The organism is Achromobacter dolens (genome assembly GCF_902859745.1).
In the GTDB taxonomy this organism is placed as follows: domain Bacteria; phylum Pseudomonadota; class Gammaproteobacteria; order Burkholderiales; family Burkholderiaceae_B; genus Achromobacter; species Achromobacter dolens.
Genome location: NZ_CADIJW010000004.1, coordinates 111663 through 166379, shown reverse-complemented (window position 1 = coordinate 166379; position 54717 = coordinate 111663). Strand labels below are relative to the sequence as shown.

Below are 54717 nucleotides of genomic sequence, written 5' to 3'. Positions count from 1 at the left end.
GTCAGCACCATGGCGGTCAATCCGCTGTTGTACGGTACGGCGCGCGTCGATCCGGCAAAGCAACTGACGGCGGTGGGTTCGGTGGCCAACGTGCCGGTGGTGTGGATGGTGAACCCGGCCTTTCCTGCGACGGATTTCGCACAGTTCCTGGCCGAATTGCGGGGACATCCCGGCAAGTATTCCTTCGGTTCGCCCGGCGTGGGATCGCTCGGTCACCTGAACCTGGCGGCCATGAATGCGGACCTCCAGGTAGAGGTGTTGCACGTGCCCTACCGGGGCATGGGCCCCGCATTGACGGCCGCCGTGGGCGGCGAGGTGCAGGTGCAGCAGGACCAGTACGCCTCGGCCCAGTCCTTGATCAAGGCCGGCAAGCTGCGTCCGATCGCGGTGGCCGCCCCCGCGCGATTGCCGGGCCTGCCGCAACTGCCGACGCTGGCCGAATTGGGCTACCCGCAATTGAATGCGCTGGGCCAGACCTGGTTCGGCCTGGTGGCGCCGGCGGGCACGCCCGACGCAGTGGTGCGGCGTCTCAATGACGCGGTGCGCCGGGCGCTGGCCGAGCCGGCGCTGGTGCAGCGGCTGGCCACCCTCGGCGCCGAGCCTGATACCGGCACGCCGCAGGAATTCACCCAGCGCATCGCGCAGACGCTGGCCGCCAATCGCAAAATCATTGAAACTGCCGCCATCAAGCTCGACGAATGACGTTTTGCCGCCGCCGGCGACGTACCGTGGCCGGCGCCCCCAGATCCTGTAGACCGCCACTGGAGACACGATGGGAGCCATCGATATTCTTGCCCCGTTCATCGACGCGCGCAGCGACCGCTACGCCGAGTTGAGCGACCGCATCTGGAGCCTGGCCGAATTGCGCTATGACGAGCACAAATCGGCCGAACTGCACATCGCCATGCTGGAAGAGGCCGGCTTTCGCGTTACCCGCGACGCGGCCGGCATTCCGACGGCGTTCGTCGCCGAGGCGGGCGCCGGCGGCCCGGTGATCGGCATCCTGGGCGAGTACGACGCCCTGTCGGGCCTGAGCCAGGAGAGCGGCGCCTATGCCTGCCAGCCGTCGCCGGAAACGCCCAATGGCAACGGCCACGGTTGCGGCCACCACCTGCTGGGCACGGCGGCGCATTTCGCCGCGGTGGCGGTCAAGGAGTTCCTGGAAAGCAACGGCCTGCCGGGCCGCATCCGCTTCTACGGCTGTCCGGCCGAGGAGGGCGGGTCGGGCAAGACCTTCATGGCGCGCGCCGGGCTGTTCGACGACCTGGACGCGGCGCTGACCTGGCATCCGGCCTCGCACACCGGCATCTTCCACCAGTCGTCGCTGGCCAATATCCAGGCCTATTTCCGCTTTCGGGGCGTGGCGGCTCACGCGGCCAATTCGCCGCACCTGGGCCGCAGCGCGCTGGACGCGGTGGAGCTGATGAACGTGGGCGTGAACTACCTGCGCGAGCACATGGTGCCGGACGCGCGGGTGCACTACGCGGTGACCAACAGCGGCGGCATCTCGCCCAACGTGGTTCAGGCCCGCGCCGAGGTGCTGTACCTGGTGCGCGCGCCGATCAATTCGCAGGCCGCCGAGCTGTACGAACGGGTCAAGAACGTGGCCCGCGGCGCGGCGCTGATGACCGGTTGCGAACTGGAGATCGTGTTCGACAAGGCCTGCTCCAACTACATTCCCAACGGCGTGCTGAACCAGGTCATGTACGCCAACATGCAGGCGCTGCAAGGCCCGGCCTACACAGAAGGCGAACAGCAGGCTGCGCGCCGCATGTGGGACGCGATTTCGGCCGACGACATCGACAACGCCGGCAAGAACCTGGGCGCGGTGCTGCGCAATCCGACGCCGCTGTTCAGCGGCGTCGCGCCTTACGAGCCCGGCAAGCATGAAATCAGCTATGGCTCGACCGACGTCGGCGACGTCAGTTGGGTGACGCCCACGGCACAGTGCTGGGGCGCCTGCTATGCCTACGGCACGCCATTCCATTCCTGGCAGATGGTGGCGCAGGGCAAGTTGTCGCTGGCGCACAAGGGCATGGTGCATGCGGCCAAGATCATCGCGGCCACGGCGGCGGATCTCTATCGGCAGCCCGGGACGCTGGCGCGCGCCAAGGAAGAGCTGTTGGAAATGCGCCGCGGCCAGCCGTATGTCTGCCCGATTCCGGCGGACGTGCTGCCGTCGTTCATGCGCAAGTAGGGGCGCGCGGGCGGCCGCGATTCGCGGCCGCCCGGCATTGCCGGGGGCGTCTTTCCCGGCCAGCGGCCGTCAGGCCGGCAGCGAGGGCGCGTATTGCGCTTCCGTGCTGACCTTCTGGTGGAACTCGACCACCTTGCGCACGACCTTGCGCGGATCGTCCTCGATGATGAAAAGATCCAGGTCATGCGCGCCGATCATGCCGTTGCCGAGCACCTGGCCCCCCAGCCATTCGACCAGGCCTGACCAGTATTCGCTGCCCACCAGCACGATGGGCGCGGGCGGGACTTTGCCGGTCTGGATCAGTGTCAACGCTTCGAAGAGCTCGTCCAGGGTGCCGAAGCCGCCCGGCATCGCCACGTAGGCGAAGCTGTGCATGAAAAAGGTGGCTTTGCGTGAAAAAAAGTACTCAAACGATAGACTGATGGTTTGATATTCGTTGTTGTGCGCTTCGTGCGGCAGGCTGATGTTCAGCCCGATGCTGGTGCCGCCGGTTTCGAACGCGCCCTTGTTGGCGGCTTCCATGATGCCGGGGCCGCCGCCCGCGATGACCGCAAATCCCGCCTCGGCCAGGGCGGCCGAGATTGCCACGGTGGTTTCGTAGTGGGGGGAGTTGCGGCTGACGCGCGCACTGCCAAAGACACTGACCGCCGGCCCGATGTTCGCGAGCTTTTCGGCCGCCGTCCGTATCTCTGACATAATCAGCGGAATTTGTTTTTCGGCGGGCGTCGCCGCAATTGTTGCCGCAGTTGTTGCCATATCTGCCTTTGTAACCATGAAAAAAACCTTATTGCTGGTCGACGGTTCAAGCTACTTGTACCGCGCTTTTCACGCTATGCCTGATTTGCGCAATGCGCAAGGCGAACCTACGGGTGCGCTGTACGGCGTGGTCAATATGTTGCGCAAGCTTGTATCCGACTATAAGGCAGAGTATGCCGCATGTATTTTCGATGCGCGTGGCAAGACCTTCCGGGACGATCTGTATCCGGAATACAAGTCGCACCGCCCGCCCATGCCGGAAGATCTGGCCGCCCAGATCGAGCCCATCCATCGCGCCGTGCGCGCGCTGGGCTGGCCGGTGCTGGCGATCGAGGGCGTCGAGGCCGATGACGTGATCGGCACGCTGGCCTGCCGCGCCGCCGAGCGCGGCGTGCACACGGTGGTGTCCACCGGCGACAAGGACCTGGCGCAGTTGGTCAACAGCCATGTCACGCTGGTCAATACCATGAGCGGCGAGGTGCTGGACGAGGCTGGCGTGGTCAACAAGTTCGGCGTGCCGCCGGACCGCATCGTCGATTACCTGATGCTGGTGGGCGACACCGTCGACAACGTGCCGGGCGTGACCAAGGTCGGCCCCAAGACGGCCGCCAAGTGGATCACCGAATTCGGCTCGATCGACAAGCTGGTCGAGGGCGCCGAGGGCATCAAGGGCGTGGCCGGCAGCAACCTGCGCGAAGCCATTCCCAACTTCCCGCTGACGCGCCAGCTTTTGACGGTGAAGTGCGACTGTGACCTGACCGGCCACGTCGACAGCGTCGACGACCTGACCCCGCGCGGCCGCGACGAAGCGACGCTGACGGAACTGTACGAGCGCTACGGTTTCCGCACCTGGCTGCGCGACCTGACTGGCGACGCCGAGCGCGTGCCGACGGGCGATGCAAGGGTGGCGGCCGAGGTGCCGGCCGCGCCGACGGAACTGGATTACCGCATCATCGCCGACTGGGCGGCGTTCGACGCCTGGATGGCGTTGGCGCAGGGCGCCGAGCTGGTGGCGCTGGACACCGAGACCACGTCGCTCGATGAGATGCAGGCCAAGTTGGTCGGCCTGTCGATGGCGGTGGCGCCGGGCGTGGCCTGCTATATCCCCGTTGCGCACCGCGGCCCGGACGGCGCGACGCAACTGCCCAAGGACGAGGTGCTGGCGCGCCTGCGTCCTTGGCTGGAAGACGCCTCGCGCCCCAAGCTATTGCACCACGCCAAGTACGATACGCACGTGTTCGCCAACGAAGGCATCCGCCTGGCGGGCATCGCCGAAGACACCATGCTGCAGGCGTATGTGCTGGAGTCGCATCGCGGCGTCGGCCTGAACGACCTGGCGCAGCGCTACCTGGGCCGCAGCGGCGTGTCGTACGAGGACCTGTGCGGCAAGGGCGCCAAGCAGATCGGTTTCGATGAAGTGGCGGTGGACAAGGCCGGCCACTATGCCGCCGAGGATGCCGACTTCACGCTGCAACTGCACCGGGTGCTGCGCCCGCAGGTGGCGGCCGATGCCGGGCTGGAGCGTATCTACCTGCTGGAGATGCAGGTGTCGGCGGTGCTGACCACGATCGAGCGCAATGGCGTCAAGGTCGACGCCGCTGAACTGGGCCGCCAGAGCCACAAGCTGGGCCAGGAAATGCTGCAGCTCGAGCAGAAGGCCTACGAACTGGCCGGGCAGCCCTTCAACCTGAATTCGCCCAAGCAACTGGGCGAGATCCTGTTCGGCCGCATGCAGTTGCCGGTGGTGCGCAAGACCGCGGGCGGCGCGCCGTCGACCGACGAGGAAGTGCTGAGCAAGCTGGCGCAGGACTATCCGCTGCCGCAGGTGCTGCTCGAGTACCGCGGGCTGTCCAAGCTCAAGTCCACCTACACGGACAAGCTGCCGCGCATGATCAACCCTGCCACCGGCCGCGTGCACACTCACTACTCGCAGGCTGCGGTCATCACGGGCCGCCTGGCTTCGTCCGATCCCAATCTGCAGAACATCCCCGTGCGCACCGAAGCCGGGCGCCGGGTGCGCGAGGCGTTCGTCGCCGAGCAGGGCCTGCTGCTGTCGGCCGACTATTCGCAGATCGAACTGCGCATCATGGCGCACGTGTCGGACGACGCCAATCTGCAGCGCGCCTTCGCCGCCGGCGAGGACATCCATCGTGCCACGGCCTCGGAAGTGTTCGGCGTGTCGCTGGCGGACGTGTCTTCCGAGCAGCGGCGCGCGGCCAAGGCCATCAACTTCGGCCTGATCTACGGCATGGGCGTGTTCGGCCTGGCGTCGAACCTGGGCATTACGCGCGACGCGGCGCAGGCCTATATCGACCGCTATTTCGCCCGCTATCCCGGCGTGGCGATGTACATGGAGAACACGCGCCGCGTGGCGCGCGAGCAGGGCTACGTCGAGACCGTGTTCGGGCGCCGCCTGCAACTGCCGGAGATCCGCGGCGCCTCGGGCCCGCGTCGGCAGGGCGCCGAGCGCGCGGCGATCAACGCGCCGATGCAGGGCACCGCGGCCGACCTGATCAAGATGGCCATGGTGGCGGTGCAGGACTGGCTCGAGGCCGAAAAGCTGCGGACGCGCATGATCATGCAGGTGCACGATGAACTGGTGCTGGAAGCGCCCGACTCGGAACTGGAGCTGGTCAAGGAAGCCCTGCCGCGGCTGATGTGCAACGTGGCCGAGCTGCGCGTGCCGCTGGTGGCCGAGGTGGGCGTAGGGAAGAACTGGGAACAGGCGCACTGACCCCCGGGACGAGCGGCGCGCTCGGGAAGCGCCGCTCGTCCCGGAGTCCCTCGTATCGGGCCGTTCGGGGCGCGCAGCGATCCGGCGGCCCATTTCCGCTTTTGTGGCTGCAACAATACAATGTTGCGCTTCCCCTGACCATATACGTCCCCCAAATGCTGCTGCTCTGGGTCCTGCTTGCCACCGTCACCGGTGGCCTCATCGCCGTCCTTGTCGCCAGTTGGCTGGCCTACAAGGTGTTCGCCCATTACCTGCATCACATGGTCAGTCTGTCGGTGGGGGTGCTGCTGTCGGTGGCGTTGCTGCACCTGTTGCCGGAAGCCTTCGAAAGCGGGGTGGCCGATGCCCATGTGCTGTTCGGGCTGATGCTGGCGTCGCTGATCGGTTTTTTCGTGCTGGAGAAAATCGCGCTGCTGCGCCACAGCCATCACCACGAGGGCGACGGGCATCACCATCATCATGGTCATGACCAGCACGAGGCGGGACGCGGAGGCGTGCTGATCCTGATCGGCAGCTCGCTGCATAACCTGTGCGACGGTGTGCTGGTGGCGGCGGCCTTCCTGACCGATCCGTTGCTGGGCGTGCTGACGGCGGCCTCGATCATCGTGCACGAAGTGCCGCACAAGCTGGGCGACTTCGTCGTGCTGCTCAATGCCGGCCTGGCGCGGCGCCGCGCCTTCGCGCTGATCCTGTTCACCAGCTTGTGTTCAGCCTTGGGCGGCATAATAGGTTACTTCGTGCTGCAGCAGGCCCAGGATTGGGTGCCGTACGTATTGGTGGTTGCCGCCAGCAGCTTCCTCTACATCTCGGTGGCCGACCTGATGCCGCAGATGCACGAACGGGTATCCCTGGCCGATGCGGTGCCGCAACTGCTGCTGGTGGGCGTGGGTGTCGTGCTGATCTACAGCGTGACGACCCTGATGCATCACGGGCATGAGCACGAGACGGGCGCCGGCGCGGCACGCACGGAGCACGTCCACACACATTGAGGCGTGGCGGTCGCGATACCCGGCTTTGCTTCCGATCCTGGCCGGTCCTGTCGCGCTCGCCCCGATGGCGAACCGCGGCGCGCCGGCTCCGCGTTGATCCCTACACAGGAGTTCGCCATGAGTTTTTCCGCCGCCGCCGGCAACGTCGCCCCCACCGTGATCCACACGGACGCCCAGGGGCTGGTCCACGGGGATTTCCAGTTGCCCGTGGCCGATGGATCCATCAGCGCCTATTACGCCGCCCCCGAGGGCAAGCGCGACCTGCCCGTGGTGCTGGTGGTGCAGGAGATCTTCGGGGTGCACGAGCACATCAAGGATATCTGCCGCCGCGTGGCCAAGGCCGGTTACCTGGCCGTGGCCGCAAACCTGTACGAGCGCCAGGGCGATGCATCGACCTATACCGACATTCCCAAGCTGATCACCGAGATCGTCAGCAAGGTGCCCGACGAACAGGTGTTCGCCGACCTGGACGCCAGCGTGGCGTGGGCCGCGCAGCATGGTGGTGACCCGAAGCGGGTGGCGGTGACGGGGTTCTGCTGGGGCGGGCGCCTGACGTGGATGTACGCGGCGCACAATCCGAACGTGAAGGTGGGCGTGGCCTGGTACGGCAAGCTGAGCACGGGGCATGGTCCGTTGATCAAGCGCTATGCGTTCGATGTGGTGAACGACCTGCATGCGCCGGTGCTGGGGTTGTATGGGGCCAAGGATGCCAGCATTCCGGTGTCGGATATCGAGATCATGAAGACGAAGCTGGCGGCGGGCAATGAGAATGCCCGGCGGTCGGAGTTCGTGGTGTATCCGCAGGCGGATCATGCATTCATGGCGGATTACCGGGCGAATTATCAGGCGGAGGCGGCCAGGGATGGGTGGGGGAGGATGCTTGAGTGGTTCAAGCGGTACCTTTGAGGGGGGTGTGCTCTTGGCGTCATGAGAAGCCGCTGCGCGTTTGCGTGGCGGTTTTTTTTGGGGCGTTGTTGCTTTCGTAGGCCGCCCGGCGCGGGTGGCGCATGGGTGGGCGCGCCTGCGATTGCGGTCCGGAGCCTTCGCTCCGGACTTCCCCGTGCTCAACCTCGTCCGCCTTCGGCTCCCTACGGTTTCCGCCGGGCGCATCTGACGGCGCGCCCACCCATGCGCCACCCGCGCCGGGCTACCGGTTTCGAGGCATGGGGCGCTGCTGGACCGCGGCGGCATGCGAGAGGTTTGCGGGGCCCGCCAGGATCGGCTGCGCGGGCAGCCGATCCTGGCATACGCGGTGTGGGGCGTCGGGGCTTGGCTCGCTACGCGCGGGCGGAGGTGCGTGTGCTCGGTGGCTGCTTGTCGTGAAGAGAGACTTGTTGCCCTACCACATAGCGTTGGTGAACGATGCGAGCGCGATCACATGTGGGCATGCTGCCGCCTTGTGACACAAGTGCCTCAAGCCGGGGTAGCCCCTTCGCTGGCAGCCATTGTGGGGCATCGAAGGCGGGGCAGCCCCCTCGGGGGGGCAGCAAGCGCGCGAGGCGTGCGCGGCGTGGGGGCCGGCCCGCCGCCCGGCCGCCCGAAGGCGGGGCAGCCCCCTCGGGGGGCAGCAAGCGCGAAGCGCGCCGCGTGGGGGCCCTAATTCCCCGCTTCGCGCAGCCGGCTGGGGAGGAGTTCGCCGTGGCGGGCCAGGAGGGGGTAGGCGGCGGCGCCGACCAGGTGGGAGTTGATGCCCTTCATGTCGCGCAGGATGTCGAGGTAGAGGGCGCCGACTTCGGCGGCGTCGACCTGACCGCCCTTGATTTTCTGCAGGTGGGCGTCGGCCGCCTGCGTTTCTATGGTGCGGAAACGCGACTTTTCACCGGCCAGGGCGCGGGCCTGGCGCAGGTCGTCGTTGACGAAGAGGGCGGCGGCCTGGCGTTGGTTGGCGATCAGTTCGCCCAGCGTGTCGTCGAGGCTGGCGCGTTGTTCGGGAGAGAAGGTCCAGCCCTGCTTGCGCAGCTTGGCGATGTGGCTGAGCAGGCCATGGTGGGCGATGTCGCCTGCGTGGCCGATGTTGCTGATGAAGGCGAGGATGTCGTCCATGCGCTGCACGTCGTCGCGCGTCATGTTTTCCTGGTCCAGCGTGGCCAGGTAAGTGGTGATGGCGCTTTCGAGCTTGTCCAGGGCGGCGTCCAGTTGGCGCGCCTGCACCATGCGGTGGCGGTTGTCGCGCTTGAAGCCGGCGCGGGCGTACAGCAGCAGCGTCTGCAGCATATCGGCCATGCGCAGCGCTTCGCGGGCGGCGTTGCCAAGGGCGACTGCCGGCACGTCGTGGGCCCATTCGTCCAGGTATTGGGGGCGGGACGGGTCGTTGGGGTCGGTGCGTTTGGGCAGCCAGCGGGTAAGCAGGGCGGCGTAGGGGGCCAGCAGCGGCAGGAACGCCAGCGCGATGACGGCGTTGAAGAGCGTGTGGAAGTTGGCGACCGCGCGGGCCGGGTCGCTGGACATATCGCTCATCAGCGGTTGCAGCCAAGGCAGCAGCACCAGTCCGGCCAGCACGCCCAGGATGCGGGTCAGCAGGTTGCCCAGCGGCAGGCGGCGGGCCGCGGGGTCGTCGCCGGTGACGCCCTCGATCATGGGGTTGATGGCGGTGCCCAGATTGGCGCCCAGCACCAGCGCGAAGGCGACGTGCGGCGCCACCATGTGGTGGCTGGCCAGCGACATGACCAGCACCACAACGGCGACGCTGGAGTGGGCGGCCCAGGTGAAGGCGGCCGACAGTAGCACTGCGGCGACCGGCTGGGTCGCCAGGGCGTCCAGGATCATGCCCAGCATGGGGGCGGTTTGGAACGGCTCGAACAGTTCGACGAGCTGGTGCAGCGACAGCAACAGCAGGCCCAGGCCGATGAAGACCCGCCCCAGGTCGCGGGTGCGGCCCGGCGGATAGCGGCGGAACATCCAGACGCCTGCCAGGATCAGGATGGGCGCCAGCGAGGTCAGGTCGAACGACAGCAACTGCACGATGAGGGTGGTGCCGACGTTGGCGCCCAGCATGGCGGCCAGGGCCGGCACCAGCCCGACCACGCCGCCAGCGGCGAAGCCGGTGATCATGAGGCCGGTGGCGGTGCTGCTTTGCAGGGCGGCGGTGATGCCGAGGCCAGCGGCGAAGGCTCGCAGGCGGGTGCCAAGGGCGCGGCCCAGCGCGGCGCCCAGGGCGGCGCCGAAGGCGCGCTGCACGCCCGTCTGGACCATGTGCACGCCCCAGAGCAGCAGGGCGACGTAGCCGGCGAAGTCAAGCAGGGTGATGAGTCCGGACATCCTGGGGCAGTTCCATTCTTTTTATGACAAGAAATAATTCTGTAATGATCGCATGCCGGGGCGGGCGGGGAAACCCGTGCCGTGAATACAGCATACGCCCCGCGGGGCTTTGCTGCGCAGGGCCGGACCTTGCGCGTATCATTGCCGGATCATTCTTGGATGCAGGGGATTTCCGGTGGCCGTTTCCGTCTTCGATCTGTTCAAAATAGGCATAGGCCCGTCGAGTTCCCATACCGTCGGCCCCATGCGGGCCGCTTTGTTGTTCGCCCAAGGGCTGGAGCGCGACGGCCTGCTGCCGCGGGTGGCGAACGTGCGCGCCGAACTCTATGGCTCGCTGGGCGCCACCGGCAAGGGCCACGGCACCGACAAGGGCGTGCTGCTGGGCTTGATGGGCGAGGCGCCCGATACGGTCGACCCGGCCGCCATCGCCGGCATGATCGCGTCGGTGCGGGCCAGCCGCCAGTTGCCGCTGCTGGGCCACTATCCGGTGCCGTTCGTGGAAAAGGAACACATGATGTTCTACCGCCGCGAGGCCATGGCCGAGCACCCCAACGGCATGAAATTCCACGCCTTCGATGCCGAAGGGCAGTCGCTGCGCGAGGCCCGCTACCTGTCGGTGGGCGGTGGTTTCGTGGTCACGGCGGGCGCCTCCAACAGCCAGGTCATCGCCGCGCACGACCAGTTGCCGTACCCGTTCCGCACCGGCCGCGAACTGCTGACCATGTGCCGCGAAAGCGGCCTGAGCGTGGCGCAGCTCATGATGAAGAACGAGCTGACCTGGCGCGAGGCCGGCGAGGTCGCGGGCGGGCTGGACCGCATCTGGCAGGTGATGCAGGACTGCGTGTCGCGCGGCTGTGGCATCAATTACCCCGAAGCCGATGGCGAACTGCCGGGTCCGCTGCGGGTGCGCCGCCGCGCCCCGGAGCTGTACCGCAACCTGACCCAGCGCGCCGAGCGCACGCTGTCCGATCCGCTGTCGGTGATGGACTGGGTCAACCTGTACGCCATGGCGGTGAACGAGGAAAACGCCGCGGGCGGGCGGGTGGTGACGGCGCCGACCAACGGGGCCGCGGGCATCATCCCGGCGGTGCTGCACTACTACGACCGTTTTGTCCCCGGTTCCAACCGCGAGGGCGTGCGCGACTTCCTGCTGACCGCGGCGGCGGTGGGCCTGCTGTACAAGTACAACGCCTCGCTGTCCGGCGCCGAAGTCGGCTGCCAGGGCGAGGTCGGCGTGGCCTGTTCGATGGCGGCCGGCGGCCTGGCCGCGGCGCTGGGCGGCTCGGTCGAGCAGGTCGAGAACGCGGCCGAGATCGGCATGGAGCACAACCTGGGCCTGACCTGCGACCCGGTCGGCGGACTGGTGCAGATTCCCTGTATCGAACGCAACGCGATGGCCTCGATCAAGGCGGTCAACGCGGCCCGCATGGCGCTGCGCGGCGACGGCCAGCACTACGTGTCGCTGGATTCGGTCATCAAGACCATGCGCGAGACCGGCGCCGACATGAAGACCAAGTACAAGGAAACGGCGCGCGGCGGCCTGGCGGTGAACATCGTCGAGTGCTGAGGCGGGGCCGCCCCCAACAAAAAGCCCCTTGATTGCTCAAGGGGCTTTTTCATTGCCGAGCCGCCTCACGATGAAAGCGCCCCGGGGGACGCAAGCCGCAGGCGCGGCGTGGGGGCTTTTCCCAGGCCTGTGCCGGGATCAGATCACGCGGGCGTTCTGCAGCGCGGCGATACGGGCCGGGATCGGCGGGTGCGAGGCGAACATGGCCGCCAGGCCGCCCTTGCCGGTGATGCCGGAAGCTTCGAACGACTTGGGCAGCTCGCCCGGCTCCAGGCCGCCCAGGCGGGCCAGGGCGCGGATCATGGGTTCGCGGGCGCCCATCAGGTGGGCCGAGCCGGCGTCGGCGCGGTATTCGCGCTGGCGCGAGAACCAGGCCACGATGATCGAGGCCAGGATGCCGAAAATGATCTCACAGACGATCACGGTGACCATGTAGCCCGGGCCGAGGCCGCGTTCGTTCTTGAACACCACGCGGTCGATGAAGTAGCCGACCACGCGCGCCAGGAACACCACGAAGGTGTTGACCACGCCCTGGATCAGGGTCAGCGTGACCATGTCGCCGTTGGCGATGTGGGCCACTTCGTGGGCCAGCACCGCGGCCACTTCCTCTTCGCTCATGCTTTCGAGCAGGCCGGTGGACACCGCCACCAGCGAATCGTTCTTGAAGGCGCCGGTGGCGAACGCATTGGGCGCGCCGTCGTAGATGGCGACTTCCGGGCGGCCGATGCCGGCGCGATCGGCGAGCTGGTGGACGGTGTCCAGCAGCCAGGCCTCGCGCTGGTTGCGCGGCGCGTTCGGATCCAGCACCTGGGCGCCGGTGCTCCATTTGGCCATGGGCTTGCTGATCAGCAGCGAGATGATGGCGCCGGTGAAGCCGACCACGACCGAGAAGATCAGCAGCGCCTGCAGGTTCAGGCCGTTGGCGGTCAGGTAGCGGTCTACGCCCAGGATGCGTAGCGTGGCCGACAGCACGAGCATGACGGCCAGGTTGGTAATGACGAAAAGGATGATGCGTTTCATGCTTTTTTTGTTCCTCAGCGAGCGGGACTTGTGCGGGATTGGACTGTGCCGCGGCGCAGCAGTTCCCCGACTGCCGGCGCCGCCCCGGTGACGGAGAGTATAGTATCGCTTTCCCCTATTTCCCCCTCACTTTCACCTGAGCGCTGACCCCCAAATGCAGGCACTTTGGATGTTGCTGGCGTCCGCCATGTTCGCCATCATGGGGTCGTTCGTGAAGCTGGGCACCGAGCACGGCGCGACGCTGCCGCAAGTGGTGCTGTTCCGCGGCCTGCCGTCGGTGGTGCTGCTGCTGATCTGGGCGCGCGCCGGGCGCCAGTCGATCGTGCCCACCAGTTGGAAGCTGCACCTGTGGCGCAACCTGTCCGGCGTCACTTCGATGTGGCTCGGTTTCTTCGCCATTTCCCATCTGCCGCTGGCGACCGCCACCAGCCTGAACTACACGGCGCCGCTGTTCATCGCCTGCTGGATGCTGGGATGGGGCGGGGCGCAGCGCGACCCGGTGCGGATCGCGGCCGTGGCCCTGGGTTTCCTGGGCGTGATCGCCGTGCTGCGCCCCAGCATCAACGAAGACCAGTGGCTGGCGGCCCTGCTGGGCCTGGGGGCGGGCGCCATGTCGGCCATCGCCATGATGCAGATCCGCCAGCTAGGCCGTATCGGCGAGCCGGAATGGCGCACGGTGCTGTTCTTTTCGGTGGCGGTGTGCGCGTCCAGTTTCGCCGGCCTGGGCTTCGAGGGCTGGGGCCATGCGGACTGGACCGGCTACAGCTCGCTGCTGGGCGTGGGCGTGACCGGCCTGTTCGGCCAGTTGGCCATGACGCGGGCGTTCGGCCTGGGCTCGGCGCTGCTGACCGCGGCCCTGCAATACAGCACGATCATCTTCGCGGCCCTGCTCGGCATGGGTTTCTGGGGCGATACCCTGGACGGCCTGGCCTGGGCCGGGATGGGCCTGATCATTTCGGCGGGCCTGCTGTCGGTCTGGCGCACCATGCGTGACCCCAAGCCGACCTGATCCCGCCAACCCGACCCTATCAGAGGAGAATTTCCGGTGACGATGACCCTGATTTCCGCGGCCGACCTGGCCACGCACCTGGGCGCGGCGGACGTGCGCGTGTTCGACGTGCGCCACGACCTGACCAATCACGCGGCCGGTCGTGAGGCCTATGCCGCCGGCCATATTCCCGGCGCCCGGTACCTAGACCACGAAACCGAGCTGGCGGCCCCCCGGACCGGCAGGAATGGCCGCCATCCGCTGCCCGACCGCGGCCAGTTCGGCGCCTTGATGGCGGCGCACGGCGTCACGCCCGAGACCCTGGTGGTGGCCTATGACGCCAGCGGCGGCATGTACGCCGCGCACCTGTGGTGGATGCTGCGCTGGCTGGGTCACGACCGGGTCGCCGTGCTCGACGGCGGCTGGCAGGCCTGGCAGGCGGCCGGGCTGCCCACCTCCACCGAGGCGGCCGCGCCGGTGCAGGCGGGCGCGCCGGTCACGCCGGCGGCGCCGCTCGTGGGCAGCGTGGATGCGCAGGCGGTGCTGGACAACATCGCCCGGCCCGCGTTCACCGTGATCGACGCGCGCGCCGCCAACCGCTATCGCGGCGAGGTCGAGCCGATGGATCCCGTGGCCGGCCACATTCCCGGCGCGCTGAATCGTCCGAACGGCCAGAACCTGCAGGCCGACGGCCGGTTCAAGGACGCGGCGCAATTGCGCGAGGAATTCACCGCCCTGCTGGACGGCCGCGACCCCGCGGCCATCGTGCACCAGTGCGGCTCGGGCATCACCGCGTGCCACAACCTGCTGTCGATGGAAATCGCTGGCCTGGCCGGCTCGCGGCTTTATCCGGGCTCGTGGAGCGAGTGGTGCAGCGATCCGTCCCGGCCGGTGGCCAAGGGCGAGTGAGCGCGCCGGCCGGCCCGGCCGCAAGCCGGGCCTGAAACCGCGCCGTGGTATTCCGACGGCGCGGGTGGCGGTCTTACCAGACCGCCGCCAGCTTGACCCGTCCGGAGACGCTTTCGGCGATCTCCAGGAAGTGGTCCAGCGGCGGCGTGGCCAGCCCCGGCACCTTGGCCATGTCGTCCCAGCGCCTCAGGCGGATCGCATCCGGCGCGCCCGGCATGCTGGCGAAATCCACCGCCTGGCCCGCATCGAAGCTGCCCCCTTGAAGCGCCAGGCTGCGTTTCGAATCCTCCGAAAGCGACGCTTCATACTGCGGCTCCACATAGCAGAGGTAGCGCTTGGCCTCCACGTGCAGCCGGATCGGATCCAGCACCGCCGAACTGAACAGCCCGCGCAGGAACGGCAGCACGAAATACTGGTGCTTGTCGTCGATGCCGCGCAGCGTGGGCGTGTCGGGATGGTCGGCGATCAGATGCCCGAGGTCGTGCAGCAGGCAGGCGGTGATCAACTGGGCATTGGCGCCATGGCGTTCGGCCAGCGTCGCGGTCTGCAGCGCATGGCGCAGATGGCTGACGGATTCGCCATGGTAGGAACGGTGCCCGCGTTCCAGGAAAAGCTGTTCGATGTCCTGCAGGGTCAAGGCCATGGTTGTCTCCTGAGTGGCCGCAAGGGGAAGAGGCGGGGCAGTGATCCCACGGATCAGCCGGCTGCCGGCGCCATCTCCAGAAAGCGCGCGATGAGCTGCACCGGTTGGCGCTCGCGCAGGCAGTACAGGTATTCATGCATCACGACATCGGCGCCCTCGATGTCCAGGGCCGCCAGTTCGGGATGGGACGGGATCTCGCGCGACGGGATCAGGCTGATGCCCAGTTCGCACAGGATCGCCTGGCGGATCGATTCGCGGCTGCCGATTTCCAGCGTGCGCTTGACCGTCACGCCGGCCGCCTGCAGGGCTTCTTCGGTCAACTGGCGCGTCATCGATCCGGGTTCGCGCAGCAGCAGCGCGTGGTCGGCCAGGTCCGCCAGCGCCACCTTGCCGCGCCGCGCCAGCGGGTGGCCGCGATGCGTCACCACGCGGATCGGATCCGCCGCGATCATGCGGCGGTACAAATGCTTGTCATCCATCAGAAACGAGGACGTGGCAATCTCGATACGATAATCATGCAGCGCCTGCAGCATGCTCTGCGAGTTGCCGATGGCCACGGTCAGGTCGATGCCGGGGTAGAGCTGGTTGTAGCGGCGCACCGTGTCCATGATGTAGTACGGACCGGTGGCGCCGATGCGCAGGTTGCCCTCGCGCAGGTCGCTGGCATCGCGCAGGCGGAAATCGATCTCGGTCTCCTGCTGCACCAGTTTTTCCACCATGGGCATCAGGCTGTGCCCGGCGTCCGACAGCCGCATGCCGCGGCCCTGGCGATGGAACAGTTCGACGCCGTAACGCGACTCCAACTGGCGCAGTTGCCCCGTCACCGTGGGTTGGCTCACGCCCAACTGGGCGGCGGCCTTGGTGACGGTGCCGCAGCGAGCCACGGCATAGAAGGATTTGAGTTCGGCGACGAGCACGGTGGACGGGGCCTGTGTGGGGACGAATGGGTGGACGCAATGCGCAAGACCGCCAGTACACCAAAATAATTTGATGTTTTTATTACTGCATTTGCGCGAAGTGTCATAAACACTCAATACGCGCCTTCCATACTGCCTTCGTTCCCAGACCGGAGGCCCCATGGCCCAACAGCTCCAGCGCGATACCAATACTGTTCCGACGGGCGCTTCGCCCCAGCCCGGAGCGCAGCGCGGGGGCTTTCTTTCGGTCAGCAATCTCGTCAAGCGCTTCGGCAGCCATACGGCGCTGTCGGATGTGTCGCTGGATATCCGCGCCGGTGAACTGGTGTGCCTGCTGGGCCCCTCGGGCTGCGGCAAGACCACGCTGCTGCGCGCCATCGCCGGCCTGGAGCGCCAGGACAGCGGCACCATCCTGCTGTCGGGCCGTGACATCTCCCATGCCGAGCCGCAAGAGCGCGACTACGGCATCCTGTTCCAGTCCTATGCGCTGTTTCCCAACCTGACCGTGGCCCAGAACGTGGCGTATGGCCTGAGCGGCAAGCGCGCCCATCGCAAGCACGTGGCCGACCGGGTCGAGGAAATGCTGACGCTGGTGGGCCTGGCCGGCGCCTCTCATAAATATCCAGGACAGATCTCCGGGGGCCAGCAGCAGCGCGTCGCCCTGGCCCGCGCCCTGGCGCCGTCGCCGTCCCTGTTGCTGCTGGACGAGCCGATGTCGGCACTGGATGCGCGGGTGCGCGAACACCTGCGCATCGAATTGCGCGCGCTGCAGAAACGCCTGTCGATCACCACGCTGATGGTGACGCACGACCAGGAAGAGGCCATGGTCATGGCCGACCGCATCGCCGTTATGAACGGCGGCGTCATCGAACAATTCGGCACCCCGCGCGAGCTATATCGCCAGCCGGGTTCTGCCTTCATCGCCGATTTTGTCGGCGAGGCCAACTGGCTGCCGTTCGAGCGCATCGATGCGCACCACGCCCGCGTCGGCCGCCAGGAACTGGCGGTGGACGAGGCGCTGGAGCGCAACGTCGGCAAGCTGTTCGTGCGGCCCGAGGCAGTGCGCGTGAGCGTGGCGCGTCCGGAGCAACCCAACACCATGCTGGCCGACGTGCTGGACGGTGTGTTCCTGGGCCGCGGCTACCGCCTGGCGCTGCGCCTGGAAGGCGTGCCCGGCGCCACCGTCCACTCGATCGTGTCCCCTGAAACCGGAGATGCCCTGCTTGGGCCTCACGCCGCCAGCCGTTGCTGGGTGGAGCTGCCGCGCCATGCGATTCGCGCCTACGCTTGATCCGGCTTCGGGCCGTTCCCCCGTCGTCATGTCCGCGCCTGTCGACGCCCCCGCTGTCTCGCTTGGCCGCCGCCCCTTGCCCGCCTGGGTCGGCGCCTTCGGGCTGACGCTCGGGCAGGGCGCCCTGGCGCTGGGCCTGGCGCTGTTCCTGGCCCTGCCGCTGGTGGCGATCCTGGCCAAGTCGGTCACCGATGCCAATGGCGATTGGGCCGGCCTGTCGGTGGTGCTGGGTATCATCGGCGCCGACGGTTTCCTCGGCATGGTCGGGCGCAGCCTGACGGTGGGCGTGGTCACCATGATGCTGGTGGTGCCGTGCGCTTATGCCTTCGCCTATGCCCTGACGCGCAGCCGCATTCCTGGCAAGGGCCTGCTGCGCACCATCGCGCTGCTGCCGCTGCTGGCGCCGTCGCTGCTGCCGGGCATCGCACTGGTCTACCTGCTGGGCAACCAGGGCCTGCTGAAAGGCCTGTTCGGCGGCGCGACCATCTATGGCTTCTGGGGCATTGTGGTGGGCGAGGCGTTCTATACCTTCCCGCACGCGCTGATGATCCTGCTGACCGGTCTGACGCTGGCCGACGGCCGCCTCTATGACGCGGCGCGCGCCATGGGCGCGGGGCCGCTGCGCACCTTCATGACGGTGACCCTGCCCGGCACGCGTTATGCCGTGTTCTCGGCCTGCTGCGTGGTGTTCACGCTTACCGTGACCGACTTCGGCGTGCCCAAGGTGGTGGGCGGCGACTACAACGTGCTGGCGATGGAAGCCTACAAGGCGGTGGTCGGTCAGCAGAACTTCCCCAAGGGCGCCGCCATCGGCATCCTGCTGCTGTTGCCGGCGCTGCTGACCTTCGTGCTGGACCGCCGCCTGCGGGCCCGCCAGGGCGCCCAACTGAGCGGTCGCGCCCAGCCCTATGCGGCCGGCGCCAACCGCCGGCGCGACGCAACCTTCCTGTTGCTGGCGGGCGGCATGGCCGGGTTCCTGCTGCTGATCATCGGCGTGGCGGTGTGGGCCTCGTTCGTGAAGATGTGGCCCTACAACCTGTCGCTGTCGCTGCGTTCTTACGACTTCGACAACATGGATGGCGGCGGCTGGCTGGCCTGGCGCAACAGCCTGGAACTGGCCTTCTGCACCGCGCTGATCGGCACGGTGGTGGTGTTCCTGGGCGCCTGGATGATGGAAAAGGTGCCGGCCCGCAGCGCCTCGTCGCGCGGCCTGCGCGGTGTGCTGGGGATGCTGGCGCTGATGCCGATGGCCGTGCCCGGCCTGGTGCTGGGCCTGGGCTACATCTTCTTCTTCAACGGCGCCGCCAATCCGCTCAATGTGCTGTACGGCACCATGCCGCTGCTGGTGCTGTGCACGGTGGTGCACTTCTACACCAGCGCGCACCTGACGGCCGCCACCGCGCTGAACGCGCTGGACCCGGAGTTCGAAGCCGCCTCGGCCTCGCTCAAGGTGCCGCGCCTGACCACCTTCCTGCGCGTGACGCTGCCGATGTGCCTGCCGGCCGCGCTGGACGTCGCCCGCTACCTGTTCGTTTCCGCCATGACCACCGTGTCGGCCGTGGTGTTCCTGTACAGCCCGTCCACGGTGCTGGCCGCCGTCGCGGTGCTGAACATGGATGACGCCGGCTTCATCGGCCCGGCCGCCGCCATGTGCACCGTGATCATGGCCAGCTCGGCGGTCGCGGCGCTGCTGCTGCACCTGGCCAGCCGCGCCCTGGTGGCGCGCAGCCAGGCCTGGCGCCGGCCCGCGACCCTTTGATTTGAATACTCAGCAAGGAAGACCCTCATGACTGTTTCGCCTCTGCCCGTCCGCCTGGAAGCGGTGATTTTCGATTGGGCCGGCACGCTGGTCGACTTCGGTTCCTTCGCGCCGACCAAGGTGTTCGTCGACGCCTTCGCCGAGTTCGGCATGGAAGTCACGCTGGAGCAGGCCCGCGGCCCGATGGGGGTGGGCAAGTGGGACCATATCCGCGCGCTGTGCGACGAGCCCGCCATCGCCAACCAGTACCAGGCCCGGTTCGGCCGCCTGCCGACCGACGACGACGTCACCGCCATCTATGAGCGCTTCCTGCCGATGCAGTTGGACAAGGTGGCGCAGTACTCGGCCGCCATTCCCGGCGCGGCCGAGCTGCTGCGCGCGCTGCGCCAGCGCGGCCTGAAGATCGGCTCCTGCTCCGGCTACCCCGGCAGCGTGATGCGCCGCGTGGTCGAGCGCGCCGCCGGCGAAGGCCTGCAGCCCGATTGCATCGTCGCCAGCGACGACGTGCCGCGCGCGCGCCCGGCGCCGGCCATGGCGCTCAAGAACGTGGTGGAGCTGGGCCTGACGGATGTGGCCGGCTGCGTCAAGATCGACGACACCGCCCCCGGCATCGAGGAAGGCCGCCGCGCCGGCATGTGGACCGTCGGCCTGCTGTTGTCGGGCAATGCCGCCGGCCTGACGCTGGACGAATACCTGAGCCTGGACGAGAACGGCCGCCAGGCGGCCCGCGAACGCGCCGGCCGCGAACTGTCGGGCGCGGCGCCGCATTACCTGATCGACACCGTGGCCGACCTGCCCGGCGTGATTGCCGATATCGAATCCCGCCTGGCGGCGGGCCAACGCCCCTGAGGCCGCCCACGCCGGGATCCTGACCCAGCTTTTTTTCGCAACGCACCGCGGCGGGCATGGGCCGGCCGCGGCGACCCGACTCACCCTTTTTCCGCCCACCCACGGAGTACCCTCATGAAACGCTTCACGCTGCTTGCCCTGGCCGCCGCCTTCGCCGGCATCACCGGCGCCGCTTCCGCCGAGACCACGCTGACCGTCTACACGGCGCTGGAAGCCGACCAGATCAAGGCCTACCAGGCCGCCTTCGAAAAGGCCAACCCCGACATCAAGATCCAGTGGGTGCGCGACTCCACGGGCATCATCACCGCCAAGTTGCTGGCCGAAAAGAGCAACCCCAAGGCCGACGTGATCTGGGGCCTGGCCGGCACCTCGCTGGGCCTGATGGACAAGGAAGGCATGCTGCAGCCCTACGCCCCCAAGGGCCTGGACCAGATCGCCGCCAACATGCGCGATGCCAAGGCCGAGCCCACCTGGGTCGGCATGGACGGCTTCGCCGCCGCCATCTGCTTTAACACCGTCGAAGCCGAAAAGCAGAAGCTGCCCAAGCCCGAATCGTGGCAGGACCTGACCAAGCCGGTCTACGCCGGCAAGATCGTCATGCCGAACCCGGCCTCGTCGGGCACCGGCTTCCTGGACGTCAGCGCCTGGCTGCAGATCTTCGGCGAAGAAAAGGGCTGGGCCTACATGGACGCCCTGCACAAGAACATCGGTTCGTATACGCACTCGGGCTCCAAGCCGTGCAACATGGCCGCCGCTGGCGAATTCCCGATCGGCGTGTCGTTCGACTACCGCGCCGCCAAGCTCAAGGCCGACGGCGCGCCGGTCGAAGCCGTGTTCCCGTCGGAAGGGCTGGGCTGGGAAGTCGAAGCCACCGCCATCGTCAAGGGCACCAAGAACCTGGAAGCCGCGCGCAAGCTGGCCGACTTCTCGGCCAGCCGCGAGGCCAACGAACTATACAAGGCCAACTTCGCGGTGCTGGCAATTCCCTCGATCGCCACGTCCAATCCCAACCTGCCGGCCGACCTGACCAAGCGCATGATCAAGAACGACTTCGTCTGGGCCGCCACCAACCGCGATCGCATCATCGCCGAGTGGACCCGCCGCTACGACGGCAAGTCCGAGCCCAAGAAGAAGTAATCGGGCCACCGCGGCGGCCACGCCGCCGTGGCAGGGGAGGCGCCCGGGCGGGCGCTTCCCGCGCAACCTCTCTGCCTCGTTTTCCAAATGAAAAAATTCGACGTAGTCGTGGTCGGCGCCGGCATGCTCGGCATCGCCCACGCCTGGGCCGCCGCCAAGCGCGGCCTGTCGGTGGCCGTGATCGAACGCAGCCGCCAGGCGCATGGCGCGACCATCCGCAATTTCGGTCAGGTGATCGTCACCGGCCAGGCTCCCGGCATGATGCTGTCGCACGCCCAGCAGGCGCGCGAGCTGTGGCTGGACCTGGCGTCCAGGGCCGGCTTTCATGTTCGCGCCAACGGCGCGCTGGTGCTGGCGCGCGACGCCGGCGAAGCCGACGTGCTGGACGAATTCGCCCGGACCCGCCTGCAACAGGAAGGCTATCGCGCCGAGCTGCTGTCGGGCCGTGAGGTGGCAAAGCTGTATGACGGCCAACTGGCGCACCACTGCGCCGCGCTGCGCGGGCTGGACGACCTGCAGATCTATTCGCGCGAGGCCTTGCCGGCCATCACGCGCTACCTGGCCGAATCGCTGGGCGTCGAGTTCGTCACCGGCACCCTGGCGCGCGCCGTCGAGCAGGGGCAGGTCGCGACCACCGCGGGCGACTTCGCCGGTGCGCACGTCTTCGTCTGCCCCGGCCACGACTACCTGACGCTGCTGCCCGAACAGTTCGCGCCGCTGAACCTGGAGGTGACGCGCCTGCAGATGCTGCGCGCGGCCTTCGAGACGCGTCCGATGGCGCTGGACCGCCCGCTCTTGACCGGCCTGTCCTGCGTGCACTACGGCGCCTTCTCCGACCTGCCATCGGCGCTGGCGCTGCGCGAGCAGATCCAGGCGCGCACGCCGATGCTGCTGGAAAACGGCATCCATCTGCTGATCAGCCCCACGCCCTATGGCGAGTTGATCATCGGCGACTCGCACCGCTACGGCCAGGATGCCTTCCCGTTCAACGACGAGGCGGTCGACAATGCCATGCTGGACCTGGCGTCGCAGGCGCTGGGGGCGCGGCTGCGGGTGCTGGAGCGCTGGCAGGGCGTCTATGGCACGCACGGCCCCGCGCCGTTCTCCGTGATGCCGGTGGATGCCGCCACCACGGTGGCGGTGATGCATTCGGGCGTGGGCATGACGGTCGGGCTGGCGATCGGGGAGCGCACGGTCGCCGCCGCCCTCGGCCGCTGAGCAGCCGCCCCGGCAAAAAGAAAGGGCTCGCGATCGCGAGCCCTTTTGCGTTGGCGGAGCGTGTCCTCAGAGCCGCTCCTGCATGATGCGGCGGTACCACTCATGGAAGTGCTGCATGCCGTCTTCCATCGGCGACTGGTACGGACCGGTTTCGTTCACGCCGCGCAGCATCAGCGCCTTGCGGCCGGCGTCCATGCGCTCGGCGATCTCGTCGTCCTCGATCGCCGTTTCCATGTAGGCCGCGCGCTGCGCCTCGACGAACTCGCGCTCGAAAGCGGCGATTTCCTCGGGGTAGTAGAACTCGACCACGTTGACCGTTTCCTGCGGGCTCTTCGGGTACAGCGTCGACAGCACCAGCACGTGCGGATACAGCTCGATCATGTGGGTCGGGAAATACGTGACCCAGACGGCGCCGAAATCCGGCGCGTCGCCGTCGCGGAACGACAGCAGGCGATCGTGCCATTGCTTGTAGACGTCAGAACCCGGCTGGGCCAGCGCGTTATGCACGCCGACCTTCTGCAGGCTGTACCAGTCGTTGAACTCCCAGGTCAGGTCGTCGCAGGTGACGAAGCGGCCCAGTCCGGGGTGGAACGGGCCGACGTGGTAGTCCTCCAGGTACACCTCGATGAAGGTCTTCCAGTTGTAGTTGCACTGGTGCACTTCGACGTGGTCCAGCACGTAGTCGCCGAAGTCGAACTCCGGGCGCGCGAACAGCGGCGCCATGTCGGCGGCCGGATCGCGCGGGCCTTCGAACAGCAGGCCATGGCAATCGCGCAGGCGGAACTTCTGCAGGTTCATGCACGGCGTGGTGTCGAACTGCGGCGCGCCCAGCAGCTCGCCCTGGTTGTTGTAGGTCCAGCGGTGCAGCGGGCAGACGATGTTGCCGCCGGTGGCCTTGAGGCTGCCGTGCGAATTGCAATGGCCGGTGACGTCGCCGGCCTGGCCGCCCAGCATCAATGCCTGGCGGTGGCGGCAGACATTTGAGATGAGGTCAACGCCCTGCTGGTTGCGAACCAGCACGCGCCCTCCATTTTCCTGGGCCAAGGTGCGCCAATCCCCGATTTCGGGCACCAGCTTCTGGTGGCCGACGTACAGCGAGGATTGCTTGAAAATGAGTTCTTGCTCGCGGGCAAAGAGGGCTTCGTCAAAGTAAGCACTGACGGGTAGCTGGGTGCGAGCTGGCACAACATGTGCCATCCGACCGATGTCGGTCATGATTCCCTCCGCTCGGATGAATATTTCCCCCAACGCCGTGCCCACTCAGTACTGCGTACGCGGTGGGCGGGCTGCCCTCAAAGGGGGCCTCTTTCTTGGGGCGGCCCGGCGTTAAAAAGCCAGGACGGCTTGAGCTTCACCACGCCCTAGCTGTTCGGAAGGGGATGGTTAAATCCGTTCTGGCGCGAAGAAAAATCGGTGTCTGGCCGATCAAGTAAGCCGTCAATTGTACCCCAACCCCATACGCCCCGCCCGTGAAGATCGGTGAAGCTTGGTGAAGATCCGGCCCTGGCGGTTTGACCCCGCGCGAATCGTGATTAACCCTTCGCGCCGTAGGCTTTTCAGACCAGCCTGCGGGTGGCGGGATGGCGTCGCAACAGCCAACTGCTGCCCGCGGACAAAGCGAACACGGCCAGCGTCAGCAACGGCACGACCCAGGCATCGCGACGTCCGCCGCCGATGGCGCCGGCCCGGTGCGCCACATCCAGGAACACCGGATGGATCAGGTAGACCCCGAAGGTCAGCGGGGCCAGCGATGCCAGCCGCGGCAGGCGCGGCGACGAGACGATGCACTGGAACGCCGCCAGCGACATGAACGGCACGGTCAGGCTGAAGTAATCGTAGAAATAGGTGTCCAGCGTCCGGTTGCTGGACATGGTGTGCACGCCCAGTGCCGTGGCCGCCACGCTCACGGCCAGCACCAGGGTCGGACGCGGCACGCGCAGTTCGCCATCGAAGATCTGGCGGCCGGCGACGAAATAGCCCAGGTAGGGCAGGAACCAGGTCAGGAAGAAGCCGGGCTGGGCGCCGAGCGCGCGTCGGTAGAGCGCATCCAGGATGGCCAGGCCCAGAATGCCCACCACCCAAAGCGAACGCGCGCGCGGCGTGCTGCGCACGTACAGCAGGCGCACCAGCGGCGCGAACAGGTACAGTCCCACGATCATGTACAGATACCAGAGGTGGTAGTACGGCTCACCCTGGGCGACCTTGCGCGGCCAGAACGAAAAGTCGACGTGGCCGTCGTCCCACCAGTCCAGCCCGGTGCGCCAGGCCAGGTAGAAGAGGGTCCAGAACAGCAGCGGCGCGCAGATCCGCGTGACCCGCTTGCTGTAGAACCGCCTCGCATCCTGCGGCTTGTCAGGATCGAGCAGCAGGGCGCCGCTGACCATCACGAACACGGGCACACACCAGCGGACCGCGGAGTCATACAGATTGGCGGCCAGCCAGGCGCCGTTGCCGTAGGCAGACGGGTCGCTGACGATCAGGGCGGCGCTGTGCAGCAACACCACCGCCGCGGCGGCGAGCCAGCGGGCGGAATCCAGCCGGGCGTAGCGGTCATCGGTCAGTGGCATCGGGCTCCCTGGCGAAGGTGAGTCGGGCGGGGCCGGCGCGGCGGCCATCCTCGCTTTTCACCTTAGCAGCCAGGCCGATACGGGTTCTGTATCCAGGGGTTAGGGGGCGCATGAAAAACCGACAGGGCCTGCGAGGCGCTGTCGGTCGGCGGCCCCGGCGGCGCGGGCGCCCGGGCCCGCGCGGCGGCATGAACGTTTTGTCACGAAACGGATGCGACCGTCATTGCAGGACGATGTTGGCCTGCTTGATCAATTGCGACACGATGGGCTGTTCACTCTTGACCTGCCTGTCCAGTTCGGCGGCGCTGCCCGAGCGCGGCTCGATTCCCATGTCGAGCATGCGCTTTTGCACCGCCTCGTCCTTGAGCGTCTCGGCTAGCGCGGCCTGCAGTTTGTCCAGCACCGGCGCCGGCGTGCCCTTGGGGGCCACGAAGCTGAACCAGGCCGTCATGTCGAAGGACGGATAGCCTTGTTCGGCCAGCGTCGCCAGCTTCGGTTCGGTGGCCAGGCGGCTGGGGCTGGTGATCGCGAACACCTTGACCTTGCCGGCCTCGGCCTGCGGCATGCCGGTGGCGACCATGTCGAAGAACAGGTCCACGTCGCCGCTGATCAACGCCGGCAGGGCCTGGGTCGCGCCCTTGAAGGGCACGTGCAGGATGTCGATGCCGGCGCGTTCCTTGAACAGTTCGCCCGCCAGGTGCGACGAAGTGCCCGCGCCGAAGGTGGCGAAGGTCAGCTTGCCCGGATTCTGCTTGGCGTAGGCGACCACGTCCGCGGTGCTGTTGAACGGGCGCTTGGGGCTGGACAGCAGTACCAGGGGGCCAATCCCGACCATGCCGATGGGCGCGAAGCCGTCGGGATCGTAGGGCAGCTCCTTATACAGATAGCGGTTGGTGACCAGCGTGGAGTTGGTGGCCATCAGGATGGTGTAGCCGTCCGGCGCCTCGCGCGAGACGAAGGCGGCGCCGATCGACGTGCCGGCGCCGGCCTTGTTCTCGACGATCATGGGCTGGCCCAGCGTCTTGGCCATGCGTTCGGCCAGCACCCGCGTCAGCACATCGGTGGCGCCGCCCGCCGGGAACGGCGAGACCACCTTGATCGGGCGGGACGGATAGGTATCTGCCTGGGCGCCCAGCGCGGCAATGCTGAGCAGTAGACCCGCCAGGAACGGGTAGCGCTTGCGAATCATGTTTTCCCCTTGAAATCGCGTGCTTGAGTGATAGGTCGGGCCCGGCTCGGCCCGGTCCGCGTGCCGGTGAAGGCGGGCGGGCAAGGCTTGCCAGGTCTCCTAGGATGTTTTAAATTCCGATAAATGGAATTTAGTTTTGTTATTCGGAATAAACTATAAAAACGAAGCGAATAGAAATGCAATCTTTTTCTGACCCCAAGCGCATCCCCCATCCCGCGGCCAAACCCGACCAGAAGCTGGCGCTGAGCGCGCCCGCGCGCCGCAAGCGCGCCGGCGCCGTGGGCGAGGGGCCCGTGTCGCCCGACTTCATCACCGCGCTGGCGCGCGGCCTGGAAGTGCTGCGCTGCTTCCGGCCGGGCGTGGCGGCGCTGGGCAACCTGGACCTGGCGCGCCTGACCGGCCTGCCCAAGCCCACCATCAGCCGCATCACCTACACGCTGACCGAGTTGGGCTACCTGCGCTATCACCCGGACACCGGCAAGTACTCGCCCGGGTACGGCGTGCTGGCGTTGGGCTTCGGCCTGTTGGCCGGGCTGGAGGTGCGCGAGCTGGCCAAGGCCTCCATGACCGACCTGGCGCGCGAAACCGGCGGCGCGGTGGCGCTGGGCGCCTTCGACGGCGACGCCATGACCTATGTCGAGGCCATCCATGGTTCGTCCGCCCTCTACCTGCGCCTGCCGGTGGGCTATCGCGCCAGCCTCGACAGCGCCATGGGCCGCGCCTACCTTGCCAGCCTGCCGGCGGCGGCCTGCGCCGACGTGCTGGAACGATTGGGGCCGGCCGCGCCGGCGGCTGCCGCGATCGAGCGCGCCCGCGCCGAGTTGCGCGACACGGGTTGCTGCTTCGCGATCGGCGAGTGGCAGTCGGGCATCAATGCCGTGGCGGTGCCATTCACGTCCGTGACCGGGGAGGGCGTGTTCGTCATGAGTTGCGGCGGCCCCGAAGGCCTGCTGCCCGAGGCCGGGTTGCGCACCCAGGTGGCGCCGGCGCTGCGGGCCGCCATCGCGGGCCTGGCGGGCGCTCCCGCCTGAGCGCAAAGGCGCGGCGTGGCGCGACCGTGGTATCTCGTACAATTCACGGATTGATCCACCCCTAGTGCCCCCGGAGGCCCGTTTGGCCAAACCTTCTCAAGCCGATCCGCAGACCGACGACCGTCCCTTGCCCCAGGATTTCGAAACGGCCCTGGCCGAACTGGAATCGCTGGTCGCGGCCATGGAAGACGGTTCGCTGCCGCTGGAGCAGTCGCTGGCCGCCTACCGGCGCGGCGTGGCCCTGACCCGCGTCTGCCAGGAGCGCTTGGCGCAGGCCGAACAGCAGGTCAAGGTCCTGGAGGGCGACTTGCTGCGCCCGCTGGATGCCGCCGCGCTGGATGACGAATAAGAATCGGATGAAGCAAATACAACTCGCTTTCCCGGAGTGGCTGCAGGGCCGCGTGCGGCATGTCGAAGACGTTCTCGACGACCTCCTGCCGCCTGCCGACGCCGTGCCCGCCCGCCTGCACGAAGCCATGCGTTACGCCGTGCTCGGCGGCGGCAAGCGGGTGCGGGCCGCGCTGGTCTACGCCGCCGGCCAGGCCTGCCCGGTCAGCGGCAGCGTGCTGGCTGTCGAGGCCTCGCTGGACCGCGCCGCCGCGGCGGTGGAACTGATCCACGCCTACTCGCTGGTGCACGACGACCTGCCCTGCATGGACGACGACGTCCTGCGCCGCGGCCGTCCCACCGCCCATGTGCAGTTCGACGAAGCCACCGCCATGTTGGCCGGCGACGCGCTGCAGCCGCTCGCCTTCGAGCTGCTGGCCTCCATGCCCATCGCCCCGGCCCTGATCGTGCAGGCCACGCAGTCGCTGGCGCGCGCGGCGGGCAGCCAGGGCATGGCCGGCGGACAGGCCATCGACCTGCTCAGCGTCGGCCACCGGCTCTCGCGCGACGAGCTGCAGCAGATGCACAGCATGAAAACCGGCGCCATGCTGGCCTGCAGCGTGGCGCTGGGCGGCATCGTCGCAGGCGCCAGCTCGGCCTCGCGCCAGGCGCTGGACGTCTACGCCCAGGCCATCGGCCTGGCGTTCCAGGTGGTGGACGACATTCTGGATGTGACCGCCGATTCCGCCAGCCTGGGCAAGACGCCGGGCAAGGACGCGGCCGAAAACAAGCCGACCTACGTTTCGTTGCTGGGGCTGGACGAAGCGCGCGCGTTCGCGGGCGAGCTGCGCGAAGCCGCGTTGTCCGCGCTCGAGCCGCTGGGCGACGCCGGCAAGCGCCTGGCCGAGCTGGCTGATTTCATCGTCCTTCGAGACCGCTGATCCGTGACCCGTCCGGGCTGGCCGCAGGCCGGGCATACGAACCCCATACAAGCATGACGACAGAATTACTGGACCGCATCCAATCCCCGGCAGACCTCAAGCGCCTGGATCGTCGCGAGCTCAAGCGCCTGGCCGACGAGTTGCGCGGCTTCGTGCTGGAGTCGGTCTCCAAGACCGGGGGCCACCTGTCGTCGAACCTGGGCACGGTGGAGCTGACGCTGGCCCTGCACCAGGTCTTCGACACGCCGCATGACCGCATCGTCTGGGACGTGGGCCACCAGTCCTATCCGCACAAGATCCTCACCGGACGCCGCGCCGGCATGGCCAAGCTGCGCCAGCAGGGCGGCATCTCGGGCTTTCCCAAGCGCAGCGAATCCGAATACGACGCCTTCGGCACCGCGCATTCGTCCACGTCGATCTCGGCCGCGCTGGGCATGGCGGTGGCCTCGCGCAACGCCGGCGTGCAGCGCCAGCACATCGCCGTGATCGGCGACGGCGCGATGTCCGCCGGCATGGCCTTCGAGGCCATGAACAACGCCGGCGTCACCGCCAACATCAACCTGCTGGTGATCCTGAACGACAACGACATGTCGATCTCGCCGCCGGTGGGGGCGCTGAACCGCTACCTGGCGCGCCTGATGTCCGGCCGCTTCTACGCCGCCGCCAAGAACGTCGGCCGCGCCGTGCTGCAGCACGTGCCGCCGGTGCTGGAACTGGCGCGCCGCTTCGAGGAACACGCCAAGGGCATGGTCACGCCGGCCACGCTGTTCGAGGAATTCGGCTTCAACTACGTCGGCCCGATCGACGGCCACGACCTCGACGCGCTGGTGCCGACGCTGCAGAACCTGAAGGCGCTGCAAGGCTTGCAGTTCCTGCACGTGGTCACCAAGAAAGGGCAGGGCTACAAGCTGGCCGAGGCCGATCCGGTGCTGTACCACGGGCCGGGCAAGTTCGATCCCGCCGTCGGCATCCAGCAATCGAAGGCGCCGGGCAAGCGCACCTTCACCCAGGTGTTCAGCGACTGGCTGTGCGAGATGGGCGAACAGGATGCGCGTCTGGTCGCCGTCACTCCGGCGATGCGCGAGGGCAGCGGCCTGGTCGAATTCGAGAAGCGCTTCCCGCAGCGCTACTTCGACGTCGGCATCGCCGAACAGCACGCCGTGACGTTCGCCGGCGGCATCGCCTGCGAGGGGCAGAAGCCGGTGCTGGCGATCTACTCGACCTTCCTGCAGCGCGGCTACGACCAGTTGATCCACGACGTGGCATTGCAGAACCTGGACGTCACCTTCGCGCTCGACCGCGCCGGCATCGTCGGCGCCGACGGCGCGACCCACGCCGGCAACTACGACACCGCGTTCCTGCGCTGCGTGCCGAACATGGTGGTGGCCACGCCCTCGGACGAAAACGAAGCCCGCCTGCTGCTGTCCACCTGTTATCAGTATCCCGGCCCCGCTTCGGTGCGCTATCCGCGCGGCGCGGGCTGTGGCGCGCCGGAAACGGCCGGGCTGGACACGGTCGAGCTGGGCCGCGGCGTGGTGCGGCGCAAAGGGCGCAAGATCGCCATCCTCGGTTTCGGCACGCTGCTGCAGCCGGCGCTGGCGGCGGCCGAAAAACTGGACGCCACCGTGGCCGACATGCGCTTCGTCAAGCCGATCGACCGCGCCCTGATCCTCGATCTGGCTGGCAGCCACGACGCCCTGGTGACGATCGAGGATGCCGCCATCATGGGCGGCGCTGGCAGCGCGGTGCTGGAGGTGCTGGCCGCCGAAGGTGTCGCGATCCCTGTGCTGCAACTGGGCTTTCCCGACGAGTTCATCGACCACGGCGACCAATTGGCGCTGTTGGCCGGTATCGGCCTGGATGCCGCCGGGATCGAGCAGTCGATCCGGGCGCGCTACGCCTCGCTGCTGGCCTGATTGCCCGCACCCACGGACCGGCCCCGGCGGTTTGGTCCGTGTGGCGAAACAGTGTGTTCCGGCCCCGCCAGCCTACGAATGAAAGGGTTTTCCCTGGCGCTGGCGGGACTTTGGGCGATAATGGCCCCCTCCTAAAGATTCCTGGGTCTGCGTGTTCACGCCACGCTCGTCGCCCAGACTGGTAAGCCGAAATGAATTCTCCGATCGACCCCGCCATCGTGATGCCCGACGTCCAGAGCTCGACGGACACGCGGCACATCCCGATCCAGCGCGTGGGCATCCGTGGCGTGCGCCACCCCATGCTCATCGAGAACGCCGACGGTTCGCCCCAGGGCACCGTGGCCAACTGGACCCTGACGGTTGCGCTGCCCCCCGAAGAAAAGGGGACGCACATGTCCCGCTTCGTGGCGCTGCTGGAAAAGTACCGCAGCACCCCCATGACGCCAACGCTGTTCCGCGCCATGGCGGCCGACATGCTGCCGTTGCTGCACGCCGAGCGCGGCGACATCACCGCGGCCTTCCCGTACTTCATCAACAAGTCGGCGCCGATCTCCGGCGTGCAGAGCCTGCTGGACTACGAAGTGCAGTGGATCGCCCGCGCCCAGGGCGACCAGGTCGAGTTCGAGCTGGTGGTGCAGGTGCCGGTGACCAGCCTGTGCCCGTGTTCCAAGGCCATCTCCGAATACGGCGCGCACAACCAGCGCTCGCACGTGACGGTCTCGGCCATCCTGGAATCGGACATCAGCATGGATGGCGTCATCCGCCTGATCGAAGACGAAGGCTCGTGTGAGCTCTGGGGCCTGCTCAAGCGGCCCGACGAGAAGTACGTCACCGAGCGCGCCTACGACAACCCCAAGTTCGTCGAAGACCTGGTGCGCGACGTGGCGGCCCGCCTGAACGCGCACCCCGGCATCGCCCGCTACCGCGTCGAGGCCGAGAACTTCGAATCGATCCACAACCACTCGGCCTACGCCGTGGTGGAAGGCTGAGTCCTCCGTGCGGCATCCGGCGGCCAGCGACTGGCCGCTCATTGCGCGACTGGCGGGATGGGAAGCGCGGCTGGCCGATCACCTGGCCGGCCGCGGTCGTTTGGGCGTCGCGCTCTATGAGTTCTTCCGTTTCGGCGTGAAGCAGGGTTGGGCCTGCCTGTTTGGCGGCCTGATGTGCGCGCTGCTGCTGGGCACGCACTGGTGGTATCCCAAGGACGCCTGGCTGGCGCGCTACGATTTCCTGACGCTGGCGGCGCTGGCGATCCAGGCCGCGCTGCTGGCCCTGCGCATGGAAACCTGGGACGAGGCCAAGGTCATCCTGATGTTCCATGTGGTCGGCACCGGCATGGAACTGTTCAAGACAGCGGCTGGCTCCTGGATCTACCCCGAGGCGAGCGTGCTGCGCATCGGCGGCGTGCCGCTCTTCACCGGCTTCATGTACGCCGCGGTCGGCAGCTACCTGGCGCGGGTCTGGCGCCTGTTCGACTTCCGTTTCCGTGCCCATCCGCCGCTGGCGGCGACCGTGGCGCTGTCGGTGCTGATCTACGTGAACTTCTTCGCGCACCATTTCATTGTCGACTTCAGGCTGGCGCTGTTCGGCCTGACGGCGCTGCTGTTCGCCCGCACCTGGGTCTATTTCCGCATCTGGCGCGACTACCGCCGCATGCCGTTGCTGCTGGGCTTCGTGCTGGTGGCGCTGTTCATCTGGTTCGCCGAGAACATCGGCACCTTTGCCAACGCCTGGCGCTATCCCAACCAGTCGCAAGGCTGGGAGCTGGTGTCGATCAACAAGCTGGGTTCGTGGTTCCTGCTCATGATCATCAGCTATGTGATGGTCAGCGTGGTCAGCCGGCCCCGGGAGATCGGCGTGGCCGATATGCCGCGCCCGGCAGGGGCGAATAACGCGTCCCCGATTTCCTGACCGACCCTGGCTTGCGTCCAACGGTCCGATCGGCGATAATCGAGAGCTTTCTTGCTCGACCGCCCATGTTTTTTGGGCAGCGGGCTGCCCCTTGCAAGCCATACGCCTCGAAGAAAAAGACCAGTGATAGAGAAAGCACTGGAAAGCCGGAACTGACCGCGAACGCGATGCGCGCGCGGACTGATGACGGTGTCAGGCGAGCGGCAGGCAAGACATCCTCAAGGAGTTTTACTCATGCGTCACTACGAAGTGGTGTTTATCGTTCACCCCGACCAAAGCGAGCAAGTGCCCGCCATGGTCGAGCGTTACCAAGCGCTGGTCACGGGCCAAGGCGGCTCGGTGCACCGCCTGGAAGACTGGGGTCGCCGTCAACTGGCCTACCCGATCCAGAAGCTCGTCAAGGCTCACTACGTCTGCCTGAACATCGAGTGCGGCCAAGCCACGCTGGATGAGCTGGAACACTCGTTCCGCTACAACGACGCCGTGCTGCGCCACCTGGTCATCAAGACCAAGAAGGCCCAGACCGCTCCCTCGATCATGATGAAGTCGGTCGAGCGCGAAGAAGCCCGCAAGGCTTCGGCGGAAGCTGTCGCGGCTCAGGCCGAGTAAGCAGGGCTCAGGCAGAGCCCATCCCATGAAGTCCCCTTGGTGCCTGGCAGGATGAACAAGCTGGAACTCAGCGCCCGCGTTCTCGAATGCGAGCCTTTGCGCCACACTCCCGCCGGTCTGCCAGCCCTGGAAATGGTGCTGGCGCACGAATCCGAGGTCATCGAAGCCGGCCATCCGCGCCGTGTCGAACTGACAATCTCGGCCGTGGCACTGGGTGATCTGGCGTTGCTGTTGCAAGGAACGGCGCTGGGGTCCGAATTGCTGGTGCAGGGGTTTCTGGCCCCCGTGCGCAAGGACTCGGTGAAGTTCAAGCTGCATCTGCAGCAGGCGCGCAAGATCAGCGGCAGCGCAGGACGCGATCCGCTGGTGGCTTGACAGGGAAGGGCAACGGGCGCGAGAGCGCCTTCTGAATACGGATAGGTTACGGGGAGTCGGGCCCGATCAAGGCAGACCCGGTCCCCTCAAACATAGAGGCACATATCATGGCTTTCTTCGGAAAACGCAAGGAAAAACGCAAATTCACGCAGCAGAACCCGCTCTTCAAGCGTCGTAAGTTCTGCCGCTTCACCGCCGCCGGCGTCGAAGAGATCGACTACAAGGATCTGGACACCCTGCGCGACTTCGTGCAAGAAAACGGCAAGATCATCCCGGCTCGCCTGACCGGCACCAAGGCAATCTACCAGCGCCAGCTGGACACCGCCATCAAGCGCGCGCGCTTCCTGGCCCTGTTGCCTTACACCGACAACCACAACTAATCCGGGGCACTGAAATGCAAGTTATTCTGCTCGAAAAAGTCGTCAACCTGGGTAACCTCGGCGAAGTCGTCCGCGTGCGTGATGGCTACGCCCGCAACTTCCTGATCCCCCAGAAGAAGGCCCGTCGCGCAACCGACGCCGCCCTGAAGGAATTCGAAGCCCGCCGCGCCGAACTGGAAAAGATCCAGGCCGAGAAGCTGGCCGCCGCCCAGGCCCTGGGTGAGCGCGTCAACGGCTACCAACTGAAGATCGTCCAGAAGGCTGGCGTCGACGGCCGTCTGTTCGGCTCGGTGACCAACGCCGACATCGCCGAAGGTCTGAAGAAGGCCGGTTTCGAAGGCATCGAAAAGGCCCAGGTGCGCATGCCCAATGGCCAGCTCAAGGCCATCGGCGAGTTCCCGATCCAGGTCGCCCTGCACGCCGACGTCGTCGTCGACGTCACGGTGCTGGTCGAAGGCGAACTGTCGTAAGCCTGACCCCGCGGTAGAAAAAAGCCGGCCCGCGTGCCGGCTTTTTTTCTTTGCGCCTTGTTGTTCCTCGCTTTACCCATCGCCATTTGCGTGTAGTCTTGCGGGCTGCACGCTTGTCTCCCACGCTGTTTCGTCCGAGGACCTCTTGACCCCGCCGCCCGTCCATCACAATGCCCCCCCCGGATTGCGCGCCTGGCTCGACAGCGTGGATGCCGAGCGTGAGCCGTCGGTGCGCGATGTGACCATCGACGGGGTGCGCTGCATCATCAAGCGCCGGCGTCCGAGCCTGGCCAGCGGTGTGAGCTACGTGTTGCGCTATGCGCGCGCGCTGTTCCTCGGCCTGGGGTGCAAGCTGTTCCTGGGCGAATTCCCGCGGCCCGGCATCCTGCTGCGCAACGGTCTGGAACACGAGGCCCGGCGCCTGAAGCAGTTGCTGCAGGCCGGCTGTCGCGTGCCCGAGGTCTGGTGGCAGGAGCAGGGTCTGCTGGTGCTGGAATTCGTCGGCGAAGACCTGGCGGACCTGATCCGCAACGAGGACACCACCTCGCGCCTGTGGCTGACACGCGCCGCCGCGACCGACCTGGCCGCCTTCCACGCCCGCGGGCTGTGGCATGGCGGCGCGCAGATTCGCAACATCACCCTGCAGGACGGCGAGCTGTGGCGCATCGATTTCGAAGAGAACATCGGTTCGACGCTGTCTCGTCCGCTGGCCCAGGCCTATGATCTGTTCCAGATGCTGGCCTCGCTGGTGTCGTTGCGCAAATTGCCCGACGACGTGGGCCGGGCGCTGGGTAAACTGGCGCTGGACGTCTATTTCGAATGCAATCCCGACCCCGAGGTCAAGGCCCGCCTGCGCCGCCTGACCCGGGTGCTTTCCTTCATCGCCACGCCGCTGCGGCCCCTGCTGGGCCGCCTGCCGTCGCGCGATGTGCAGGGTTTCTTCCGCGTCGCGGATATCCTGCAGCCGTTATTATTGAAGCCATGAACACACCTGCCGATTCCCAGCTCGAATACCTGCGCGTTCCCCCGCATTCCATCGAGGCGGAGCAGTCGGTGCTGGGCGGCCTGCTGCTGGACAACGCAGCCTGGGACCGCATCGCCGACGTGCTGGTCGAGGAAGACTTCTACCGCCACGACCACCGTCTCATCTGGCACCACATCGCCCGGCTGATCGGGCTGGCGCGGCCGGCCGACGTCATCACCGTGCACGAATCGCTGGTCAGCGCCGGCAAGGCCGAAGACGCTGGCGGCCTGGCGTATCTGAACGCGCTGGCGCACAACACGCCGTCCGCCGCGAACATCCGCCGCTATGGCGAGATCGTTCGCGAGCGCGCCATGCTGCGCAAGCTGGTGTCGATCGCCGACGAGATCTCCTCGGCCGCCATGAACCCGCAGGGCAAGGAAGCGCGCCAACTGCTGGACGAGGCCGAGTCCAAGGTGTTCCAGATCGCCCAGGAAGGCGCGCGCGGCGCCGCCGGCTTCCAGGAAATCCAGCCGCTGCTGACGCAGGTGGTGGAACGCATCGACGAGCTCTACCACCGCGAAAGCACTTCTGATGTGACCGGCGTGCCCACCGGCTTTACCGATCTCGACAAGATGACCTCGGGCATGCAGGGCGGCGACCTGATCATCGTGGCCGGCCGTCCGTCGATGGGCAAGACCTCGTTCTCGATGAACATTGGCGAACACGTGGCCATCGAAGAGGGCCTGCCGGTGGCGGTGTTCTCGATGGAAATGGGCGCGGTGCAGTTGGCCATGCGTATGCTGGGGTCGGTCGGCCTGCTCGACCAGCACCGCATGCGGACCGGCAAGCTGATCGCCGAGGACTGGCCGCGCGTGACCCACGCGGTGCAGCTAATGCAGGACGCGCAGGTCTACATCGATGAATCGCCCGCGCTCAGCCCGATGGAAGTGCGCGCCCGCGCGCGCCGCCTGGCGCGCCAGTGCGGCCAGCTCGGGCTGATCATCATCGACTACCTGCAACTGATGTCCGGCAACGGTTCGGGCGAAAACCGCGCCACCGAAGTGTCGGAAATCAGCCGTTCGCTCAAGGGCCTGGCCAAGGAGCTGAACTGTCCGCTGATCGCGCTGTCGCAGTTGAACCGAAGCCTGGAGCAGCGTCCCAACAAGCGTCCCGTGATGAGCGACCTGCGCGAATCGGGCGCCATCGAACAGGATGCCGACGTGATCCTGTTCATCTACCGCGACGAGGTCTACAACCCGGATTCGCCAGACAAGGGCACCGCCGAGATCATCATCGGCAAGCAGCGTAACGGCCCCATCGGCACGGTGCGCCTGACCTTCCAGGGCTCGAGCACGCGCTTCCTGAACTTCTCCGGCGCGCAGCCGCGCGACATGTATTGAGCGTGCGCAGCCGCCCGGCCAGAAAGAAAAGCCGCGCCCTCGGGCGCGGCTTTTTCATGCTGGCGTGGCGGAATCATTCTTCCGTTTCGGGCCGCTTGCCGTAGCGCGCGGCCAGGACGCCGCAGACCATCAACTGGATCTGGTGGAACAGCATCAGCGGCAGCACGATGGCGCCTACCGCGTGGCCCGCGAACAGCACCTGGGCCATCGGAATGCCGCTGGCCAGGCTCTTCTTGGAGCCGCAGAACAGCAGCGTGATGCGGTCGGGCAGGTTGAAGCCGAACATCCTGCCGGCCAGCGCAGACAGGCCCAGCGCCAGCGCCAGGATGACGGCGCAGCACGCCACCAGGCCCAGCAGCGCCGGGATCGGCGTGGAGCGCCACAGGCCCTCGTTGATGGCTTCCGAAAACGCGGTGTAGACCACCAGCAGGATCGAACCCTGGTCGACGAATTTCAGCATCGCCTTGCGCTTGTGCACCCAGGCGCCGATCCAGCGACGCGCGAACTGACCCAGCACGAACGGCAGCAGCAACTGCAGCATGATCTTGCCGACCGCGTCGAACGAAATCGGCGCGCTGCCGGCGTTGGCGACCACCGTGCCGACCAGCAGCGGCGTCAGGAAAATGCCCAGCAGGCTCGAGGCCGAGGCGCTGCAGACCGCCGCCGGCACGTTGCCGCGCGCCATCGAGGTGAAAGCGATGGCCGACTGCACCGTGGCCGGCAGGCAGCACAGGAACAGGATGCCGAGGTAGAGCTCGGGCGTGACCAGCGGTTCCAGCACCGGCTTGAGCGCCAGGCCCAGCAGCGGGAACATCAGGAAGGTGGCCGAGAAGATCGTGAGGTGCAGCTTCCAGTGCGTCAGGCCGGCGATGATGGCTTCGCGCGACAGGCGGGCGCCGTGCAGGAAGAACAGCAGGCCGACCGCGATGTTGGTGATCCAGCCGAACACCACCACGCCCTGGCCATGGGCGGGCACGATGCTGGCGATGATGACGGTGCAGATCAGGTAGAGGGTGAAGCGATCGGGCAGGAGACGGACAAGACGTGACATGGAGGGGGTAGGGGCAATGACGGAAAGCGGCGGCGCGCCAGGGCGCCGGAATCGGGGCGTATTGTAGACCTCGGGCGCGTGCCGCCCTATGGCGGGCCGGGCGGGTGTCCGCCTGCCGGCCCCGCCGTGGGCGGTCAGGGCGTCATGGCCAGGGCCAGGTCGAAGGCGGCGATCAGCGAGGCCTGGTCGGCCACGCCCTTGCCGGCGATGTCGAACGCGGTGCCATGGTCGACGCTGGTGCGCACGAACGGCAGGCCGACGGTGACGTTGACGCCGTGGTCCACGCCCAGGTACTTCACCGGGATCAGGCCCTGGTCGTGGTATTGGGCCACCACGATGTCGAACTCGCCGCGGCGGGCCCGCATGAAGACTGTGTCGCCGGGCCACGGACCGCTGGCGTCGATGCCCTCGTCGCGTGCCTGACGGATGGCCGGCTCGATGATGTCGATGTCCTCGCGGCCGAACTTGCCGCCTTCGCCGGCGTGCGGGTTCAGGCCAGCCACCGCGACGCGCGGATGGGCGATGCCCATCTGGCGGCAGGCGCGGTCGGCCAGGCGCATGGCGGTCAGCTCGGCCTCCGGCGTAATGCGCTCCATGACGTCGGCCAGGGCGAGGTGGATGGTCACCAGCAGCACGCGCAGTTCGTCGTTGGCGAGCATCATGGCGAAGTCGTCGGTGCCCGAGCGCTCCGCCAGGATTTCGGTGTGGCCGGGATAGTCGATACCGGCCTCGTGCATGGATTGCTTGTTCAGCGGCGCGGTGACGATCGCGCGGATGCGTCCGGCCTGGGCGTCATCGATGGCGGCGCACACGTACTCGTAGGCGGCGCGTCCGGCCGCGGCGTTGACCTGCCCGAAGGGCAGGTCGGGCGGCAACGCGCCGCCACAGGCGATGACCTCGATGCGGCCGGCATCGCCGCTGGCCAGGCCGGCGTGCGCGATTTCCGTGATCTCCAGGCGCGCTCCCAACGCGCCTGCGGCGCGGCGCAAGGCGCCGGCGTCACCGTATACCACGCAAGGCGCGTTCAGGCCCTGGGCGCAGGCCTTGACGACGATTTCGGGGCCGATGCCGGCGGCATCCCCCATGGTGATGCCCACGGGTGGGGGAGTGTTCACGATGTGTTCCTGGATTACTGCTTGGCGCCCTTTGGCGGTTCGATCTGGCCACATTCGAACGTGACCGTTGCGCGCTTGGAGCCCAGGCCCGTGGCGTGGTTGGACGTCACAGACGGCTTTTGCAGCTTGCGCCCGATGGACTGGCAGTACTGGTCGGCGCGCTGCAAGGCCTGGTTCTTGATTTCGACCCACGTCAGCAACTGCGTGCCGGAACTGTAGGTGACGCTGTAGCCATTCTTGCCCGTGGGCGTCACCTCGCTCATGCTGGAACAGGCGGTCAGCAGGGCGAGCATGGCGGAGACGAAGGCAAGGCGTGCGAGCATGGGAGATCCGTAAAAGGCAATTGGCCACATTACAACATTATGCCGCCCCCGCCGCCCGCCGGGGAGGGCTACGGGGCGCCGACCGCGCTGCGGCGGTCGACCTTGCGGCTGAGCACGATGGAGGTCTGCGTCTGTTTGACGCCTTCGATCAGGCCGATGCGGTCCAGCAGCGCGTCGAGCTGTTCATGGGTTTCGCAACGCAGGAAGATCAGGTAGTCATGCGGTCCGCTGACCGAGGACACTTCCTCGACCTCCGGCATCTTCTCGAGTTCACGGATGACGGCCGCTGGCGTCTTGGGCAGGACGCTGATGAAGCAGTAGGCACGCACCGCGGCCTCTTCGAGCAGGCGGCCGAGGCGCACGCCGTAGCCCGCCACGATGCTCTCGCGTTCGAGCCGGGCGATACGCGCCACCACGGTGGTGCGCGCCAGCCCCAGCTTGCGCGCCAGGATGGCGGCGGGTTCGCGGGCATTGGCCTGCAGCAGGCTGAGCAGTTGCCGGTCGATGGCATCTAGGCGTTCTTTCATGCGCGGACCATACAGGGGCGATGCGGCGCAAGTCAATGCGCGGCTCAGCCGTCGGATTCGGGCGGAACGCCGCCTTGATAGACGCGCCCGTCGAAGGCAAAGCGCGTGATGGTCCGGGAGGCCGCGTCGAAGACCCGGTCGCGACGGGCGGCGTCCGGCTCTCGCGCCGGCGCCAGCGTGAAGCGGCACAGGTCCGCGGCGCTGTCGTAGCGGGCCTCGCGCACCAGGTCGCTGACGCCGAATTCCTGCACGTGGTGGGCGAACTCGCGCAACTGCTCCATCTCGTGGAAGGCGCCGTGCTCGCTGACCAGCCGCATGCCGAACTTGTGTTCTTCCTGGGCGGCGGGCGGGGCGGCCACCGGCGGCGCGGCGCTGGGCGCGTCGGCGGAACCGTAGTCGAAGTGCGCGCCGGCGTCGCGCATGGCCGCCAGCACGCCTTGCCAGGCCGACTCATCCAGCGTCAGGCGGGCTGCGATGCCCAGCAGCCGCTGCTGCCCAAGCGCGCGCGGCCGCGGGCCGCCCACGTAGCTGGACCAGGGCACCGCAGCGTCCAGGCCGGCCAGTTCGGCCATCTGCGCATCGCTGTATCCCAGCCGTTCCTGCAGCCGCCGCAGCGATGCCGCGTCGGGGGGCACATAGTCGTGGATCGTCTTCATGGGGCACGCTCCGTTTATGCCGCGCTATGCCCGATGCTAGCGCGCACGGCGGCGCTTGCCCAGCGCCCCGCCCCGCCCATGCTAGGATTTGCGCCGATATTCATTGCCAGGAGGGCTTTTCCCATGGACATCCAGGAACAAATCGCGGTCATCGTGCATACCATTTCGCATCAGGGCGGCCGCATCGACGCGCTCAACTCGGCGCTGCTGACGATGCTGCACCTGGCCAAGGGCTCGCCGGGCCTGCGCGAGGCGATCGAGGCGCAACTGGAGCAGAACTATTCCAGCCTGCTGGCCCGTTCGGAAAACCCGCAGTACGTGGCGGGTTTCGAGAGCGTGCGCGACCAGATCATCGCCGCGCTGAAGTAGCCGCGGGTCCCGGCGGTGTGCCGGAGTTACCCACAACTTCTGTGGACAAGCCTTGGGATAGTGCGGGCATAGAACGCTTTTTTTCTTTGATTACAACGGCTTGCAAAGCGCGATCAAAGGCGGCGCCAAAACCGCCTGTGTTCACCGCGCGACAGGGGCCGGCAGAGGTCCCGCAAGCCGGGTAATATGCCGCCCCATGCGGAATCAGTATCCATCGGAACACCGGAACCGTGGCCTGGCGGCCCGGGTCTCGGAAGCGGCAAAGCTGGCGGCGTTCGACCCCGGCAAACTCTCTCCCGAGGCGCGCCAAAGCTGGGAGCGCCTGGGCCATGGCTTCAAGGCCTGGCACGACTTCGACCAGCGTCATCCCATCCTGCGGCGGCTGGCCCTGCTGCCGTTCATCGGCTCCCTGTATCGCAAGGCGCGCCGCCGCCACGTGTTGCGCGCCAGCGGCAAGCTGGTCTTTTGAGTAACGCGGTCAGCGGCGCCGGCGCCGCGCATACAGCCGGTAGACCAGCCAGGTCGCCACGCCGATCGCCACGGCCACCGCCAGCTTGGTTTCCACGCCATGCAGGCGGCCGAGCAGGGACTCGATGGTCTGCCCGAATACATAGCCCACCAGGCTGAAACACACCGCCCAGATCGCGGCGGCGATGGCGTTGAGGACCAGAAAACGCAGCGACGACACCTGCGAGACCCCCAGCGCCACCGGACCCACCGTGCGCAGTCCATAGAGAAAGCGCAACGCCAGGATGAAGCCATGCGGATAGCGGTCGACCGCCGCCAGCGCCTTGCCGAACGCGGGCTGGGCGCGGACCCGCCGCACGTAGCGATGCTCGCGGTAGCGGCGGCCCAGATAGAACAGGGCCTGGTCGGCGAGGAAGGAGCCGGCGAACGCGCACAGCATTACGTAGGGCAGGTGCAGCAGGCGCTGGTGCGACAGGAAGCCCGCCAGCACGACCACGCTTTCGCCTTCGAGCAGGGTGCCGCCCAGTACCGCCCACAGGCCGTAGTCGACGATGAATTGATGCAACTGCGGATTCATGGCTGGCGTTCGCCGACGATGCGCGCCAGGTTCATCAGCGCCCGCGCGATCTCGGGCGTGTGACGCTGTCCGCAACTGATGCGCAGGAAATGGTCGTAGCGCGTGCCGTTGGAGAACATCGCGCCCGGCGCCACGCGGATGCCCTGCCGCAGGGCGGCCTCGAAGACGTCCATCCCCGAGCGGCCGTCCGGCATCTCCAGCCACAGCAGCATGCCGCCGGTCGGCATGCTCAGGCGGGTGCCGCGCGGGAAATGCGCGGCGATGACTTCGGCGGTCTGCTCGCGCTGCGTCTTCAATTGCCGGCGCAGCCGCGCCAGGTGCCGGTCGTAGGCGCGCGATCCCAGGTATTCGGCCACCGCGATCTGCGCCAGCGGTTCGTTGGGCCGGCTCTGCGCGAATTTCAGCATGGCGATGCGGGCTTTCCAGCGGCCTCCCAGCAGCCAGCCCAGGCGCATGCCCGGCGCCAGCGTCTTGTGCAGCGACGAACAGTAGATGACGTTGCCAGTCGGGTCCCAGGACTTGGCCGCGGCCAGCGGCGTGTCGTCGTCGTTCAGCGCGCCATAGGTGTCGTCCTCGATCAGCGGCACCTGCTGGCGTTCGCACAGGGCCACCAGGCGCGCCTTCTCGGCGTCTGGCATGACGCAGCCGAGCGGGTTCTGGAAGTTCGGCACCACCACTACCGCGCGGATGTTGCCGTGGGTCTGGAATGCCAGGTCCAGCGCCTCGATCGACAGGCCGTGTTGCGGGCTGGTGGGAATTTCCAGCGCGCGCATGCCCAGGCTTTCCAGGATCTGCAGCAGGCCGAAGTAGGTGGGCGACTCGACCGCGATGGTGTCGCCCGGCCGGGCCACGGCGCGCAACGCCAGGTTCAACGCCTCGATGCAGCCGTGCGTCACGATGACGTCATCAGGCGTGGCGTTGATGCCGTTGGCCAGCGCGCGCCGCGCCAGCACCGTGCGCAGCTCGGGATGGCCCTGCGGCGGCACCGGGCTGACCAGCACCTCGGGCGACTGTCGCAGCGCGCGGATCATGGCCTGCTTCAGGTCTTCCATCGGATAGGCTTGCGGCACCGCCGCCGCGAGCGCGAAGTTGGCGCTCACGGGATGGGCCTCGCATTTGGCGATGAAATCCGACACGCGGTCGTGGATGCCGACGTACTGGGCCGCTCCCAGCGTCTGGCGGATGTCCGGTTCGTTGACGGGCGGGATGCTGTTGCGGCGCGGCTTGAGGACGAAGTAGCCGGAACGGGGGCGAGCTTCGATCAAACCGTCGTCCTCGAGCAGACGGCAGGCCTGTAGCGCGGTCGAGAGACTGACGTGATGGGTGCGCACCAGGGTGCGCACGGACGGCATGCGCTGGTCCGGGGCCAGGACCCCGTTCTGGATGGCGCGCCGGTAGTGGTTTGCCAGGCGTAGGTATAGCGGTTGCGGGTCCATGCGCCGATCATGCTCCCCTAGGTTGGATTGAGGGTAGGCACAGATTCACGCAAAGTACACCATAACAGGGTCGAAATCGAGAGGCTGCATCGGTACAGAAAGAGGGATTGTGTGGCTGTTGCGCAAAACAGGGCGGACGTAGTCTGAGGGGGTCAGATTGGAGATTCCCATGGCCCTGTTTTCCGCCCCCGAAACGCGTTCGCAACATATTGATCTGCTGCCCGGCGCCAGCCGCCAGGTGCGCCTGCGTGGTGGCGCGTTCATCGTCTGCGTCAGCGGCGGCCTGATGGTGGCCGAGCCGCCGTATCGCTCGGATATGCCGCCAGGCCGCTATTTGCCGCCGTCGATGCGTCTGAACGCGGGCGAAAGCCATCGTCTGCCGGAAGGCGGTCCCTTGATGCTGACGGCGGTCGGCCACGCGCAGGCGATCTGTCTGGATCCGCCCGGCCTGCTGGCGCGCGTCGCGGCCTTCGCAACGGGTTTTTTTGGCGCGGAGAGCAAAAATAATCAGCCCAATGCGCTGGGTGCGCTGCACAAGATTTCAAAATGATGTATGATTCACACATCAGACGCGGGGTGGAGCAGTCTGGCAGCTCGTCGGGCTCATAACCCGAAGGTCGTAGGTTCAAATCCTGCCCCCGCAACCAGCTTTCGAAGCGTTGATTTCATGCCGAAATCAAGGCTTTTTGTTTTTCCGGGCGCCCGTGTCCGGCGTGGTTTACCTCTTTTTTCGTCCCCGCTTGCCCTGCATCAAGCCGGCGTTCCAGTCCGGAGTTTCCCGGGGTCACGGGTCCGGACAGGCGGCGGACGCTGCGCTACCATGGCTCAAGCGCGCGAGTCCGCCGCACACGAGGAGGGGCCATGGGCACGGCAAAATACGATCATCCCGGCTATGTCGCCGATACCGGCAGCGAAGGCAAGTACCACGTGGGCATCTGGTGCCCGCACGGCTATCCGGCTCACATCCACATCGGGCGGCCCGCTGAACGCGGCGATCCCCAGGCGCTGCTGCGGCTGCGCATTCCCGATGGCGTGTTCCAGTCGTTGCCGGACGATCCCGAAACCCTGTGCCGCCGCGCGATGGGACAGGCGCTGGGGTCGGGTCTGCTGCGCTCGGTCGCTGTCGACGGCGAGTTCCAGGAATTGCGCTTCCAGCTCGATGCCGAACCCTGGTCCGGGCCGATGCAGGCCGCTGGCAACGCTTAGCGCAGTTACCCACAGCGGCTGTGGACAAGCCTTGGGATAGGCGTTGCGCATGTCGCAATATCGCCGCAATATCAATGGCTTGGCCGTTGCGATGAAAAAATGCCCCATGCGGGGCTTTTTTTCATCCGGCTGGGACGGCGGCCGGAGGGGGCGCCGCCGCGTGCGACAATCGCAGCCCCGGCGGCCCGTCCCGCCCTGGCTTTTCCGAATTCCGCCGCCATGCATTCCAACCCGTATCCGCCCCCGGGCGCCCTGAGTCCATCCGCCAAGCGCGTGGCCGTTATCGGCGGCGGGCCGGCCGGCCTGATGGCGGCCGAAGGGTTGGCCGCGCGGGGGATGCAGGTCGATGTGTACGACGCGATGCCGTCGGTCGGCCGCAAGTTCCTCATGGCCGGACGTGGCGGCTTGAACCTGACCCACAGCGAGGCCGCGGCGCCGTTCCTGGCGCGCTATGGCGAACGCGCGGCGCAGATCGCGCCCTGGCTGCGCGCGCTGGATGCCGATGGCTTGCGGGAATGGGCGGCCCAGCTCGGGATCGAGACCTTCGTCGGTTCGTCGGGCCGCGTCTTTCCCGCCGAAATGAAGGCGGCGCCGCTGTTGCGCGCCTGGCTGGCGCGCCTGCGCGCCAGCGGCGTGCGTTTCCATATGCGCCATCGCTGGCTCGGGTGGCCGCCGGACCGGGCGCCGGGCGCCGCCGACCTGCGCTTCGACACGCCCGATGGCTTGCGCGCCTGCGCGGCCGATGCGGTGGTGCTGGCCCTGGGCGGCGGTAGTTGGGCAAAGCTGGGGTCGGATGGCGCCTGGCTGCCCGGACTGGCGGCGCACGGGATCGCCACGGCGCCGCTGCGCGCGGCCAATTGCGGCTTCGAGGTGGCGTGGTCCGAACACTTCCGCCAGCGCCACGCCGGCCAGCCAGTCAAGTCCGTCACGCTGCGTTGCGTGGGAGAGGCGGGACCGGGACCGGCCCGCAAGGGCGAGTTCGTCGTGACGGAACACGGCATCGAGGGCAGCCTGGTCTACGCGTTGTCGGCGCCGCTGCGCGACCGCATCGAGGCGGCCGGGCAGGCGGTCGCCTTGCTCGACCTGGCGCCGGGTTGGACGCAGGAACGGGTGCTGCAGGCCGTGACCCATCCGCGCGGCGCGCGCTCGATGTCCAGCCACCTGCAGAGCCGGCTGGGGCTGACCGGCGTCAAGGCCGGCCTGCTGCGCGAGTGCGCCGGCGCCGACGATTTCCGCGACGCGGCGCGCCTGGGCCGGCTGATCAAGGCCCTGCCGCTCACGCTGGTGCGTGCCCGTCCGATGGACGAGGCCATCAGCACCGCCGGCGGCGTGGCGTTCGACGCGCTCGAGCCCGGCCTGATGTTGCGCCAGGCGCCGGGCGTGTTCTGCGCAGGGGAAATGCTGGATTGGGAAGCGCCGACCGGCGGTTACCTGCTGACCGCGTGCATGGCCAGCGGGGTGGTGGCCGCCAACGGCGTGGCGGCGTTTCTGGCAATGGTCGGCGCGCCGGATCAGGAACTGCCGGGATAGGGCGAGGAGCCCTGGGCTGAACGCGGCGCCAGATCGTTGACGACATGGCCGACGACGGTCGGGCCGTCGGGTTGCGTGGCGATGCCGATTACGCGGGTGATGGCGCTGGCCGGCATGCTGGTGCCCTGGCCCGGGTCCTGCACCAACTGCCAGATCCTGGCGTCGCCCGAGAAGGTTTCGCTTTCGGCGCTGTCGGTGGCATCGAGGCAGTCGCGGGTGAACATCGACCAGTCGGAGGCGCTGCAAGGCAAGCCGTGCGCGGTGGCCAGGCGGGCCAACGCCAGAGGCGCATCCGCCTGGCTCGCGGCGTGCTGGGCGGCCGCGCCCAGCGAGACGTCGAGCGACAGCCGGCGGAGAAACTCCACGACATTGTCTGTATTCATGCTTCGGTCTCCCTCTCTTTGGAGCGGTTCTGGCCGGCGGCAGGCGCGCGCCGGAGATGGGTCAGCCGGGTCTTTGTCCAAGCATCGCGACCAGGGACTGCTTCAGGCGCGCGGAAAAAATAGGTACGGTGTGCGAGACGCCACTGCGATCGACGCCCTCCTTGAGCTGGACCGATTGGCCCAGGAAAATCTCGGGGGCGGCGGCGATCTCGTTGTATCGCGCCAGCAACTGGTCGACCTGTTCCTGGGCGTCGGCCAGCGAGCCGCTGGCGGCCAACCTGCCGGCGGTGTAATTCTGCAGAATGCGGTGCAGATCGTCGATGAAGAGCGCCAGCGCAGCCTGCCCGCGGCATTGCGGCTGTTCCCAGCCCCATGCCTGGGGCGTGCCGCCCGCGTTTTCCGATACGTGTTTCTTGTTCATAGCGCATCCTAATCCATTGCCGCCAAATACGCGACAGGCGTACGGGGGAGGGGCGGACCCTGCGCAAACGGTGGTCTTTGCGGTATGCTGGCTGCGGTTTTCACGCCTCGACAAGGAGATGCCCATGAAGAACAAAGTGATTCTCGTCATGCTGCTTTCGATTGCCGCCATGTCGGCGGGGTGCAATACCGTGGCCGGCGCGGGCAAGGATATCCAGCGCGGCGGCGAGAAGATCGAGGGCGCCGCGACCAAATAAGGGTGCCGGGCGTTCCTCGCGCCCCCGGGCGCGGCCAGGGCCACGCAGAAATGTCGCGACATTTCGGGCGTGGCCTTTTTGCGGCCGCTGGCATAATCGCGGGAATCCGAATCCGATGGCAGGAAGAATCATGCGCAAGTCTGTATGGGTGGGTGTCACGTTGATGGCGTTGCTGGGCGGTTGCGCCAGCACGGGCGTTTACGAGGCCGATACCGTGCTGAAGGAAACCTTCAGCGTGGATACCAACTACCAGGCGGCGTTCCGCCGCGCCGGCGAATACGTGCGCACCTGCCATGTGAACGTGCAGCATCCGTACAACGTGGCGTATGCCTGGAAGCATGTCCTTGGCGAGAAAGGCGCGCCGGACGAAGTCCAGGTCTACAAGGTGGGGGAAACCGCCAAGATCCTCGAACTGATTTCCGCCGAGGCCGACGGCCCGGCCAAGGCCAAGGTCACCGTGACCGTGCTGGGGCAGGGCCGCTGGAACGCGGCCGAGATCGCCGCCGCGCGCACCTCCATCCAGACCGCCACGCCGGTCTGCCGCAAGGAAGACTAATGGACCCGCGCGCCCGGCAGTTGCGCGCCGCCGGCCTGCCGTTCGCGCTGCTGGCCGGCGCGTTCCGCTTCCTGGGGTGGCTGAACGGCGGCGCCGCGCTGGGGCTGGCTGCGTTCTCGCTGGGCATCGTCGGGGGCGATATCGCCGCGCCCGACCTGCAATTGCCACTGCTGCTGTTGCTGGCCGGGCTGCTGCTGGCCTGCCTCGGGGTCTTGTTCGCCTACCTGGCGCAGGTAAGCCTGTTGCGCCAGGGCTACACTGGCCATGTGACCCGGGCGCACCTGCCGGCGCAGGTGCTGGCCATGCTCTGCTACCTCGTCAGCGCCCTGGCGTTCTGCGCCGGCTGCTGGCTGGCGACGGGGCAGGGCACGACGGATGCCGCGTCGCAGATGACAACCTACGCTCGACGCTGAGATTTCGAGGGTAAACCCGTGTGCGCAAAAATGTTGGACATGCATTTGCGTTGGGAATAATATGCGCAGTGCGTATATAACCCCTTTCTTCGGGACCTGTCATGACCATTTCCCAGCAAGCTTTCCTGCGCGATGCGATGCGCCGCCTGAATCTCACGCGCGACGTGTTCGCGACCCGAATCGGCGTCAAACGCCGCGCGCTTGATACCTGGCTGCTGCCGGAGGGCTCGCAGGAGTTCCGCGCGATGCCGGAAGTGGTGCAGCGTTTCGTCAGCGAGATCGTGCAAAACGGCGTGCTGCTCGAAAAATATACGCAAAGCGTACAAGATGGCCCGCTGCGTGAGCGGATCGCGGTCGAGGGCAAGAACCAGTTGCTGTCGGTGGACCAGTTCACGCGCGAATCGGTCGAAGACCTGTTCCGCGTGGCCGACATGATGCAGCCCATCGCGCGCCGCCAGAAAGTGTCGCGCGTACTGGAAGGCGCGGTGCTGGGCAACCTGTTCTTCGAGGCCAGCACGCGCACCCGAGTCAGCTTCGGCTCGGCCTTCTGCCGCCTGGGCGGCTCGGTCTGCGACACCACCGGCTTCACCTTCTCGTCGATGGCCAAGGGCGAGTCCATCTACGACACCAGCCGCGTCATGAGCGGCTACGTCGATGCGATGGTGATCCGCCATCCCGACCAGGGTTCGGTGGCCGAATTCGCGCGCGCCACCAACATCCCGGTGGTCAACGGCGGCGATGGCCCCGGCGAGCACCCGAGCCAGGCACTGCTGGACCTGTACACCATCCTCACCGAGTTCTCGCGCCTGGGCAAGCTGCTCGACGGCGCGCACATCGCCATGGTCGGCGACCTGAAGTACGGCCGCACGGTGCATTCGCTGATCAAGCTGATGGCGCTGTACAAGAACGTCAAGTTCTCGCTGGTGTCGCCCAAGGGGCTCGAAATGCCCGCCTACATCATCGAGCAGGCCAGCCGCAACGGCAACATCATCGAGCAGAAGACCTCGCTGGCCGAAGGCCTGGCGGGCGCCGACGTGATCTACGCGACGCGGGTGCAGAAAGAGCGCTTTGCCAACGAAGAGAACGAGGGCTACACGCCGGACTTCCAGATCAACCGCGCCATCATCGACGCGTATTGCGGCCCGGACACCATCGTCATGCACCCGCTGCCGCGCGACAGCCGGCCGGGCGCCAACGACCTGAGCGTGGACCTGAACCATGATCCGCGCCTGGCGATCTTCCGCCAGACCGACAACGGCATCCCCATCCGCATGGCCATCTTCGCGGTGCTGCTGGGCGTGGAAGGGCTGGTGCAACACTCGCTGCGCGATGTCACCTGGCAGCACCCGTCGCATATCGGCCCAGACGACTCGGTGTTCCACGGCCTGGAGTAAGGCGTTCGCGAGGCAGCGGGGCGCGGCCGTCATGACGGCCGACGCCGGCGATTTCAAGCATAATCCGCGCTGGTTTTTCCTGTCGCGTGTCGCTCCGAGACACGCCATGGAATCTTCGGTCGGATGGTCTTATGTCTTCGAGCAGTCGCACAGTCCCGTCTTCTCCTGATCCCGCCGGGCAGGCGTGCTACCTGAGCGCGTCCAATGCCCAGGCCTGGCAGGCGGTCTATTCGTCGGTCGATGCCTATACCCGCGGCCAGGTCGCGGCGGTAGTGTCCGACAGCGCCGACGAGCTGGTCGACGCCTTTTATTCCACCCTGCTGGCCGATGCTGAGGCCGGCCCGCGCCTGTCGCACGAAATTGTCGCCACCCGCCTGCACAAGGGCATGAAGGGCTGGCTCAAGGGCCTGCTGTGCGTACGCGAGCAGGGCGACATCGCGGCGCTGATGGCGGTACAGAAGAAGGTGGGAGAGGTGCATGCGCGCGTGCACATCCCGATCCACTTGGTGATGGCCGGCGCCCGCATCCTGAAAAACGAAATCGCAATGCGCCTGCGCGCCAGCGACCTGGACGGCGTGGCGGCCTCGGTCGCGACGCAGTACGTCTGCAATCTTTTCGACCTGGCGATCGAGCAGATGAGCCGCGCCTTCATGCGCGACATCAACCGCGGCGCCCGCAATGACGAGGCCTATCGGCTGTTCGCGTTGGGACAGAACATTTCCACCGAGCGCGAGCGCCAGCGCGCCGCCCTGCTCGAATGGAGCCAGGCGGTGCTGATCGGCCTGCACTATCGCGCGCCGGAGCAGGTGTTGCCGCGCCTGGCAGCCTCCGAGTTCGGCCTGTGGCTGCAGCACAAGGGTGGCGTGCTGTTCGAGAGCGCGCCGGCGCTGCGGCAGATTACCGAGGCGGTGGAGCGGCTGGACGACGTGGTGCTGCCCGGCCTGCTGCAATGCGGCCCGGCGTCGCTGCCGGACCAGGTGCGCGAATTGCAGGAACTGGTGGCGCGCATCAAGCACCTGCTCAACGGCCTGTTCGACATGGTGGCCGAGATCGAAAGCGGCAGCGATCCGCTCACCAACGTGCTCAACCGCCGCTTCCTGCCGTCGGTGATCGGCCGCGAGATCCTGATCGCCACGCGCGAGCGCTCGACGTTCTCGGTGCTGCTGCTGGATATCGACCACTTCAAGGCGGTCAACGACCAGCATGGCCACGCGGGCGGCGACCAGGTGCTGCGGCAGTTCGCCGAGGTGGTGCATCAATCCTGTCGTTCGAGTGACTTCGTGTTTCGATACGGCGGCGAGGAATTCCTGGTGGTGCTGGTGGACACGGCGCGCGACGCGGCCCTGCTGGTGGCCGAGAAACTGGGCGCCGAGATCCGCCGGCACGCCTTCATGATTCCGGAAGTGGGCGCTTTGCGCATCACCGCCAGCATCGGCGTGGCGGCCTTCGATGGGCATCCGGACTACGCCTATCTGATCGACCGCGCCGACAAGGCGCTCTACCAGGCCAAGCAGTCGGGCCGCGATCGCAGCGTCGCTGCCTGACGGCGGTTGCGCGGCTTGCCAGCCGCCGTCCCGCCGCGCCATGAAAAAGGCCGCTTCCCCAGGAGCGGCCTGTCGCGGTGAAGCCGGAGCGCGGGGCTCAGATCTTCTTTTCGCCGCCCAGCGCGTCGACCAGCTCGGCCAGCATCTTGGCCAGCTCGCCCGTCATCAGCATCATGTCGGAGTCGAATTTTTCGTCGTCATTGGTGGCGACGGTGTCGTTGCCTTCCTTGAGCACGTCCAGCGGCGCGACGCGCTTGACGTCCAGGCCTTCGGTCAGCACGAACGAAATGCGGTCGGCCCAGGTCATGGCCAGGCGGGTGCATTGCTTGCCCGACTGGATGTGCCTGCGCACGTCGTCGGCGTCGATGGAGTGCTTGACGTAGCGGATGGCCGCGCCGCTTTCGCCGGACGAACGCAGTTCGGTGTCCTGGTCGATGCTGAAGTTGCTCGGCGCCTCGTCCTCGGCCAGCCAGCCGGTCATGGCCGAGGCGGGCGATTGGGCCACGTACAGGTTTTCGAGCGGGAACGGATCCACGCACTTGGCCAAGAGGCCGATGACTTCGTCGGCCTTGGCCGAGGCGGCGGCGTCGATCACCAGCCAGTGATTCTGCGGGTCGATCCACACGCGGGTGTCGCGGTACACGCTGAAGGCGCGCGGCAGCAGCTCGTCGGTGACGCGCTCCTTGATTTCCTTCATCTGCTTGCGGCCCGGCTTGTAGCCTTGCTGTTCTTCGATCTCCTGGGCGCGCGCCTTGGCGACCTGGTTGACCACGGTGCTGGGCAGCAGCTTCTTCTCGGCGCGCAGGTTCAGCAGGATCTGCCCGCCGACGACGTGCGCCAGCCCGCCGTTTTCGCGCGGCGGAACCCAGCCCAGGCTTTGCATTTCGAGGTTGTTGCCGGCTTGGTAGGCATGCCGCGCAAGCGTTTCTTCAAGCTGCTCGCCGGTCAGCGTCCACGGCGAGGAGAGACGGTAAATCTTGAGATTCTTGAACCACATGAGCGTCGGCCAAAAGGGTTGATTCTATACGACGCGGGCCGCTTTGCCGCAGCGGTGCAATACGATGGGGGCAGGCGACACGTTCTGTCACTGACAGGGGGGCAGCCTTGCGGTAATGTCCGCGTCACCCCTGTGCAATAGGAGAAGAAGCATGAAGATTGTCGGCGCCATCCTGATCGTGTTGGGCATCGCCGCCCTGGCGTATAAGGGCTTCAGCTACAAGTCCGAGGAAACCGTGCTGCAGGTCGGTTCGGTCAAGGCCACGGCCGAGACCGAGAAGTCCGTGCCGATTCCGATGTGGGCAGGGATTGCTGCGATCGTGGCCGGCGTGCTGGTCATCGGGGTGGGCATGCGCCGCTGAGGCGCGGCCCCGCGCAGTGCCCGGGCGGCCGAAGCGAGGCCGCCTTTTTCTTGCGCGCACGGAACGCGTCCGGACAAAAAAAGCGGCCCGGCTCAATAGAGGCCGGGCCGGTACGGGAGCACACAATACCGCGTCATAAAAGGCTCGCGGGGAACGCGGTATCGGTGTCAGAACACTGGCCCTGCAATCGCCTGGCAGGGGGATCAATCGCCGGGCGAAGAGGCGCAAGGCCGTAATCTGAAGCGCCAGTCTAACGGCGAGGGTCTGACAGGGTCCTGAATCGAGCAGACGTCAGACCGTATCAGGTCTTCCAGCCGGCGCGAGCGCAAAAAAAAAGCTCCCAGGGGAGCTTTTGAAAGGCCGGGCAGGCGCAGCAGTCCCGCCCGGCGGGGGATGGTCGTTAGGCGTTGATGTCGTTGTCCTTGGTTTCGCGCACGAAGAGCGTGCCGATGACCAGGGTCATCACCGCAATGATGATCGGGTACCACAGGCCGTCGTAGATGTTGCCGGTGGCGGCCACCACGGCGAAGGCGACCGGGGGCAGGAAGCCGCCGAACCAGCCGTTGCCGATGTGATAGGGCAGGCTCATCGAGGTGTAGCGGATGCGGGTCGGGAACATTTCCACCAGCATCGCCGCGATCGGGCCGTAGACCATGGTCACGTAGATCACCAGGATGGTCAGCAGCACGACGACCATGACGTTGTTGCTTTGCGCCGGGTCCGCCTTGGCGGGGTAGCCGTGGCTGCGGATGGCGGCGGTCAGGGCCTTGTCGAGTTCGGCGGCCTTGGCCTTGAAGTCGGCCGGCGCCATGCCCTTGCCGTCGAACGAGGCGAACTCGTCGCTGCCGATCTTGACCTTGGCGACCGAGCCGGCCGGAGCCGCTTCGTTCTTGTAGTTCACCGAATTGCGCGCCATGAACGACTTGACCACGTCGCACGAACTGGTGAACGAGGCGGTGCCCACCGGGTTGAACTGGAACGAGCAGGTGGTCGGATCGGCGATGACGGTGACCGGGGCGGTGGCCTGCGCCTTTTCCAGCGCGGGGTTGGCGAAGTGCGTGATGCCCTGGAAGATCGGGAAGTAGGTCGCGGCGGCGATCAGGCAGCCCGCCATGATGATGGGCTTGCGGCCGATCTTGTCCGACAGCGCGCCGAAGATCACGAAGAAAGGCGTGCCGATCAGCAGCGCGATGGCGATCATGATGTTGGCGGTGTTGGCGTCCACCTTGAGCGTCTGCGTCAGGAAGAACAGCGCGTAGAACTGGCCCGTGTACCAGACCACGGCCTGGCCGGCGGTCAGGCCCAGCAGCGCCAGCAGTACCACCTTCAGGTTCTTCCACTGGCCGAACGATTCGGCGATCGGCGCCTTCGAACCCTTGCCTTCTTCCTTCATGCGCTTGAAGGTCGGCGATTCGTTCAACTGCAGGCGGATCCACACCGAGATGCCCAGCAGCACGACCGAGATCAGGAACGGAATGCGCCAGCCCCAGGCCTTGAAGTCGTCCTCGCCCATGAACGAGCGGATGCCCAGGATCACCAGCAGCGACAGGAACAGGCCCAGCGTCGCGGTGGTCTGGATCCAGGAGGTGTAGAAGCCGCGGCGGCCATGCGGCGCGTGTTCCGCGACGTAGGTCGCGGCGCCACCGTATTCACCGCCCAGCGCCAGGCCTTGCAGCAGGCGCAGAATGATCAGGATGGCGGGCGCGGCGATGCCGATGCTGGCATAGCTGGGCAGCACGCCCACCAGGAAGGTGGACAGGCCCATCAGCACGATGGTGACCAGGAAGGTGTATTTACGTCCGACCAGGTCGCCCAGTCGGCCGAACACCAGCGCGCCGAACGGACGCACCGCGAAGCCGGCGGCGAAGGCCAGCAGCGCGAAGATGAAGCCCGCGGTCGGGTTCACACCGGAGAAGAAGTGCTGGGCGATGATCGCGGCCAGCGAACCGTACAGATAAAAGTCGTACCACTCGAACACCGTGCCCAGCGACGAGGCAAAGATGACACGGCGTTCATCCTTGGTCATCGGGCGCGGATCCGCGGATGGACCGCGACCTGCCATGGTAGTTGTGCTCATGATGTCTCCTCGATTTTTCTGGCCGGCGGTTTTCCGCCGTGCTTGACCCTCCGCCGGCGGGGCCGACATCGAGCTATCGCAAGGTTGGGGCGCGAGGCTGACGAGGTTCTGACGGAACCCTTACCTGAATCTTAAATTTGAAACAAAAAGTAAAATTCCCTGGGAGGGCTAGGGATAGTCCTAGGGACGGAGCGGGGAACTTGCGTGGCGGCAAGCGCGGCGCGCGACCACGCCGGGCGGGAAACGCCTGGGCCGGCGCGAGGCGCCCGTCGGGGGGCGGGGGGGGGCCGGCCTCAGTCGCCGAGGTCGTCGACGGGTTCGACGTAGAGCGGGAAGACGACCCGGATGCGCGTGCCCGGCAGGTTCGAGTGCGGGGTCGGGTGGTCGGTGACCACGACGGTGGCCTGGTGCTTCTGCGCGATCTCCCGGACGATGGCCAGACCCAGTCCGCTACCGTCCGACAGCGTGCCCAGCACGCGGTAAAAGCGGTCGAACACGCGCTCGCGCTCTTCCGGGGCGATGCCGGGGCCGGAATCCTCGACCTCCAGCACGCCCTGGTCGCCTTGCGCCTGCACGCGCACCGTGATGTGGCCGCCGCGCGGCGTATAGCGCAGCGCGTTGTCCACCAGGTTGTTGAGCAGTTCCGCCAGCAGCAGCGGGTTGCCGTTGATCTCGACCGGGGTCTCCGAGCCTTCGAAGCCCAGGTCGGTGCCGAGCGACAGCGCCTGCGGCACCCAGTGCATCG

At 67.0% G+C, this 54717-nt stretch carries 56 protein-coding genes and 1 tRNA gene (2 of these 57 running past the window's edge); 37 read left to right on the top strand and 20 right to left on the bottom strand.

Annotation, left to right across the window (positions count from 1 at the left end):
* Together HV783_RS05620 and HV783_RS05615 are read left to right on the top strand one after the other, a co-directional pair.
* A protein-coding gene (locus tag HV783_RS05620; RefSeq protein ID WP_054501410.1) for a Bug family tripartite tricarboxylate transporter substrate binding protein crosses the window boundary here: on the top strand, nucleotides 1-702 show its 3' portion. The gene continues 282 nt to the left of window position 1, outside the view; the window shows 702 of its 984 coding nt (coding positions 283-984); its start codon lies beyond the left edge, outside the window; its stop codon occupies nucleotides 700-702.
* A gap of 70 nt (nucleotides 703-772) precedes the next feature.
* Nucleotides 773-2197 (top strand): M20 family metallopeptidase, encoded by a 1425-nt coding sequence (locus HV783_RS05615; RefSeq protein ID WP_175188796.1) that lies wholly within the window; start codon nucleotides 773-775, stop codon nucleotides 2195-2197.
* A gap of 69 nt (nucleotides 2198-2266) precedes the next feature.
* Here the strand turns inward: HV783_RS05615 and HV783_RS05610 are convergent, their stop codons facing one another.
* Nucleotides 2267-2971, bottom strand: a complete 705-nt coding sequence (locus HV783_RS05610) for an LOG family protein (protein ID WP_445343850.1) — start codon at nucleotides 2969-2971, stop codon at nucleotides 2267-2269.
* Here HV783_RS05610 and polA point away from each other — a divergent pair.
* The 3 genes from polA to HV783_RS05595 all read left to right on the top strand — a co-directional run bounded on the left by polA (nucleotide 2970) and on the right by HV783_RS05595 (nucleotide 7582).
* Nucleotides 2970-5687 carry a DNA polymerase I gene (polA, locus tag HV783_RS05605; protein ID WP_144655025.1) on the top strand — a complete coding sequence of 906 codons (2718 nt, stop codon included), beginning with the start codon at nucleotides 2970-2972 and terminating at the stop codon, nucleotides 5685-5687. The genes HV783_RS05610 and polA overlap by 2 nt on opposite strands.
* A 155-nt stretch (nucleotides 5688-5842) precedes the next feature.
* The gene (locus HV783_RS05600) at nucleotides 5843-6676 is read left to right on the top strand and encodes a ZIP family metal transporter (RefSeq protein WP_064526897.1); all 834 of its coding nucleotides are present in this window, start codon (nucleotides 5843-5845) and stop codon (nucleotides 6674-6676) included.
* A gap of 117 nt (nucleotides 6677-6793) precedes the next feature.
* Nucleotides 6794-7582 carry a dienelactone hydrolase family protein gene (locus HV783_RS05595; protein WP_175188795.1) on the top strand — a complete coding sequence of 263 codons (789 nt, stop codon included), beginning with the start codon at nucleotides 6794-6796 and terminating at the stop codon, nucleotides 7580-7582.
* 690 nt (nucleotides 7583-8272) lie between these two features.
* On the opposite strand, the gene HV783_RS05590 is transcribed toward HV783_RS05595, so the two are convergent.
* Nucleotides 8273-9934 (bottom strand): Na/Pi cotransporter family protein, encoded by a 1662-nt coding sequence (locus tag HV783_RS05590; RefSeq protein WP_054501404.1) that lies wholly within the window; start codon nucleotides 9932-9934, stop codon nucleotides 8273-8275.
* A 175-nt stretch (nucleotides 9935-10109) separates the two neighbouring features.
* Between HV783_RS05590 and HV783_RS05585 the strand changes: the two genes are divergently transcribed.
* Nucleotides 10110-11501, top strand: a complete 1392-nt coding sequence (locus HV783_RS05585) for an L-serine ammonia-lyase (RefSeq protein ID WP_054501403.1) — start codon at nucleotides 10110-10112, stop codon at nucleotides 11499-11501.
* A gap of 138 nt (nucleotides 11502-11639) precedes the next feature.
* On the opposite strand, the gene htpX is transcribed toward HV783_RS05585, so the two are convergent.
* A complete protein-coding gene (gene htpX / locus HV783_RS05580) occupies nucleotides 11640-12521 on the bottom strand; it encodes a protease HtpX (protein ID WP_006388347.1) in 882 nt (293 codons plus the stop codon).
* Between the two features lie 154 nt (nucleotides 12522-12675).
* Between htpX and HV783_RS05575 the strand changes: the two genes are divergently transcribed.
* A complete protein-coding gene (locus tag HV783_RS05575; RefSeq protein WP_054501402.1) occupies nucleotides 12676-13530 on the top strand; it encodes a DMT family transporter in 855 nt (284 codons plus the stop codon).
* A gap of 36 nt (nucleotides 13531-13566) precedes the next feature.
* Nucleotides 13567-14418 (top strand): sulfurtransferase, encoded by an 852-nt coding sequence (locus HV783_RS05570; protein WP_054501401.1) that lies wholly within the window; start codon nucleotides 13567-13569, stop codon nucleotides 14416-14418.
* Nucleotides 14419-14491: 73 nt separating this feature from the next.
* Here HV783_RS05570 and HV783_RS05565 read toward each other — a convergent pair whose 3' ends face one another.
* Nucleotides 14492-15061: a phosphonate degradation HD-domain oxygenase gene (locus HV783_RS05565; protein ID WP_049072430.1), complete on the bottom strand. Its 570-nt coding sequence runs from the start codon at nucleotides 15059-15061 to the stop codon at nucleotides 14492-14494.
* Nucleotides 15062-15114: 53 nt separating this feature from the next.
* Nucleotides 15115-15978 carry a LysR family transcriptional regulator gene (locus tag HV783_RS05560; RefSeq protein ID WP_006388352.1) on the bottom strand — a complete coding sequence of 288 codons (864 nt, stop codon included), beginning with the start codon at nucleotides 15976-15978 and terminating at the stop codon, nucleotides 15115-15117.
* 160 nt (nucleotides 15979-16138) lie between these two features.
* Between HV783_RS05560 and HV783_RS05555 the strand changes: the two genes are divergently transcribed.
* The 5 genes from HV783_RS05555 to HV783_RS05535 all read left to right on the top strand — a co-directional run bounded on the left by HV783_RS05555 (nucleotide 16139) and on the right by HV783_RS05535 (nucleotide 22232).
* Entirely contained in the window at nucleotides 16139-17269 is a 1131-nt protein-coding gene (locus tag HV783_RS05555) for a putative 2-aminoethylphosphonate ABC transporter ATP-binding protein (protein ID WP_064526894.1), read from the top strand.
* Nucleotides 17270-17297: 28 nt separating this feature from the next.
* Entirely contained in the window at nucleotides 17298-19028 is a 1731-nt protein-coding gene (locus HV783_RS05550; RefSeq protein ID WP_054501398.1) for a putative 2-aminoethylphosphonate ABC transporter permease subunit, read from the top strand.
* Between the two features lie 27 nt (nucleotides 19029-19055).
* Nucleotides 19056-19877, top strand: coding sequence for a phosphonoacetaldehyde hydrolase (gene phnX, locus HV783_RS05545; protein ID WP_064526892.1), 822 nt, complete (start codon nucleotides 19056-19058; stop codon nucleotides 19875-19877).
* A gap of 114 nt (nucleotides 19878-19991) precedes the next feature.
* Nucleotides 19992-21014: a putative 2-aminoethylphosphonate ABC transporter substrate-binding protein gene (locus tag HV783_RS05540; protein WP_059269632.1), complete on the top strand. Its 1023-nt coding sequence runs from the start codon at nucleotides 19992-19994 to the stop codon at nucleotides 21012-21014.
* An 87-nt stretch (nucleotides 21015-21101) separates the two neighbouring features.
* A complete protein-coding gene (locus HV783_RS05535) occupies nucleotides 21102-22232 on the top strand; it encodes a TIGR03364 family FAD-dependent oxidoreductase (protein ID WP_175188794.1) in 1131 nt (376 codons plus the stop codon).
* Nucleotides 22233-22298: 66 nt separating this feature from the next.
* Here the strand turns inward: HV783_RS05535 and HV783_RS05530 are convergent, their stop codons facing one another.
* The 3 genes from HV783_RS05530 to HV783_RS05520 all read right to left on the bottom strand — a co-directional run bounded on the left by HV783_RS05530 (nucleotide 22299) and on the right by HV783_RS05520 (nucleotide 25988).
* Nucleotides 22299-23447, bottom strand: a complete 1149-nt coding sequence (locus HV783_RS05530) for an aromatic ring-hydroxylating oxygenase subunit alpha (RefSeq protein WP_064526889.1) — start codon at nucleotides 23445-23447, stop codon at nucleotides 22299-22301.
* A 341-nt stretch (nucleotides 23448-23788) separates the two neighbouring features.
* The gene (locus HV783_RS05525) at nucleotides 23789-24799 is read right to left on the bottom strand and encodes an acyltransferase (RefSeq protein ID WP_054501393.1); all 1011 of its coding nucleotides are present in this window, start codon (nucleotides 24797-24799) and stop codon (nucleotides 23789-23791) included.
* A gap of 220 nt (nucleotides 24800-25019) precedes the next feature.
* Complete coding sequence (locus tag HV783_RS05520; protein ID WP_054501392.1) at nucleotides 25020-25988, bottom strand: Bug family tripartite tricarboxylate transporter substrate binding protein; 969 nt, start codon at nucleotides 25986-25988, stop codon at nucleotides 25020-25022.
* 176 nt (nucleotides 25989-26164) lie between these two features.
* Between HV783_RS05520 and HV783_RS05515 the strand changes: the two genes are divergently transcribed.
* The 12 genes from HV783_RS05515 to HV783_RS05460 all read left to right on the top strand — a co-directional run bounded on the left by HV783_RS05515 (nucleotide 26165) and on the right by HV783_RS05460 (nucleotide 36312).
* Complete coding sequence (locus HV783_RS05515) at nucleotides 26165-27019, top strand: IclR family transcriptional regulator (protein WP_054433369.1); 855 nt, start codon at nucleotides 26165-26167, stop codon at nucleotides 27017-27019.
* Between the two features lie 82 nt (nucleotides 27020-27101).
* Entirely contained in the window at nucleotides 27102-27368 is a 267-nt protein-coding gene (locus HV783_RS05510; protein ID WP_006393710.1) for an exodeoxyribonuclease VII small subunit, read from the top strand.
* Between the two features lie 7 nt (nucleotides 27369-27375).
* On the top strand, nucleotides 27376-28287 hold the full coding sequence (locus tag HV783_RS05505) for a polyprenyl synthetase family protein (protein ID WP_054501391.1): 912 nt from the start codon (nucleotides 27376-27378) through the stop codon (nucleotides 28285-28287).
* Nucleotides 28288-28340: 53 nt separating this feature from the next.
* The gene (gene dxs, locus HV783_RS05500; protein WP_175188793.1) at nucleotides 28341-30203 is read left to right on the top strand and encodes a 1-deoxy-D-xylulose-5-phosphate synthase; all 1863 of its coding nucleotides are present in this window, start codon (nucleotides 28341-28343) and stop codon (nucleotides 30201-30203) included.
* A 191-nt stretch (nucleotides 30204-30394) separates the two neighbouring features.
* A complete protein-coding gene (folE2, locus tag HV783_RS05495) occupies nucleotides 30395-31192 on the top strand; it encodes a GTP cyclohydrolase FolE2 (protein WP_006388366.1) in 798 nt (265 codons plus the stop codon).
* A gap of 7 nt (nucleotides 31193-31199) precedes the next feature.
* Entirely contained in the window at nucleotides 31200-32114 is a 915-nt protein-coding gene (locus HV783_RS05490) for a DUF817 domain-containing protein (RefSeq protein ID WP_054501389.1), read from the top strand.
* 234 nt (nucleotides 32115-32348) lie between these two features.
* A complete protein-coding gene (gene rpsF / locus HV783_RS05485; RefSeq protein WP_020924524.1) occupies nucleotides 32349-32723 on the top strand; it encodes a 30S ribosomal protein S6 in 375 nt (124 codons plus the stop codon).
* A gap of 51 nt (nucleotides 32724-32774) precedes the next feature.
* Complete coding sequence (gene priB / locus HV783_RS05480) at nucleotides 32775-33098, top strand: primosomal replication protein N (RefSeq protein WP_175188792.1); 324 nt, start codon at nucleotides 32775-32777, stop codon at nucleotides 33096-33098.
* 107 nt (nucleotides 33099-33205) lie between these two features.
* Nucleotides 33206-33478, top strand: a complete 273-nt coding sequence (gene rpsR / locus HV783_RS05475) for a 30S ribosomal protein S18 (protein WP_006218308.1) — start codon at nucleotides 33206-33208, stop codon at nucleotides 33476-33478.
* Between the two features lie 14 nt (nucleotides 33479-33492).
* Complete coding sequence (gene rplI / locus HV783_RS05470) at nucleotides 33493-33948, top strand: 50S ribosomal protein L9 (RefSeq protein ID WP_020924523.1); 456 nt, start codon at nucleotides 33493-33495, stop codon at nucleotides 33946-33948.
* 145 nt (nucleotides 33949-34093) lie between these two features.
* The gene (locus HV783_RS05465) at nucleotides 34094-34933 is read left to right on the top strand and encodes an RIO1 family regulatory kinase/ATPase domain-containing protein (protein ID WP_054501387.1); all 840 of its coding nucleotides are present in this window, start codon (nucleotides 34094-34096) and stop codon (nucleotides 34931-34933) included.
* A complete protein-coding gene (locus HV783_RS05460) occupies nucleotides 34930-36312 on the top strand; it encodes a replicative DNA helicase (RefSeq protein WP_006388372.1) in 1383 nt (460 codons plus the stop codon). The genes HV783_RS05465 and HV783_RS05460 overlap by 4 nt, the downstream gene beginning before the upstream one ends.
* Nucleotides 36313-36385: 73 nt before the next feature.
* Here HV783_RS05460 and HV783_RS05455 read toward each other — a convergent pair whose 3' ends face one another.
* From HV783_RS05455 to HV783_RS05435, 5 genes are all read right to left on the bottom strand, one after another.
* Complete coding sequence (locus tag HV783_RS05455; RefSeq protein WP_049072445.1) at nucleotides 36386-37363, bottom strand: bile acid:sodium symporter family protein; 978 nt, start codon at nucleotides 37361-37363, stop codon at nucleotides 36386-36388.
* A gap of 134 nt (nucleotides 37364-37497) precedes the next feature.
* Entirely contained in the window at nucleotides 37498-38478 is a 981-nt protein-coding gene (pdxA, locus tag HV783_RS05450; protein WP_175188791.1) for a 4-hydroxythreonine-4-phosphate dehydrogenase PdxA, read from the bottom strand.
* A gap of 14 nt (nucleotides 38479-38492) precedes the next feature.
* Nucleotides 38493-38801 (bottom strand): hypothetical protein, encoded by a 309-nt coding sequence (locus HV783_RS05445; protein ID WP_054501386.1) that lies wholly within the window; start codon nucleotides 38799-38801, stop codon nucleotides 38493-38495.
* Between the two features lie 68 nt (nucleotides 38802-38869).
* Nucleotides 38870-39328, bottom strand: a complete 459-nt coding sequence (locus HV783_RS05440; RefSeq protein WP_054501385.1) for an Lrp/AsnC family transcriptional regulator — start codon at nucleotides 39326-39328, stop codon at nucleotides 38870-38872.
* A 44-nt stretch (nucleotides 39329-39372) separates the two neighbouring features.
* Nucleotides 39373-39984 (bottom strand): hypothetical protein, encoded by a 612-nt coding sequence (locus HV783_RS05435; protein ID WP_054501384.1) that lies wholly within the window; start codon nucleotides 39982-39984, stop codon nucleotides 39373-39375.
* Nucleotides 39985-40107: 123 nt separating this feature from the next.
* On the opposite strand from HV783_RS05435, the gene HV783_RS05430 reads away from it, so the two are divergent.
* Both HV783_RS05430 and HV783_RS05425 read left to right on the top strand, forming a co-directional pair.
* Nucleotides 40108-40353 (top strand): hypothetical protein, encoded by a 246-nt coding sequence (locus tag HV783_RS05430; RefSeq protein WP_006393727.1) that lies wholly within the window; start codon nucleotides 40108-40110, stop codon nucleotides 40351-40353.
* 196 nt (nucleotides 40354-40549) lie between these two features.
* Nucleotides 40550-40822 carry a hypothetical protein gene (locus tag HV783_RS05425; RefSeq protein ID WP_231133013.1) on the top strand — a complete coding sequence of 91 codons (273 nt, stop codon included), beginning with the start codon at nucleotides 40550-40552 and terminating at the stop codon, nucleotides 40820-40822.
* Between the two features lie 9 nt (nucleotides 40823-40831).
* On the opposite strand, the gene HV783_RS05420 is transcribed toward HV783_RS05425, so the two are convergent.
* Together HV783_RS05420 and HV783_RS05415 are read right to left on the bottom strand one after the other, a co-directional pair.
* Nucleotides 40832-41398 carry a DedA family protein gene (locus tag HV783_RS05420; RefSeq protein WP_054501383.1) on the bottom strand — a complete coding sequence of 189 codons (567 nt, stop codon included), beginning with the start codon at nucleotides 41396-41398 and terminating at the stop codon, nucleotides 40832-40834.
* Entirely contained in the window at nucleotides 41395-42834 is a 1440-nt protein-coding gene (locus HV783_RS05415) for an aminotransferase-like domain-containing protein (protein WP_175188790.1), read from the bottom strand. Before HV783_RS05415 ends, HV783_RS05420 begins: the two co-directional genes overlap by 4 nt.
* Before the next feature lie 169 nt (nucleotides 42835-43003).
* On the opposite strand from HV783_RS05415, the gene HV783_RS05410 reads away from it, so the two are divergent.
* The 4 genes from HV783_RS05410 (at nucleotide 43004) to HV783_RS05395 (ending at nucleotide 45570) form a co-directional block, all read left to right on the top strand.
* A complete protein-coding gene (locus HV783_RS05410; RefSeq protein WP_175188789.1) occupies nucleotides 43004-43384 on the top strand; it encodes a hypothetical protein in 381 nt (126 codons plus the stop codon).
* A gap of 20 nt (nucleotides 43385-43404) precedes the next feature.
* A tRNA-Met gene (locus HV783_RS05405) sits at nucleotides 43405-43481 on the top strand.
* A 214-nt stretch (nucleotides 43482-43695) separates the two neighbouring features.
* Nucleotides 43696-44040, top strand: a complete 345-nt coding sequence (locus tag HV783_RS05400; RefSeq protein WP_054501380.1) for a hypothetical protein — start codon at nucleotides 43696-43698, stop codon at nucleotides 44038-44040.
* Between the two features lie 219 nt (nucleotides 44041-44259).
* On the top strand, nucleotides 44260-45570 hold the full coding sequence (locus tag HV783_RS05395; RefSeq protein WP_054501379.1) for a TIGR03862 family flavoprotein: 1311 nt from the start codon (nucleotides 44260-44262) through the stop codon (nucleotides 45568-45570).
* On the opposite strand, the gene HV783_RS05390 is transcribed toward HV783_RS05395, so the two are convergent.
* Both HV783_RS05390 and HV783_RS05385 read right to left on the bottom strand, forming a co-directional pair.
* Nucleotides 45552-45953: a hypothetical protein gene (locus HV783_RS05390; RefSeq protein WP_116791094.1), complete on the bottom strand. Its 402-nt coding sequence runs from the start codon at nucleotides 45951-45953 to the stop codon at nucleotides 45552-45554. The two genes, HV783_RS05395 and HV783_RS05390, sit on opposite strands and share 19 nt — an antisense overlap.
* Nucleotides 45954-46014: 61 nt before the next feature.
* Entirely contained in the window at nucleotides 46015-46374 is a 360-nt protein-coding gene (locus HV783_RS05385) for a hypothetical protein (RefSeq protein WP_054501377.1), read from the bottom strand.
* Between the two features lie 124 nt (nucleotides 46375-46498).
* On the opposite strand from HV783_RS05385, the gene HV783_RS05380 reads away from it, so the two are divergent.
* The 5 genes from HV783_RS05380 to HV783_RS05360 all read left to right on the top strand — a co-directional run bounded on the left by HV783_RS05380 (nucleotide 46499) and on the right by HV783_RS05360 (nucleotide 50537).
* On the top strand, nucleotides 46499-46630 hold the full coding sequence (locus tag HV783_RS05380) for an entericidin A/B family lipoprotein (protein WP_006388387.1): 132 nt from the start codon (nucleotides 46499-46501) through the stop codon (nucleotides 46628-46630).
* 130 nt (nucleotides 46631-46760) lie between these two features.
* On the top strand, nucleotides 46761-47186 hold the full coding sequence (locus HV783_RS05375) for a BPTD_2524 family lipoprotein (RefSeq protein WP_054501376.1): 426 nt from the start codon (nucleotides 46761-46763) through the stop codon (nucleotides 47184-47186).
* Nucleotides 47186-47599: a hypothetical protein gene (locus HV783_RS05370; RefSeq protein ID WP_054501375.1), complete on the top strand. Its 414-nt coding sequence runs from the start codon at nucleotides 47186-47188 to the stop codon at nucleotides 47597-47599. The genes HV783_RS05375 and HV783_RS05370 overlap by 1 nt, the downstream gene beginning before the upstream one ends.
* Nucleotides 47600-47700: 101 nt before the next feature.
* The gene (locus tag HV783_RS05365; RefSeq protein WP_054501374.1) at nucleotides 47701-48993 is read left to right on the top strand and encodes an aspartate carbamoyltransferase; all 1293 of its coding nucleotides are present in this window, start codon (nucleotides 47701-47703) and stop codon (nucleotides 48991-48993) included.
* Nucleotides 48994-49124: 131 nt separating this feature from the next.
* The gene (locus HV783_RS05360) at nucleotides 49125-50537 is read left to right on the top strand and encodes a diguanylate cyclase (protein WP_054501373.1); all 1413 of its coding nucleotides are present in this window, start codon (nucleotides 49125-49127) and stop codon (nucleotides 50535-50537) included.
* Nucleotides 50538-50634: 97 nt separating this feature from the next.
* Here HV783_RS05360 and HV783_RS05355 read toward each other — a convergent pair whose 3' ends face one another.
* Nucleotides 50635-51534 carry a recombination-associated protein RdgC gene (locus HV783_RS05355; RefSeq protein WP_006393742.1) on the bottom strand — a complete coding sequence of 300 codons (900 nt, stop codon included), beginning with the start codon at nucleotides 51532-51534 and terminating at the stop codon, nucleotides 50635-50637.
* 151 nt (nucleotides 51535-51685) lie between these two features.
* Between HV783_RS05355 and HV783_RS05350 the strand changes: the two genes are divergently transcribed.
* Nucleotides 51686-51895 carry a hypothetical protein gene (locus tag HV783_RS05350; protein ID WP_006388393.1) on the top strand — a complete coding sequence of 70 codons (210 nt, stop codon included), beginning with the start codon at nucleotides 51686-51688 and terminating at the stop codon, nucleotides 51893-51895.
* A 400-nt stretch (nucleotides 51896-52295) separates the two neighbouring features.
* Here HV783_RS05350 and HV783_RS05345 read toward each other — a convergent pair whose 3' ends face one another.
* Complete coding sequence (locus HV783_RS05345; protein WP_054501371.1) at nucleotides 52296-53957, bottom strand: MFS transporter; 1662 nt, start codon at nucleotides 53955-53957, stop codon at nucleotides 52296-52298.
* A gap of 308 nt (nucleotides 53958-54265) precedes the next feature.
* On the bottom strand, nucleotides 54266-54717 hold the 3' portion of the coding sequence (locus HV783_RS05340) for a sensor histidine kinase (protein ID WP_175188808.1). It continues 925 nt past the right edge of the window; only the last 452 of its 1377 coding nucleotides appear in the window; the start codon falls outside the window, past its right edge — the gene reads right to left on this strand; the stop codon is at nucleotides 54266-54268.

What these genes read in the sequence shown, in the direction of transcription:
- HV783_RS05425 (WP_231133013.1), top strand. Translation starts at nt 40,550, where the DNA reads ATGCGGAATCAGTATCCATCGGAACACCGGAACCGTGGCCTGGCGGCC.
- HV783_RS05375 (WP_054501376.1), top strand. Translation starts at nt 46,761, where the DNA reads ATGCGCAAGTCTGTATGGGTGGGTGTCACGTTGATGGCGTTGCTGGGC.
- rpsF (WP_020924524.1), top strand. Translation starts at nt 32,349, where the DNA reads ATGCGTCACTACGAAGTGGTGTTTATCGTTCACCCCGACCAAAGCGAG.
- HV783_RS05535 (WP_175188794.1), top strand. Translation starts at nt 21,102, where the DNA reads ATGAAAAAATTCGACGTAGTCGTGGTCGGCGCCGGCATGCTCGGCATC.
- htpX (WP_006388347.1), bottom strand. Translation starts at nt 12,521, where the DNA reads ATGAAACGCATCATCCTTTTCGTCATTACCAACCTGGCCGTCATGCTC.
- rpsR (WP_006218308.1), top strand. Translation starts at nt 33,206, where the DNA reads ATGGCTTTCTTCGGAAAACGCAAGGAAAAACGCAAATTCACGCAGCAG.
- HV783_RS05505 (WP_054501391.1), top strand. Translation starts at nt 27,376, where the DNA reads ATGAAGCAAATACAACTCGCTTTCCCGGAGTGGCTGCAGGGCCGCGTG.
- rplI (WP_020924523.1), top strand. Translation starts at nt 33,493, where the DNA reads ATGCAAGTTATTCTGCTCGAAAAAGTCGTCAACCTGGGTAACCTCGGC.
- folE2 (WP_006388366.1), top strand. Translation starts at nt 30,395, where the DNA reads ATGAATTCTCCGATCGACCCCGCCATCGTGATGCCCGACGTCCAGAGC.
- HV783_RS05615 (WP_175188796.1), top strand. Translation starts at nt 773, where the DNA reads ATGGGAGCCATCGATATTCTTGCCCCGTTCATCGACGCGCGCAGCGAC.
- HV783_RS05445 (WP_054501386.1), bottom strand. Translation starts at nt 38,801, where the DNA reads ATGCTCGCACGCCTTGCCTTCGTCTCCGCCATGCTCGCCCTGCTGACC.
- HV783_RS05590 (WP_054501404.1), bottom strand. Translation starts at nt 9,934, where the DNA reads ATGTCCGGACTCATCACCCTGCTTGACTTCGCCGGCTACGTCGCCCTG.
- HV783_RS05365 (WP_054501374.1), top strand. Translation starts at nt 47,701, where the DNA reads ATGACCATTTCCCAGCAAGCTTTCCTGCGCGATGCGATGCGCCGCCTG.
- HV783_RS05385 (WP_054501377.1), bottom strand. Translation starts at nt 46,374, where the DNA reads ATGAACAAGAAACACGTATCGGAAAACGCGGGCGGCACGCCCCAGGCA.
- HV783_RS05395 (WP_054501379.1), top strand. Translation starts at nt 44,260, where the DNA reads ATGCATTCCAACCCGTATCCGCCCCCGGGCGCCCTGAGTCCATCCGCC.
- HV783_RS05410 (WP_175188789.1), top strand. Translation starts at nt 43,004, where the DNA reads ATGGCCCTGTTTTCCGCCCCCGAAACGCGTTCGCAACATATTGATCTG.
- HV783_RS05550 (WP_054501398.1), top strand. Translation starts at nt 17,298, where the DNA reads ATGTCCGCGCCTGTCGACGCCCCCGCTGTCTCGCTTGGCCGCCGCCCC.
- HV783_RS05600 (WP_064526897.1), top strand. Translation starts at nt 5,843, where the DNA reads ATGCTGCTGCTCTGGGTCCTGCTTGCCACCGTCACCGGTGGCCTCATC.
- HV783_RS05575 (WP_054501402.1), top strand. Translation starts at nt 12,676, where the DNA reads ATGCAGGCACTTTGGATGTTGCTGGCGTCCGCCATGTTCGCCATCATG.
- dxs (WP_175188793.1), top strand. Translation starts at nt 28,341, where the DNA reads ATGACGACAGAATTACTGGACCGCATCCAATCCCCGGCAGACCTCAAG.
- HV783_RS05515 (WP_054433369.1), top strand. Translation starts at nt 26,165, where the DNA reads ATGCAATCTTTTTCTGACCCCAAGCGCATCCCCCATCCCGCGGCCAAA.
- HV783_RS05345 (WP_054501371.1), bottom strand. Translation starts at nt 53,957, where the DNA reads ATGGCAGGTCGCGGTCCATCCGCGGATCCGCGCCCGATGACCAAGGAT.
- HV783_RS05430 (WP_006393727.1), top strand. Translation starts at nt 40,108, where the DNA reads ATGGACATCCAGGAACAAATCGCGGTCATCGTGCATACCATTTCGCAT.
- HV783_RS05370 (WP_054501375.1), top strand. Translation starts at nt 47,186, where the DNA reads ATGGACCCGCGCGCCCGGCAGTTGCGCGCCGCCGGCCTGCCGTTCGCG.
- HV783_RS05555 (WP_064526894.1), top strand. Translation starts at nt 16,139, where the DNA reads ATGGCCCAACAGCTCCAGCGCGATACCAATACTGTTCCGACGGGCGCT.
- polA (WP_144655025.1), top strand. Translation starts at nt 2,970, where the DNA reads ATGAAAAAAACCTTATTGCTGGTCGACGGTTCAAGCTACTTGTACCGC.
- HV783_RS05455 (WP_049072445.1), bottom strand. Translation starts at nt 37,363, where the DNA reads ATGTCACGTCTTGTCCGTCTCCTGCCCGATCGCTTCACCCTCTACCTG.
- HV783_RS05460 (WP_006388372.1), top strand. Translation starts at nt 34,930, where the DNA reads ATGAACACACCTGCCGATTCCCAGCTCGAATACCTGCGCGTTCCCCCG.
- HV783_RS05355 (WP_006393742.1), bottom strand. Translation starts at nt 51,534, where the DNA reads ATGTGGTTCAAGAATCTCAAGATTTACCGTCTCTCCTCGCCGTGGACG.
- HV783_RS05380 (WP_006388387.1), top strand. Translation starts at nt 46,499, where the DNA reads ATGAAGAACAAAGTGATTCTCGTCATGCTGCTTTCGATTGCCGCCATG.
- HV783_RS05520 (WP_054501392.1), bottom strand. Translation starts at nt 25,988, where the DNA reads ATGATTCGCAAGCGCTACCCGTTCCTGGCGGGTCTACTGCTCAGCATT.
- priB (WP_175188792.1), top strand. Translation starts at nt 32,775, where the DNA reads ATGAACAAGCTGGAACTCAGCGCCCGCGTTCTCGAATGCGAGCCTTTG.
- phnX (WP_064526892.1), top strand. Translation starts at nt 19,056, where the DNA reads ATGACTGTTTCGCCTCTGCCCGTCCGCCTGGAAGCGGTGATTTTCGAT.
- HV783_RS05415 (WP_175188790.1), bottom strand. Translation starts at nt 42,834, where the DNA reads ATGGACCCGCAACCGCTATACCTACGCCTGGCAAACCACTACCGGCGC.
- HV783_RS05595 (WP_175188795.1), top strand. Translation starts at nt 6,794, where the DNA reads ATGAGTTTTTCCGCCGCCGCCGGCAACGTCGCCCCCACCGTGATCCAC.
- HV783_RS05420 (WP_054501383.1), bottom strand. Translation starts at nt 41,398, where the DNA reads ATGAATCCGCAGTTGCATCAATTCATCGTCGACTACGGCCTGTGGGCG.
- HV783_RS05540 (WP_059269632.1), top strand. Translation starts at nt 19,992, where the DNA reads ATGAAACGCTTCACGCTGCTTGCCCTGGCCGCCGCCTTCGCCGGCATC.
- HV783_RS05525 (WP_054501393.1), bottom strand. Translation starts at nt 24,799, where the DNA reads ATGCCACTGACCGATGACCGCTACGCCCGGCTGGATTCCGCCCGCTGG.
- HV783_RS05390 (WP_116791094.1), bottom strand. Translation starts at nt 45,953, where the DNA reads ATGAATACAGACAATGTCGTGGAGTTTCTCCGCCGGCTGTCGCTCGAC.
- HV783_RS05400 (WP_054501380.1), top strand. Translation starts at nt 43,696, where the DNA reads ATGGGCACGGCAAAATACGATCATCCCGGCTATGTCGCCGATACCGGC.
- HV783_RS05530 (WP_064526889.1), bottom strand. Translation starts at nt 23,447, where the DNA reads ATGACCGACATCGGTCGGATGGCACATGTTGTGCCAGCTCGCACCCAG.
- HV783_RS05360 (WP_054501373.1), top strand. Translation starts at nt 49,125, where the DNA reads ATGTCTTCGAGCAGTCGCACAGTCCCGTCTTCTCCTGATCCCGCCGGG.
- HV783_RS05610 (WP_445343850.1), bottom strand. Translation starts at nt 2,971, where the DNA reads ATGGTTACAAAGGCAGATATGGCAACAACTGCGGCAACAATTGCGGCG.
- HV783_RS05565 (WP_049072430.1), bottom strand. Translation starts at nt 15,061, where the DNA reads ATGGCCTTGACCCTGCAGGACATCGAACAGCTTTTCCTGGAACGCGGG.
- HV783_RS05350 (WP_006388393.1), top strand. Translation starts at nt 51,686, where the DNA reads ATGAAGATTGTCGGCGCCATCCTGATCGTGTTGGGCATCGCCGCCCTG.
- HV783_RS05435 (WP_054501384.1), bottom strand. Translation starts at nt 39,984, where the DNA reads ATGAAGACGATCCACGACTATGTGCCCCCCGACGCGGCATCGCTGCGG.
- HV783_RS05440 (WP_054501385.1), bottom strand. Translation starts at nt 39,328, where the DNA reads ATGAAAGAACGCCTAGATGCCATCGACCGGCAACTGCTCAGCCTGCTG.